At 42.4% G+C, this 57,671-nt stretch carries 47 protein-coding genes and 1 pseudogene (2 of these 48 only partly in view); 39 read left to right on the forward strand and 9 right to left on the reverse strand.

The window, feature by feature from the left end; translation table 11 throughout:
* The 20 genes from ACIFSR_RS19045 to ACIFSR_RS19140 all read left to right on the forward strand — a co-directional run.
* Window positions 1-347 carry the 3' portion of a hypothetical protein gene (locus ACIFSR_RS19045; protein ID WP_339209269.1) on the forward strand. 238 nt of this gene lie to the left of the window's left edge, so the window shows 347 of its 585 coding nt (coding positions 239-585); its start codon lies beyond the left edge, outside the window; its stop codon occupies window positions 345-347.
* 445 nt (window positions 348-792) lie between these two features.
* Complete coding sequence (locus tag ACIFSR_RS19050) at window positions 793-1,863, forward strand: polysaccharide deacetylase family protein (RefSeq protein WP_430059217.1); 1,071 nt, start codon at window positions 793-795, stop codon at window positions 1,861-1,863.
* Between the two features lie 259 nt (window positions 1,864-2,122).
* Window positions 2,123-3,064, forward strand: a complete 942-nt coding sequence (locus ACIFSR_RS19055; protein WP_430059219.1) for a hypothetical protein — start codon at window positions 2,123-2,125, stop codon at window positions 3,062-3,064.
* Between the two features lie 290 nt (window positions 3,065-3,354).
* Window positions 3,355-3,879 carry a GNAT family N-acetyltransferase gene (locus ACIFSR_RS19060; RefSeq protein WP_430059221.1) on the forward strand — a complete coding sequence of 175 codons (525 nt, stop codon included), beginning with the start codon at window positions 3,355-3,357 and terminating at the stop codon, window positions 3,877-3,879.
* A 22-nt stretch (window positions 3,880-3,901) separates the two neighbouring features.
* The gene (locus ACIFSR_RS19065) at window positions 3,902-4,348 is read left to right on the forward strand and encodes a DinB family protein (protein WP_339209264.1); all 447 of its coding nucleotides are present in this window, start codon (window positions 3,902-3,904) and stop codon (window positions 4,346-4,348) included.
* A 369-nt stretch (window positions 4,349-4,717) separates the two neighbouring features.
* Window positions 4,718-5,839, forward strand: a complete 1,122-nt coding sequence (locus ACIFSR_RS19070) for a glycosyltransferase family 39 protein (protein WP_430059223.1) — start codon at window positions 4,718-4,720, stop codon at window positions 5,837-5,839.
* Between the two features lie 42 nt (window positions 5,840-5,881).
* Complete coding sequence (locus ACIFSR_RS19075; RefSeq protein ID WP_430059224.1) at window positions 5,882-6,367, forward strand: DUF5412 family protein; 486 nt, start codon at window positions 5,882-5,884, stop codon at window positions 6,365-6,367.
* Between the two features lie 367 nt (window positions 6,368-6,734).
* Window positions 6,735-8,003: an FAD-binding protein gene (locus tag ACIFSR_RS19080; RefSeq protein ID WP_430059226.1), complete on the forward strand. Its 1,269-nt coding sequence runs from the start codon at window positions 6,735-6,737 to the stop codon at window positions 8,001-8,003.
* 74 nt (window positions 8,004-8,077) lie between these two features.
* On the forward strand, window positions 8,078-8,557 hold the full coding sequence (locus tag ACIFSR_RS19085) for an SRPBCC family protein (RefSeq protein WP_430059228.1): 480 nt from the start codon (window positions 8,078-8,080) through the stop codon (window positions 8,555-8,557).
* Between the two features lie 96 nt (window positions 8,558-8,653).
* Window positions 8,654-8,965 (forward strand): ArsR/SmtB family transcription factor, encoded by a 312-nt coding sequence (locus tag ACIFSR_RS19090; protein WP_339209257.1) that lies wholly within the window; start codon window positions 8,654-8,656, stop codon window positions 8,963-8,965.
* Between the two features lie 711 nt (window positions 8,966-9,676).
* Window positions 9,677-10,219 carry a hypothetical protein gene (locus tag ACIFSR_RS19095; protein ID WP_430059231.1) on the forward strand — a complete coding sequence of 181 codons (543 nt, stop codon included), beginning with the start codon at window positions 9,677-9,679 and terminating at the stop codon, window positions 10,217-10,219.
* A 52-nt stretch (window positions 10,220-10,271) separates the two neighbouring features.
* Window positions 10,272-11,054 (forward strand): (S)-benzoin forming benzil reductase, encoded by a 783-nt coding sequence (locus tag ACIFSR_RS19100; protein WP_339209254.1) that lies wholly within the window; start codon window positions 10,272-10,274, stop codon window positions 11,052-11,054.
* 17 nt (window positions 11,055-11,071) lie between these two features.
* Complete coding sequence (locus ACIFSR_RS19105; protein ID WP_339209252.1) at window positions 11,072-11,677, forward strand: dienelactone hydrolase family protein; 606 nt, start codon at window positions 11,072-11,074, stop codon at window positions 11,675-11,677.
* 408 nt (window positions 11,678-12,085) lie between these two features.
* Window positions 12,086-14,701 (forward strand): phosphoenolpyruvate synthase, encoded by a 2,616-nt coding sequence (gene ppsA, locus ACIFSR_RS19110; RefSeq protein ID WP_430059233.1) that lies wholly within the window; start codon window positions 12,086-12,088, stop codon window positions 14,699-14,701.
* Between the two features lie 47 nt (window positions 14,702-14,748).
* Window positions 14,749-15,378, forward strand: coding sequence for a class I SAM-dependent methyltransferase (locus ACIFSR_RS19115; RefSeq protein WP_430059235.1), 630 nt, complete (start codon window positions 14,749-14,751; stop codon window positions 15,376-15,378).
* Window positions 15,379-15,709: 331 nt separating this feature from the next.
* Window positions 15,710-17,053: an FAD-binding oxidoreductase gene (locus ACIFSR_RS19120; protein ID WP_430059236.1), complete on the forward strand. Its 1,344-nt coding sequence runs from the start codon at window positions 15,710-15,712 to the stop codon at window positions 17,051-17,053.
* Window positions 17,054-17,303: 250 nt separating this feature from the next.
* Window positions 17,304-17,633 carry a PadR family transcriptional regulator gene (locus ACIFSR_RS19125; protein ID WP_339209247.1) on the forward strand — a complete coding sequence of 110 codons (330 nt, stop codon included), beginning with the start codon at window positions 17,304-17,306 and terminating at the stop codon, window positions 17,631-17,633.
* A gap of 13 nt (window positions 17,634-17,646) precedes the next feature.
* Window positions 17,647-18,513, forward strand: a complete 867-nt coding sequence (locus ACIFSR_RS19130; protein WP_339209245.1) for a pentapeptide repeat-containing protein — start codon at window positions 17,647-17,649, stop codon at window positions 18,511-18,513.
* 13 nt (window positions 18,514-18,526) lie between these two features.
* A complete protein-coding gene (locus ACIFSR_RS19135; protein WP_339209243.1) occupies window positions 18,527-19,288 on the forward strand; it encodes an ABC transporter ATP-binding protein in 762 nt (253 codons plus the stop codon).
* Window positions 19,289-20,056: an ABC transporter permease gene (locus ACIFSR_RS19140; protein WP_339209241.1), complete on the forward strand. Its 768-nt coding sequence runs from the start codon at window positions 19,289-19,291 to the stop codon at window positions 20,054-20,056.
* A gap of 106 nt (window positions 20,057-20,162) precedes the next feature.
* On the opposite strand, the gene ACIFSR_RS19145 is transcribed toward ACIFSR_RS19140, so the two are convergent.
* Window positions 20,163-21,515 carry an MATE family efflux transporter gene (locus ACIFSR_RS19145; protein ID WP_430059238.1) on the reverse strand — a complete coding sequence of 451 codons (1,353 nt, stop codon included), beginning with the start codon at window positions 21,513-21,515 and terminating at the stop codon, window positions 20,163-20,165.
* Between the two features lie 138 nt (window positions 21,516-21,653).
* Between ACIFSR_RS19145 and ACIFSR_RS19150 the strand changes: the two genes are divergently transcribed.
* The 5 genes from ACIFSR_RS19150 to ACIFSR_RS19170 all read left to right on the forward strand — a co-directional run bounded on the left by ACIFSR_RS19150 (window position 21,654) and on the right by ACIFSR_RS19170 (window position 25,196).
* Window positions 21,654-22,334: a TetR/AcrR family transcriptional regulator gene (locus ACIFSR_RS19150; RefSeq protein ID WP_430059240.1), complete on the forward strand. Its 681-nt coding sequence runs from the start codon at window positions 21,654-21,656 to the stop codon at window positions 22,332-22,334.
* 166 nt (window positions 22,335-22,500) lie between these two features.
* Window positions 22,501-22,686: a hypothetical protein gene (locus ACIFSR_RS19155; RefSeq protein ID WP_430059242.1), complete on the forward strand. Its 186-nt coding sequence runs from the start codon at window positions 22,501-22,503 to the stop codon at window positions 22,684-22,686.
* A gap of 84 nt (window positions 22,687-22,770) precedes the next feature.
* Complete coding sequence (locus ACIFSR_RS19160) at window positions 22,771-23,205, forward strand: hypothetical protein (protein WP_430059244.1); 435 nt, start codon at window positions 22,771-22,773, stop codon at window positions 23,203-23,205.
* Between the two features lie 227 nt (window positions 23,206-23,432).
* A complete protein-coding gene (locus tag ACIFSR_RS19165) occupies window positions 23,433-24,032 on the forward strand; it encodes a TetR/AcrR family transcriptional regulator (protein WP_339209235.1) in 600 nt (199 codons plus the stop codon).
* 33 nt (window positions 24,033-24,065) lie between these two features.
* On the forward strand, window positions 24,066-25,196 hold the full coding sequence (locus ACIFSR_RS19170; RefSeq protein WP_430059246.1) for a cytochrome P450: 1,131 nt from the start codon (window positions 24,066-24,068) through the stop codon (window positions 25,194-25,196).
* Between the two features lie 396 nt (window positions 25,197-25,592).
* Here ACIFSR_RS19170 and ACIFSR_RS19175 read toward each other — a convergent pair.
* Window positions 25,593-26,165: pseudogene (locus tag ACIFSR_RS19175) on the reverse strand (MFS transporter); the annotation flags it as partial.
* Window positions 26,166-26,484: 319 nt separating this feature from the next.
* On the opposite strand from ACIFSR_RS19175, the gene ACIFSR_RS19180 reads away from it, so the two are divergent.
* The 9 genes from ACIFSR_RS19180 to ACIFSR_RS19220 all read left to right on the forward strand — a co-directional run bounded on the left by ACIFSR_RS19180 (window position 26,485) and on the right by ACIFSR_RS19220 (window position 44,266).
* Window positions 26,485-27,432 carry an ABC transporter permease gene (locus ACIFSR_RS19180; RefSeq protein ID WP_339209232.1) on the forward strand — a complete coding sequence of 316 codons (948 nt, stop codon included), beginning with the start codon at window positions 26,485-26,487 and terminating at the stop codon, window positions 27,430-27,432.
* Between the two features lie 13 nt (window positions 27,433-27,445).
* Entirely contained in the window at window positions 27,446-28,315 is an 870-nt protein-coding gene (locus ACIFSR_RS19185; RefSeq protein WP_339209231.1) for a carbohydrate ABC transporter permease, read from the forward strand.
* Between the two features lie 65 nt (window positions 28,316-28,380).
* A complete protein-coding gene (locus tag ACIFSR_RS19190) occupies window positions 28,381-29,970 on the forward strand; it encodes an extracellular solute-binding protein (RefSeq protein ID WP_339209230.1) in 1,590 nt (529 codons plus the stop codon).
* A 78-nt stretch (window positions 29,971-30,048) separates the two neighbouring features.
* Entirely contained in the window at window positions 30,049-31,788 is a 1,740-nt protein-coding gene (locus tag ACIFSR_RS19195) for a sensor histidine kinase (protein ID WP_430059249.1), read from the forward strand.
* Window positions 31,788-33,410, forward strand: a complete 1,623-nt coding sequence (locus ACIFSR_RS19200; protein ID WP_430059251.1) for an AraC family transcriptional regulator — start codon at window positions 31,788-31,790, stop codon at window positions 33,408-33,410. The genes ACIFSR_RS19195 and ACIFSR_RS19200 overlap by 1 nt, the downstream gene beginning before the upstream one ends.
* Window positions 33,411-33,509: 99 nt before the next feature.
* Complete coding sequence (locus ACIFSR_RS19205) at window positions 33,510-35,735, forward strand: FAD-dependent oxidoreductase (protein WP_430059253.1); 2,226 nt, start codon at window positions 33,510-33,512, stop codon at window positions 35,733-35,735.
* A gap of 7 nt (window positions 35,736-35,742) precedes the next feature.
* Complete coding sequence (locus ACIFSR_RS19210; protein WP_339209225.1) at window positions 35,743-36,951, forward strand: GDSL-type esterase/lipase family protein; 1,209 nt, start codon at window positions 35,743-35,745, stop codon at window positions 36,949-36,951.
* A 314-nt stretch (window positions 36,952-37,265) separates the two neighbouring features.
* Window positions 37,266-42,911: a hypothetical protein gene (locus tag ACIFSR_RS19215; RefSeq protein WP_430059255.1), complete on the forward strand. Its 5,646-nt coding sequence runs from the start codon at window positions 37,266-37,268 to the stop codon at window positions 42,909-42,911.
* Between the two features lie 794 nt (window positions 42,912-43,705).
* Window positions 43,706-44,266: a hypothetical protein gene (locus ACIFSR_RS19220; RefSeq protein ID WP_339209223.1), complete on the forward strand. Its 561-nt coding sequence runs from the start codon at window positions 43,706-43,708 to the stop codon at window positions 44,264-44,266.
* A gap of 412 nt (window positions 44,267-44,678) precedes the next feature.
* Here the strand turns inward: ACIFSR_RS19220 and ACIFSR_RS19225 are convergent, their stop codons facing one another.
* Both ACIFSR_RS19225 and ACIFSR_RS19230 read right to left on the reverse strand, forming a co-directional pair.
* Window positions 44,679-45,554, reverse strand: a complete 876-nt coding sequence (locus ACIFSR_RS19225; protein ID WP_430059257.1) for a hypothetical protein — start codon at window positions 45,552-45,554, stop codon at window positions 44,679-44,681.
* A 684-nt stretch (window positions 45,555-46,238) separates the two neighbouring features.
* Window positions 46,239-46,640, reverse strand: a complete 402-nt coding sequence (locus tag ACIFSR_RS19230) for a VOC family protein (RefSeq protein ID WP_430059259.1) — start codon at window positions 46,638-46,640, stop codon at window positions 46,239-46,241.
* A gap of 315 nt (window positions 46,641-46,955) precedes the next feature.
* On the opposite strand from ACIFSR_RS19230, the gene ACIFSR_RS19235 reads away from it, so the two are divergent.
* From ACIFSR_RS19235 to ACIFSR_RS19255, 5 genes are all read left to right on the forward strand, one after another.
* Window positions 46,956-47,402: an NADAR family protein gene (locus ACIFSR_RS19235; protein WP_430059261.1), complete on the forward strand. Its 447-nt coding sequence runs from the start codon at window positions 46,956-46,958 to the stop codon at window positions 47,400-47,402.
* Window positions 47,399-47,623 carry a hypothetical protein gene (locus tag ACIFSR_RS19240; protein ID WP_430059262.1) on the forward strand — a complete coding sequence of 75 codons (225 nt, stop codon included), beginning with the start codon at window positions 47,399-47,401 and terminating at the stop codon, window positions 47,621-47,623. The genes ACIFSR_RS19235 and ACIFSR_RS19240 overlap by 4 nt, the downstream gene beginning before the upstream one ends.
* 501 nt (window positions 47,624-48,124) lie before the next feature.
* The gene (locus tag ACIFSR_RS19245) at window positions 48,125-48,682 is read left to right on the forward strand and encodes a dihydrofolate reductase family protein (protein WP_430059264.1); all 558 of its coding nucleotides are present in this window, start codon (window positions 48,125-48,127) and stop codon (window positions 48,680-48,682) included.
* 234 nt (window positions 48,683-48,916) lie between these two features.
* Window positions 48,917-49,489: a nucleotidyltransferase family protein gene (locus tag ACIFSR_RS19250; protein WP_430059265.1), complete on the forward strand. Its 573-nt coding sequence runs from the start codon at window positions 48,917-48,919 to the stop codon at window positions 49,487-49,489.
* A gap of 1,484 nt (window positions 49,490-50,973) precedes the next feature.
* Window positions 50,974-51,336, forward strand: a complete 363-nt coding sequence (locus tag ACIFSR_RS19255) for a hypothetical protein (protein WP_339209213.1) — start codon at window positions 50,974-50,976, stop codon at window positions 51,334-51,336.
* A 212-nt stretch (window positions 51,337-51,548) separates the two neighbouring features.
* On the opposite strand, the gene ACIFSR_RS19260 is transcribed toward ACIFSR_RS19255, so the two are convergent.
* The 5 genes from ACIFSR_RS19260 to ACIFSR_RS19280 all read right to left on the reverse strand — a co-directional run.
* A complete protein-coding gene (locus tag ACIFSR_RS19260; protein ID WP_339209211.1) occupies window positions 51,549-52,016 on the reverse strand; it encodes a hypothetical protein in 468 nt (155 codons plus the stop codon).
* A gap of 1,269 nt (window positions 52,017-53,285) precedes the next feature.
* On the reverse strand, window positions 53,286-53,909 hold the full coding sequence (locus ACIFSR_RS19265) for a hypothetical protein (protein ID WP_339209207.1): 624 nt from the start codon (window positions 53,907-53,909) through the stop codon (window positions 53,286-53,288).
* A gap of 190 nt (window positions 53,910-54,099) precedes the next feature.
* Window positions 54,100-57,075: a hypothetical protein gene (locus tag ACIFSR_RS19270; RefSeq protein WP_430059268.1), complete on the reverse strand. Its 2,976-nt coding sequence runs from the start codon at window positions 57,073-57,075 to the stop codon at window positions 54,100-54,102.
* A gap of 233 nt (window positions 57,076-57,308) precedes the next feature.
* The gene (locus ACIFSR_RS19275) at window positions 57,309-57,482 is read right to left on the reverse strand and encodes a hypothetical protein (protein WP_430059270.1); all 174 of its coding nucleotides are present in this window, start codon (window positions 57,480-57,482) and stop codon (window positions 57,309-57,311) included.
* 141 nt (window positions 57,483-57,623) lie between these two features.
* A protein-coding gene (locus ACIFSR_RS19280) for a hypothetical protein (RefSeq protein WP_339209204.1) crosses the window boundary here: on the reverse strand, window positions 57,624-57,671 show its end. It continues 546 nt past the right edge of the window; 48 of the gene's 594 nt are visible here — the last part of the coding sequence; its start codon lies off the right edge, out of view; the stop codon is at window positions 57,624-57,626.

Genomic DNA, 57,671 nt, shown 5'->3' on the forward strand with positions numbered 1-57,671 from the left:
CAGTAAACCAAGACGCAGGCAGTACTTCTCCTGGTGCGGTCACGAAAAATCCAAGCGACACCATTGAGAATAATGGTCCTGGACCGGCGACCTCAGCAAAACACAGGGTAAACATTGATGGTGTAATTGATGAGGTAAGTACCGACGGCCAAAGCTTTCGAATTGGCGAATTGTGGGTGACAGTTACGGAAAAAACGACTTACGGCATAACAGGCCCAACAGCTCCTGATATTTCAGAGCAGCTGGTAAGCAAGGAATTTAAAGTGGGCAACACGGTATCTGGCTTCACCTCGGAAGACGTCACGAGCGGAAAGGTAACAGCCGACGTCATTTTCAATAATTTTTGATTTAGCAGCTGTTAGCATACTAACCGCATCCTCCTATGGATGCGGTTTTTTGCTAGCATTATATAAAATAGACGATCATAAATCAAAAAAAGACCGATCAAAAAAACTAAGTTTTTTACAGTAGGAAATAAATTCTTACAGGTAAACGATTAATAAACGTTTGTTAAGATAATTACTGTAATCGCTCTCAAGTTAATATATGGAAGGAAGTGAGGCTCGAGTAGCCTATTGCAGGCTGTACAGCATCATGTGCGACTAAATGCAATTTTAAAAAAGAGGAGGAATACCGATGAAATAATTGCAACCTCCGATGACGGGACATGGGACGCTTACCTAGACTATTTAGAAATTCAGTACCCCCCAAAAAAAATCTAGTAAAGAGAGTTAATCGGTACGGAGTGACGCGAACAACTATACTCGTATTTTAATACGAGGAGGTACTACCATGTTCAAAGCAAAACTAATAAAAGGGGCAGCGGCCCTAGCAATCTTCAGTTCGTTGTTCTCCACCCCGATAATGCCTATTGCCAGTGCAGCCGATGCCAACTGCCCGAATGGATATGTAGGTCTGACATACGACGATGGCCCAAATGCCAGTAACACTACATCACTGCTCAATGCTCTGAAGCAGGCCGGTTTGCGTGCAACGATGTTCAACCTTGGGCAAAACGCACAAAATAACCCGTCACTCGTGCGGGATCAAGTGAATGCGGGCATGTGGGTTGGAAACCACTCTTATACACATCCTCACATGACAACATTGAGCAGCTCGCAGATGTCATCGGAGATTACGCGGACACAACAAGCGATTCAGTCAGCTACCGGAACTGCACCAAAATTGTTCCGCCCGCCGTACGGCGAAACTAACGCAACGTTGAGGTCAATCGAGAGTCAAAATGGTCTAACCGAGGTACTGTGGAACGTTGACTCACAGGACTGGAATGGCGCCACCACCGCACAGATCGTAGCCGCTGCGGGCAGACTGCAGAACGGCGATGTCATCCTGATGCATGATCAATACCAGACTACGCTCCAAGCGATTCCCCAGATTGCTCAGAACCTTAAGAGCCGTGGACTTTGCCCTGGTATGATTTCAACAAGCACCGGCCGAGCGGTTGCGCCTGACGGTGGCGGTACAACTACTCCTCCAAGCACAAGTACAAAAAAGGAAGCCGAAAGCATGACCAAAGCTGGTCAGTACACCGGAAATATTAGCTCGCCGTTCTCTGGTGTTGCTTTATACGCCAACAATGATTTGGTCAAATACACACAGAATTTCACGAGCGGAACTCATAGTTTCGCACTCCGTGGTGCTTCAAATAATTCCAATATGGCCAGAGTTGACTTGAAAATAGGCGGGGTGACGAAAGGGACCTTCTACTTCGGAGGCAGTAGTCCCGCAGTCTATACCATAAGCAATGTCAGCCATGAAACCGGTAATCAAGAAATTGAGCTCGTTTGCACCTCCGATAACGGGACATGGGATGTTTACATTGATTATTTGGAAATTCAGTAAATAACTCGAACCAGTAAAGGATACGATTTAGTTATTGATTTAAATTCAAATCGTATGTTCCACTAAATCCCGGCGGGATCTTCTCCGTCGGGATTTTTGTGAGTAGCCCTGTTGAAATACAGAAGAAAACTTTACGTCATTTTTCAAGCTAAAAGATTGATCATTTATTATATTGGTTTAGTTCTTGACCTAAAGTAATGTCACCCCATATAATTATCCATTAATAACCAATAGAATGAGGTCAAGGAGAGTGAAGTTAATGGAACCTACCCTTACAGCCGATCTTGAAAGAATACTGCGAAAACTTGATCAAGCTGATTTAATTAATCTTTTAGTTGATCGGATATCCTCCAGTGACTTGAATTCACTTCTCTTAAAAGTATTCAGTGAGAAAACAAAAACATCTTCTCCAAATGATCTACTTAAACGATACAAGAATAACCGTTTTGTACACCCAGCTGACGTCGATGTGCTATTGCTTAAGAGGTTGGAGTTGGATGTTTTAGATATTGCTTCAAAACATTCTTTTTCACCTATTCAATTATCTCCCGTAGCGCCATTGGGCTGTGCTTCTGTGCTAGGAACAGTTGATCAAAACAAAGCAATTTCCGCTTTAAGAGGAACGGAGGTTGTATCAGATGCAACCAATCTTTTATCCCTGCACATCAGTAAATTACTTAAATCAAATGATTCCAATGATAAGAGAGATAATTTTATTCGCTTCTGTACAACCCATAGGCATGTCCGAGCGCAATTCTTTGGAGATGCTCCAGGGATGCTGCCTCATTTCCATTTATTTTGTATGGTGTCGTCTGGATTAGATGAAGGTTCCTATAGCTTCGAAAAACAATCATTATGGGAGCATATAAAAGTGTACCAAAGTATTTTTAAAACGCTGTTTGGATCTGACATTGAGATCATTTTAAGTGAACGCAGTGGTTACAAAGATTCGGCTGGCTTAGTCTCAAGGATTATAAAACACGGAAATGAATTGTCAATGAATATGTCGGTAAGTACAGGTGAGCCGAATATGGAAAACCAGTATTACAAAGGATTACAATTCACATTGAAGACAGTAATAGGCGAAACGGAGTATTTTATTGGCGATGGCGGTTTTGTAGATTGGACACAAAGTATGTTAGGCAGCAGGAAAGAGCGGCTTTTAATTAGTGCAATTGGTCTGGATAGGCTCATTTTGTGAAGTACCGGCCGTTCTCAAAGGACTCGAAATTATTGATTTCCTACTAAGCAGGTGATTATCATTTTTGAGAAGATGTATAATTATCCATCATTCATTTTAGGTAAATACAAATGCAACGCTGTAGATTTCTGGAATGAACAGATTTGCTTCTACAATAGAATTTATCAAAGTGACTTCATGAATGATTGGAAGTATTTGTTTTTTGAATATTATCCGAAGCAAGCGGAATCACTGTTGCGTTAACCATCTAATAGGAATACATATTAAAATTATAAAAATGGAGTGATTAAGTGTTTCCGATTCTAGAGACAGAAAGATTGCAATTGAGAGAAATCGTTAAAGAAGATGCTCATAGCATCTTTCGTTGCTTTTCCAATCATGATGTGACACGATATTATGGACAAGATACGTTAACAAATATCGAACAAGCAGAACCGTTCATTGCGTTTTTCGCTCAAAGCTACCAAGAAAATCGAGGCATTCGATGGGGCATTGAAATAAAAGGTAAAAAAGAAATGATCGGGACCATCGGTTTTAATGTTTTGTCTTTAAAACATAAGAGAGCTGAGATAGGCTATGAGCTTCATCCTGATTATTGGGGAAATGGATATGCAACAGAAGCCATTTCAAAAGTTATAACATATGGTTTTAGCGAACTTGGGTTAACTCGTATTGGCGCGATTGTTTTTATTGAAAATAAAAAATCCAATCAATTATTAACAAAACTAGGTTTTGAAAAAGAAGGGATTTTGAAAAACTATATGTATCAAAATGGTGTTGCCTATGATACAAACATTTACTCTTTGATAAAGTGAAGTTAATGAAAGGATGGAATCAATGAAAACAATTCAAAAGATGTATGAACATCTAAACTGGGCAAATCAACGTATTCTAGAAACTTTGCAAAATGTAGAAAACGAGGATCAACTGGTGCGGTTATTTTCTCATATTCTAAATGCCGAACAAGTTTGGATTGCAAGAATAAGAGGGATGGACAGTTCACAAATGCCTATCTGGTCAGATGGTGATCTAGAATCCTGTGCAAAACTTATTAAACAAAATGAAGAAAGCTTCAAAAATATTCTCACTGAACTCACATACGCTGACTTAGATAACTTAGTATCATATTCAAACAGTAAAGGTAAAGAGTTTGTAACTTCCACACGAGATATTTTAACTCATGTAGCACTACATGGTCAGTATCATCGAGGACAAATTAATTTACGAATTCGAGCAAATGGTTTTGAACCCGTCAACATTGATTATATTAATTTTGTGAGATAGAAATATCAATAGTTACTGTTTGAATTAAGGGTAAACGATAGTTATACTTTAGTTCTGGAGCAGTTTGCCATGGCAGCTGCTCTTTATTATTTATTAATACAAAGGATCGTATGGCTCCAATACTTGGTCATAGTGATATATGATGAAGAAGGTCTGTACCCCTCGTATTTGTAAGAGAAAGGTGTGTAAATCCTGTTTAAGCTTAATCATGTCTCTCGTCCTATGCGCAATACTTTATTCATTATTATCATTCTCGTTTTTTCGATTAGCACCGCATCTGTTCTGTTGTATGGCGATCACTTTCTCATTGGGTCATATAATAAACAAAATAATGACGACGTCAAATATATAAATAGCGCTAAAATTTTATTGAATAAGCACACGATTGCTTATAACAGCGGCGATGAGCCGTCTGCTTTCATCATGCCAGGAATGCCAGTTGTACTGGCTGGTCTCATGCTCATCTTCGGACAAGGAGATGGAGGGGTTGTGGCATTCCGAGTCCTAATGGCAGCCCTGCAGGCGTTCTCGATTTATTTGATTTTTATTGCGGCTAATCAGCTGTTTAATAGTAGAGCTGCTATAATAGCCAGCATCGCAACTGCACTTTATTTGCCCGATTATTTTTCTTCAGGCGCCATTTTGTCGGAGACAATGTTCCGCACGCTGTTCATATTGCTTATTTGCTTTAGCCTTCTTGCTTTAAGGAGACAGGAAACGAGGTATTATATTATTTCGGCAGCTATTGTTGGGCTAGCATGTTATTTCAAACCGCATGCGGTGCTTTTTCCCGTTGTCTGGTTCATTTTATGGCTTGTGCAAAAGATATCTCGGAAAATTTTAGTGAAGTATACTGCAGTTATTTCGTTAACGATGATCCTTTTGCTATCTCCATGGTGGATACGGAATTACGTCACATTTGATAAATTCATTCCATTCACACAGTCAGCAGGCAATCCGATGTTATTAGGCGCTCTTATTAACAACGAGGCACCTTCAAAGGCCTTCTTCGACACCCATCTAGAATACGAGGGCATCAGTGAAAATCTATTTGCAGGCTCAGACTCTGCTCAAGCCGAAACGGCACAAAAAATTGTAAGCTTCGGCTTTAAAAATCAACCATTAAAATACTTGAAATGGTATACGATTGATAAAGTATTTGGATTATATGCGGCTCCTTATTATTGGAAAACGGTATTTGGTGTAAATATTTGGATCGCGGGCATCTATCATGTCGTATTTATGCTATTGGGAGCAGCAGGTTTACTGATTACGCTTAAGCGAGCCTTCCGGCAAAAGGAGATTGCTTATTTGTTTTTATTACTTTCATTGGCTTACTTTACTGTGATCTATATTCCCTTTGTCGCATTCAATAGGTATGGTTACCCAAATGTGTTTCTTTTCTTTATGAGCGCAGGTTTTTTTATCGACTGGGCGATTGCAAAGTATCAAAGTACGAGTGTGAAAAATAATGTCACTGCCAACCTTTAAAGGCTTCAACACACACGGGAATCGAAATGGATGGGAGGCTTTATGAAAAAAAGATATGCTTTCATGCTATTTATAGCAATCAGTATTTTATTATTAATAGGATATAATAGATATTTTTATAGTTTTCAAGCTCTTAATAATAATGCTGTCATATTTAGTGGTCCGACCAAATCTCCGAATGGTGATTATAATGCAAGTGCATATTATATCCCTTATGGTGGCGCAGCAGGTGACGTTTTGTATATTGTCGAGGTTGAAGAAACCCAAACGGGCAAGAAAAAAACGATTTATTCAAGCAATCATAAAGACGTTTTTTCTATGAATTGGAAATCCGCAGAAGTTCTTAAAATTAAGAATGAAAGTCCGGAATATAATGACCATAGGAATATAGAGTTAAATGTGAAGTCCGATATTTATGAAGAATCTGGAGCAGCATGTCGAAGTCTATTGTTAAAAGGAAAGTTTGAAAATTGTTATAAGGCCGATGACATTCAGGTGCCATTAATTCTTAAAATGATTGGTTTCTGAAAAGAGACACGGAACTCTACAATTTGAAATTACGATTGTTAAGATACATTGGCTTGATTAATTATGGTTTTAGCATTTAGCATACTTCATGTTGCAAACGGTACACCAATGCTTAAAGCTCAAATTATTATGAGAAAAGGTACAGCACCTCTAAAAATATGAGGAGCTGTACCTTTAGTTTTTTCTATAGCTGCTATTAAGCATAAGAGATAGCATAAGAGACCTAAGGGTCATTGCAGTGGTATTTGATGTAATGTTCACCAGAACTATTCTCCGTGCAGGATACTTCCAAAATATATAGAATATTTTTATAACATATCGATATTTTTGACAAATCTTTCATCAGATGTAGTGGGGGTATATGTTTATGGAAAATAATCGAAATTGGGCAGGTAACTATAGGTATAGCGCATCCGAACTCCATGTTCCGGAAACATTGGAGCAAATACAAGAAATAGTAGCACGTAGCAATCGAATTAAGACACTTGGCACTCGTCATTCGTTCAATGGAATCGCTGATTGTAACGAGAACCTAATTTCTCTACAAAAGTTTAACCGAATCCTTGCATTAGATACTAAACACAATAAGGTTACAGTCGAGGGAGGGATTAGATACGGAGATCTGTGTCAATATCTGTATGAATTCGGTTATGCTTTGCACAACTTGGCTTCGTTGCCCCATATTACAATAGCAGGCGCATGCCAAACGGCCACACATGGTTCCGGTGACCAGAATGCTAATCTTGCTTCGGCGATTCATTCCATGGAAGTTGTCAAAGCAGATGGAAATAAGGTCGTATTCTCCCGTGATCAACAAGATGGGCTCTTTGCTGGTGCGGTAGTGGGGCTTGGAGGGCTCGGGGTAATTACGAAAATCACTCTAGATATAATCCCCACATTCCAGATGAGTCAATATGTATTTGATCATTTGCCTTTAGTTCAACTTAAAGATCATTTTGACGAAATATTCTCTAGCGCTTATAGTGTTAGTCTTTTTACGGATTGGAAAACGTCTACATTCAATCAAGTCTGGCAAAAGCGTAAGTTACCAGATCTTGAACACGCTGAAGTGGAATCCGAATTTTTTGGCGCCAAGCTCGCAAGTGTACCACGACATCCAGTGCCAGGTTATTCTGCAGAGAATTGCAGTGAGCAGCTTGGTTTTCCGGGGCCATGGCATGAAAGACTACCGCACTTCCGCATGGATTTCACGCCAAGTGCCGGAGAGGAACTACAGAGTGAATATTTTGTGCCGCGCAAAGATGCCTATCAAGCACTATGTGCGATTGACCGGATACGTGATTTCATATCGCCACATCTTTATGTGTCAGAAGTTCGTACGATTGCAGAAGACAATTTGTGGATGAGTCCTTGTTATAAGCAGGAATCCGTTGCTTTTCACTTTACATGGAAGGCGGATTGGGAAGCGGTCCGACAAATCCTTCCGATGATCGAGGAACAAATTGCGCCTTTCCATGCTCGCCCACATTGGGCAAAGCTGTTTGCCACGCCGCCTGCCCATCTTCAATCATTATATGAGAAGTTACCTGACTTTCGGCAATTACTACTTCAAAACGACCCTCAAGGAAAGTTTTGCAACGACTTCTTGAAAAACTACATTATGGAGAAGCGTTAATTCCTTTACAGTTATATAACCAAATGGTAATGTATATAATACAATATGGAAATTATAACTTTGGAGGGGATTGAATGGACGGTAAACTTCTACAATATGAAGGAAGAAGTGTGGTTCGGTTCGAGCGTTATCTAAATCATCCGATAGAAAAAGTATGGAGGGCGTTAACTAGTCCCACTCAGATTGTCAATTGGTTAACTGCGCATGCTGAATTTGATTTGATCGTTAACGGAAAGATTACATTTCTTTGGGAGAATGGGGATCTGGTACATGGAAAGTTCACTATTGTCAATCCCCCAAATGAGCTCGAGTACACTTGGATAGAGAAGTCTTCAGGAGAATCAGTGGTTCGATGGGAGCTGCATGACGATGATAAAGGATGCCATCTTCACCTGACTCATACGTTTTACGAGTCCGCTGAAGTTGCTGATTTTCTGGCAGGCTGGCATGTGCATCTAGACATGATTGATATGATTCTTCATGAAAAGCAGGTCGACTTCCCTTCGGATCGTTTTAAAGACTTGCGCAAGAAATATGATTCGATAATGAATTGAGTTGTAAAGGAAGACAATGCTGATGCTCTTGGAGCGATTAGCACATCAAATTAAAATCCATTGTCGGTTGCGCATTCGAGTGGAGAGGACCAAGTGATGAGTAATAATATATTTGAAGTTTTGTCGGAACCACACAGACGGTCTATGCTGGATCTATTGCGCATTCGCGAGCGTTCAGTTGGGGAACTTGTAGATAAGTGTCAATTGAGTCAACCGGGCGTTTCCAAGCATCTAAGAGTATTGCGAGAAGCTGGATTGGTTGAGGTACGATCTGTATCCCAAAAAAACATCTATTCCTTACGCCCAGAACCGCTTCAAGAAGTCGATAAGTGGCTGGAGTCATATCGTCATTTCTGGTCCAGCAAGCTTGACGATCTCCAGTCCTTCCTTGATCAAGAGGAAGAATAGATACTTGATTAGAACTTACATTGACCATGATAAAGTCAGGAGATTATCCTGGCTTTTTCTATGTTACACCATAGATGAAGACAGAGATTCTAAAATAGATTTTTATTGAACTAACGGAAAGCTAAAAACAATGATAATTGTGGATGAGCAGACGCTTCGGCGGCCTGCTTATTTTTTTATCTTAACAAGTAGTAGAGCAAGAAGGATGACGGGGTACTATTAATGATAGAACTATTCATTACGACGGGAATGGGGATATAATTAAGGAAACAATAACACTTTTTAGCAATTTCCGCTCCATATCCTTAAGAATTAGAATAATTTATTCATAATGCTAACTAATAACATAAAGTAAATTTTTCATTTTGAAAATTTCAATTGGAATGAAGGGGATGTAGCACCGTTGGAGAGAGTTCATGACGCTGCATTAAATAGTTTCTGGGTTGCAGTGGTCGTTTCGTTGATTCTTATGTGTTTTTATCCGCTGAGCTTCTTAATTGAGGTCCATATGATGTTCTTTGTGTATCTGCTGCCATTTTTGATATTATTTCTGTGGATATTCACTCTTTTGTGCTTATGCCCTGCTTTTTATTTAATTGATCTGTTACTCAGAATTAAAAAAAGGAGATTATTTTCGTCCATGCTTGCTCACGCATTTACCGGGTTGATGATTTCCACAATGATTTATTCCCTCTGTGTAGGCAAATTAGAATGGAATTACTTCTACTGCGTACCCGGAATCCTAAGCGGCTTTCTCTTCCCAATTATGGAGCGTTGGAATTAGAGTCTCATTTCTTGCTTTTGCAGAAAGGATTGAACTACTTGAAGCCTATTATCATATTATGTATATTTCTTCTGTTCGTAATGGGATGTCAAAGCAAAGAGAACAAGTCAATAATTAAGGAGGTTTCGTCCGAATCCATTACAGTTCGAGTCAAAGTGGAAAGAGAAGAAGCATCAAAAATTAAAATTCATACCGAATTGGTGAATACAGGCGATAATTCCATTGGGATCATCCATGGCGACCCTTTGACTGGAGCAGTCGTCGGAGAGCGATCTAATCGCCCAGATATTATTTATAGTTTTGTTGGTATCTCAAAGTCATTAGCTAAGAATGAAGTATACAGTTTCGATAAGGACAAAATGATTAATATTACACCTGAAGATCAAATTCTTTACACTGAAACCATATTTTCGATTAATAGTGAAAGGAAGACCATAGAATTAAATATTAATTTAGATGAAGTTGATTAAAAAGTATCTTTGAATTCCCAATTCAAAACTTTAATATTGGAGGCGCGTAATTATGAATTATTTTATAATAACCGGCACATCAAGAGGAATTGGACAAGCTATTGCAGAGCAACTTATCTCATCAGAGCACTATTTATTTTGTATTTCACGCGAAAGAAATCATTCGTTAACAAACAAAAGCAAGAACATTACCTATTTGGAATTTGATTTACACGACATTGATCAAATCGAGGCGTTAATGAACCGAATTTTTTCAGAAATTGATCTGTCTAGAGCCAACGGGGTTTATCTCATAAACAATGCTTCTATGATCGCTCCTGTTGCATTTATTGATTCGGCTGCTGTTAACGAAATCACAGGAAACATTCATGTTAATCTGCTCGCACCTATTTTACTGACTTCTACATTTATGAAGCATACGAAAACCTTTTTAGGCAATAAGCGCATTTTAAATATATCATCCTCCTCAGCCAAACATCACCATCCTGGCATGAGTCTATATTCGGCTTCCAAAGCAGGTTTGGACGTATTCACTCAATGTGTCGGTCTTGAACAAAGCCACACCCAAGCACCAGTCGGTATTATTTCTATATGGCCAGGAATGATTGATACGAATTTGCAAAAAGAAGCAAGAACTCAAGACCAAGCAGCTTTCCCATCTGCTCAGCTATTCGGAATGGCCAAAGATGCCGGCATGCTGACGACACCAGAAGAAACCGCACAACAAATAATAGCGTTTTTGTTTACAGAGCATTTTGAACATGGTGCTATCGTTGATATTTATGACTATTCGAAGCTTCAACAACATGTTGACACTCCAAACAAAAACACTTAACAAAGGCGGCTGAAATAATGATTAGCATAATTAACGGTTCTGAAACTTTAATCATAGTCATTCATGAAATTTATGGCATTAACCGTCATATGCAACATATTTGTCAATCACTAGCGGATCACGATTTTGATGTTATTTGTCCAAATCTTTTGGTACAAGAAGTACCTTTCGACTATGCCAATGAGGAAACTGCATATCGTCATTTCATGGAAAATGTAGGCTTTATTAAGGCATCGAACCAAATTAAGCAGCTCGTATTCGACAAAAGGGCTAATTATAAAAAAGTTTTTCTTGCCGGATTTAGCGTAGGAGCAACAGCTGCATGGTTATGTTCAGAGGAACCAGAGGTTGATGGGATAGCAGCATACTATGGTTCACGCATTAGAAACTACACGGAATTACTGCCTAAATGTCCAACAATACTATTTTTTCCGCAAGAAGAATTGTCGTTTCATGTAGATGATTTAATTTCGATTTTAAGCAAAAACGATGCGAATGAAATCCATAAATTTAGCGGACAACACGGCTTCAGTGACCCGTATTCTCACAAATACAATGAACAATCCGCACAGAAGGCCTTTTCTGAGATGGTAGGCTTTTTCCATAACATAGAACGATTTTGATCCCCTCGTAGGAAGCAATACACTTGGTTGTTTGTAGACTCCTGTTAACGGAGTTTAACTTTAAGAGAGCTATCATCGGTAATTTTTCAGTAACTTTTTTATTATTGCGGCGATAGAGTGGAAGAGAGCAAATCCTATCCTATTAGGACCCGAAGGTGATATGAAGTGACGGAGCTCGGCACGAGCTCTGCTTTTTAATGCGATAATGTTAGAGGGGAATCAAAAAAGAACCTGGATGATATTATCAGGTTCTAAAGATTTGCATATAAACAAACACGATGATATAATCATTGCACGTCTTCAAAAATAGATTTAAACATAAATGTTACATCTTACAATTTCATTGTATCATGCTGCTAAGCTCTTGTCAAATCTTTTACTCAGTTTATTGGATAGGGGAGATATTGAATGAGTACTTTAGTTCTCGGTTTTCAGCAAATGGAAAAAAAGCAATTTTCACTCGTTGGAGGAAAAGGGTTGAATTTAGGGGAATTATCAAAAATCGAAGAAATTCAAGTACCAGTAGGATTTTGCGTTACAACTGAGGTTTATCAAAGAGCCTTCGAACATAACGAAACGTATCATGCATTGTTGGATCAACTTACAACGTTAAAAGCAGTAGATCGAGACCAGATTGGTGAAATCAGCAGAAAGATTCGACAAATCATTATGGAGGTAGAAATTCCTTCTGAAGTTGTGAAAGCAATTACACACTATCTCTCACAATTTGGTGATGAACATGCTTATGCCGTACGTTCTAGTGCGACTGCTGAAGATTTACCACATGCTTCTTTTGCTGGTCAGCATGACACCTATTTAAATATCATCGGCAAAGAAGCAATCATTCAGCATATCAGTAAATGTTGGGCATCTCTATTTACGGATCGCGCGGTAATATACCGTATGCAAAATGGATTTGAACACAGTCAAGTTTATTTATCCGTTATCGTTCAAAGGATGGTTTTCCCACAGGCTTCGGGCATTTTATTTACCGCCGATCCGATCAGCTCTAACCGAAAGCTGCTCTCCATCGATGCCAGCTTTGGACTTGGAGAAGCGTTGGTTTCTGGCCTAGTATCTGCCGATTGTTATATCGTACAAGGAGGAGAAATCGTCAACAAAAGGATAGCAACCAAAAAAGTGGCTATCTATGGATTAAAAGAAGGAGGAACTGAGACAAAGCAAATCGATCCTGAACTACAGAATACACAAACACTTACTGAACAACAAATTTTACGATTGGCACTCATCGGAAGACAGATCGAAGCTTATTTTGGTTGTCCACAAGATATCGAATGGTGTTTGGTAGATGATGCTTTTTATATTGTACAGAGTCGTCCAATTACAACCTTATACCCGATCCCTGAAGCGAATGATAAAGAAAATCACGTCTATGTTTCTGTTGGTCATCAACAAATGATGACCGACCCCATAAAACCATTGGGACTGTCTTTCTACCTGTTAACGACCCCAGCAACCATGCGAACAGCTGGTGGAAGGTTGTTTGTTGATATCACACATAGCCTGGCTTCCCCTGTCAGTAGCAGTATAGTAATAGATGCCTTGGGAAAATCCGATCCCCTCATAAAAGACGCGCTTATGACTATCGTAGAGCGAGAGGATTTTATAAAATCAACACCTGATGTTAAACAATTACCTAGTCCCATTAAGAGCAGTAAAGGTAAGACGTTTTCTGATATTCAAGCACAAATCGAAAATAACCCAACAATCGTTACTGATTTAATTAAGAGTAGTCAAACATCGATAGAAGAGTTAAAACAAAACATCCAAACGAAATCAGGATCAGATTTATTTGATTATATTTTAGAAGATATCCAGCATTTAAAGAAAACTCTATTTAACCCACAAAGTTCGGCTGTAATTATGACTGCCATGGATGCTTCATCATGGATTAATGAAAAAATGAACAAGTGGTTAGGTGAAAAAAACGCAGCAGATACGCTTTCGCAATCTGTACCAAACAATATTACTTCGACAATGGGTCTGGCACTCTTGGATGTCGCTGATGTGATTCGTCCTTATCAAGAAGTAATTGATTATTTACAACATGTAAGAGAAGATAACTTTTTGGATGATCTGGTTAAGCTTAATGGTGGAAAGGCAACCCAAGACGCTATTTATGCTTATCTCGACAAATATGGGATGCGATGTGCCGGTGAAATCGATATGACAAAAACTCGTTGGAGTGAAAAACCAATTACACTTGTCCCGATGATTCTAGGTAACATCAAAAACTTTGAGCCTAATGCCGGCAAGCGAAAATTCGAACAAGGGCGACAGGAAGCTTTGGAAAAAGAACAAGAGTTATTAGACCTATTAAAACAATTGCCGGATGGTAATCACAAAGCCGCAGAGACCAAACAAATGATCAGCTTAATCCAAAATTTCAGCGGGTATCGTGAATATCCAAAGTACGGCATGATTAGTCGCTACTTCGTATATAAGCAAGCTTTATTGAAAGAAGCCGAACAGCTCGTACAAGCTGGCATTATTCAAGAAAAAGAAGATGTATACTATCTTTCTTTTGAAGAACTTCGAGATATCGTAGCCTCAAATATATTGGATTACCAGATTATCAACAATCGAAAAACCGAATACAAACGATATGAAAAATTGACTCCCCCACGTGTTATTACATCTGATGGTGAAATCATTTCGGGGAAATATGAACGAGAAAATCTCCCAACCGATGCTATTGCAGGTCTGCCTGTTTCTTCTGGAGTAATCGAGGGACGAGCACGTGTTATCTTAAGTATGGAGGATGCTGATTTAGAAGATGGAGATATTTTAGTCACTTCCTTTACTGACCCAGGCTGGACACCATTGTTTGTATCCATTAAAGGTCTAGTTACCGAAGTTGGTGGGCTGATGACTCATGGGGCAGTTATCGCGCGCGAGTATGGCTTACCAGCAGTAGTTGGGGTGGAGAATGCTACCACATTAATAAAAGATGGACAACGAATACGTGTACATGGAACTGAAGGGTATATCGAAATATTGTAATGGCTAGCAAGATAACATTTAATTTAAGTCATAAAGGAGATAGAGATATGACGGAATTTTGGGAATCAAGTTTTATAGAAAAACAAACGATGTGGGGATTTGAACCTACCGACTCCGCAATCGCAACAAAGGACTTTTTCCTTGAAAAGAATGTTAAGGACATTCTGATTCCAGGTATTGGTTATGGCAGAAATGCAAAGGTTTTTATTGACAATGGAATAAATGTAACAGGTATAGAAATTTCAAATACAGCGATTGATTTGGCGAAGGATAACGGGCTTGATATAAGTATTTTTCATGGTTCAGTAACGGATATGCCCTTTGATAACAAGCTCTATGATGGTATATTCAGTCATGCGCTTATTCACTTATTGGATAATCGCGAGAGAGAAAAGTTTATTCAAGATTGTTATGATCAGTTAAAGCCAAATGGATATTTGGTTTTTACAACGGTTTCACAAAAAGCCCCAATGTTCGGAAAGGGCAAACAATTGGCTAAAGACTATTTCGAGGTAATGGAAGGTGTAAAAATGTATTTTTATGATGATGATTCCATAAAACAAGATTTTGAAAAATATGGACTGGTAAAGATTTCAGAAATTGACGAGCCAAATAAAAACACGAAAAATGCACCTCCAATCCATTTTTTAATTATAAAGTGCAAGAAAACATCGTAAACATAATCATATATTTTTCAACACTATCTAAAACATAACTTAAAGGAAATAGAACTCCACCGAGTACGAAAAAGTAGTCATTAGTGCATTGAAACAGTGACAGTCTAGGACATTATTTATTTGTTCATGACTGTCACTGTTTTTAGTTTGGAATACAAATATCAGTTCAACATTCATGCACTTGTAAAGACAAATAATGAAAACCATGATCTTTCGAGTTCTGATTTATATAAACTTTATCAGCAGCAGTCTATACCAACCGGTTAAACCCACCATACGATACATGGCAACTGTCTAAATTGCGGGAGAAATGGATAAAGGAGTTGGATAGATGAAATCAATAACGAAACTTACGGGGCGAGTGATTTTCAAGGGAAACCCTGGTTATGAAGCGGCTCGTAAGAATTGGGATCCTCATACCGACAGATTTCCAAAAGTTTTTGTTTTTGCCCAAAGAACACAGGATGTTGCAAACGCTATAAGATGGGCTCGCAAAAATAATGTTCCTATTCGCCCGAGAAGTGGACGGCACGCCTTGGAGACCAACCTTTCTCAAGTTAACGGAGGCATTGTCATCGATGTTAGCGAAATGAAGAAAATCAAGTTGAATAAAAAGTGCAGAACTGTTGTGGTTGAGTCAGGCAATCGGGTAGGAAGAGTCGTAGACAAATTGGCAAGACAAGGTTTTATCGCACCGTTTGGTGATAGTCCTTCGGTTGGAATCGGTGGAATTACACTTGGCGGAGGGATTGGTCCGCTCCAAAGAACGACTGGCCTCATTAGCGACAATCTCATCGGACTAGAAATGGTTGACGCTAAGGGAAGAGTAATCCGGGCAAATAAAAAACGCAATTCCGATCTCCTATGGGCTTCCCGCGGTGGAGGAGGCGGTAACTTTGGCGTATACACAAAATACAAATTCAAAGTACTGCGTGCTCCAGCCAAAGCTACCGTCTTCAGCGTAACGTGGCCATGGGAGCAGTTCGAAAAAGTCGTAAAGAAATGGCAAGTCTGGGCTCCTAATGCCAGCACCAGATTGGGCAGCGAATTAAATGTTGGGCCCAAAAAGGGTGGAAATGTTAGCATGCTCGGTCTGTTTCTTGGATCTAAAACGGAAGCCCTGCGTCAATTAGAGCCTATTCTAAGCGTGGGGACGCCTACAAAAAAAACCATCCGATTGTTACCATATATTGAAGCTACAAAGTTTTTGTTAGCTCCTGATCCAGTGCTGACACAAAAGTTCAGCAACCAGTTTTCAAGCGGCTTCGGCAGACGTCCTTTTCCAGATAAAGCCTATAAAGTTATGCGCGAGTTTCTAGAAAACGCTGAGGGAGGGACTCCGGCCGGCTTCTTCTTCCTTAACTGGGGAGGTGCCATAAGCCGTATCGCACCTAAAGCCACAGCATTTTACTGGCGTAAAGCTAAATTTTATGTCGAATGGAACAGCTCATGGGTTAAGCCATCTCATGCCGCTAAAAATATTGCCTTAGCACGGAACACAAGGCATAAGCTGCAGCCATATATCGTAGGCTCCTATATCAATGTACCAGACCAAGGTATCAAATGTTCTGGTCCTGTTTATTATGGTAAAAACTTTCCTAAGCTGCGTAGAGTAAAAGCTAAGTATGATCCAAATAATGTGTTCAACAATCCTCAAAGTATTCCACCGGCTTGAATGAGAATGAATTGAAATAAGGTACTTTCTCACAGTTAAGTTGTGGGGGATATCATGTCACATGCCATACAGCAAAGACACACAAGGTAACTAATCGCGTGAACCCAAGGGGATCCTTGGGTTCATTTTGCATTTTACAACTAAAATCGATAGGGTTAGGCTTCGGAAATCACAGAAACAGTATTTTGATTAAAATATTACCTTGACAGTCACAGTAGTATATCGTATTATACAGTTGCGGGGTGATTAAATGAGTGAGAACAAAATTACATCCGACCTGCTGCGCGGACATACCGATACGATGATATTGCGACTATTATCCGAAGATGATCGCTATGGATACGAAATTGTCAAATTGATCGCGGAGCGCTCGGGCGGTGAGTATGAACTAAAAGAAGCGACCATGTATTCCAGTGTTAGACGTCTTGAGACAGACGGTGATATCGAGTGGTACTGGGGCGATGAATCACAGGGTGGACGGCGCAAGTATTTTAGAATTACCGAGAAGGGCAAGGAAACATATGCCCGCAACAATAGCAACTGGGAGTATGCAAAACGCGTGCTTGAAAACTTACTATAGGAGGTTTGATGTGATGAATCAGAAATTGACGAATTATTTGAACGACGTTTTTACGCCATACGATGGGGTGAAAAGCGTCACCGAATTAAAAGCCGACCTGCTCTCCGATTTACAGGAGAGGTACCGTGAACTTAAAGCCGAGGGCAAAGACGATGAAACAGCGTTTAATAAGACCATTGAGAGCATTGGCGACATCGAGGAAACGATACTGGAAGTCGCCAATCTCTCCCGCTCGCTGGAGAGGCAAGTACTGACAAACTTTAGCGCGAGCAATTTGCCAAAGAGTGACTTTGCAGGTGTTATTGCGCATAAAGGAAATTTCACATCGAGTGCATTACACGGCTCTGACTTTGCAGGAGCAGACTTGACCGGAAGCACCTTTAAGAGCAGCGACATACGTGAAGCCAATTTTAACGGCGCAAATCTGACCGACTGTACCCTATCTGTCAATGATCTTTCCAATGCGAGCTTCAATAAATCGATCCTTGTACGCACCAACTTCAGCATTTCAGGGATGGAAGGAGCAAAATTCACAGGCGTAAAACTGACCGACGTCACGCTAAACAAGATCGACCTTAAAAAAACAATTTTTGAAGGTTGTATCTTTGACGGCGTGGACTTCAAATATTGTGACCTGAGTGGGCTGTGTCTTGACGGGCAAACCTTTATCGGCGTTAAGTTTGACAAGTCTGCTATAAATGAAGTTTCGTTTAAGGGTGCTACACTCAAGAATGTTTCTTTTCAAGCATTTTTTTCCTTGACTAATAAGTATTACCGCTCCATCAAGACCATCTGCTTTGACGACGCAGTCATGGATAAGCTGACCTATGCTGCGCTTAAAGGAATGGGAGCCGAATTGTCTAAGGTTACAGTTCGATAAGGAGGGGAAAAACATGAAAAACAAATCAATTCAAGTTATAGGTCTGCAAAAGTCTTACAAAGAGCTTGCCGTCCTTAAGGGAGTAGATTTCGAGGTGGAAAAGGGCAGTATTTTTGCACTGCTCGGTTCAAATGGGGCAGGTAAAACGACGGTTGTCAAAATCCTCACTACGCTGCTCAAACAAGACAGTGGAACCGCCGTCGTTGAGGGATTCGATGTAGCGTCTAAACCTGATCATGTGAGGCAGGCGATTAGTTTAACCGGACAATTTGCCGCTGTAGACGAATTAATGACCGGACGGGAAAATCTAATCATGATTGCCAAACTGCGATACCTGAGTAATCCGCGGCAAGTTGCGGACGACTTGCTTAAACGCTTTGGCCTGACAGACGCCGCCAACCGCAGGGTATCTACTTATTCGGGTGGGATGCGCCGCAGGCTCGACATCGCATTGAGTTTTGTAGGGAAACCGCAGGTTATTTTCCTCGACGAGCCGACCACTGGCCTTGATCCCGAGGCACGCATCGAGGTTTGGAAGATCGTGAAGGAGCTTGCAGACAGCGGCACTACGGTATTCCTAACTACGCAGTATTTGGAAGAGGCGGAACAGCTCGCTGACCGAATAGCTATTCTGCACAAGGGTAAAATCATCGCCAGTGGTACGCTTTTGGAGCTAAAAAAGATGTTTCCATCAACGAAAGTGGAGTATATTGAAAAGCAGCCGACATTGGAAGAGATATTCCTCTCCATTATTGGCAAGAAGGAGGGAGCATAAATGGAGACGGTAAAAAAACATTTTTTTAACGATTTGGGTGTTATGCTCGGACGTTCCATGCGCCATATTTCCCGTAGTATGGACACCATCGTCACGGTCTGTATCACTCCGATTGCGATGATGCTATTGTTCGTCTATGTGTTTGGCGGTGCAATTCAAACCGGTACGGATAACTATGTTAATTATCTATTGCCCGGAATACTGCTCATTGCGATTGCTAGCGGGATATCCTACACGGCATTTCGTCTGTTTACCGATGTACAGCGAGGTATTTTCGAGCGGTTTCATTCCATGCCAATTTCGCGTTCTACCTTACTATGGGGGCATGTGCTGACTTCACTAGTATCCAATGCTATCTCGGTTGTCGTTATCATTCTCGTAGCACTGATTATGGGTTTTCGTTCTTCGGCTGGGATACTAGACTGGCTTGCAGTAGCTGGCATACTCATGCTGTTTACGCTGGCATTAACCTGGGTCGCTGCCATTGCAGGATTATTGGCAAAATCGGTGGATGGGGCAAGCGCTTTTTCCTACCCGATCATCTTCCTTCCGTTTATTAGCTCGGCATTTGTGCCGACTGAATCGATGCCTTCGGTCGTTCGTGCCTTTGCTGAAAACCAGCCGGTAACCTCGATCGTTGAAGCCATTCGCGCGTTGCTTTCAAACCAACCGGTGGGCAATGAATTATGGATTGCGCTTGCTTGGTGCGTAGGGATCTTGTTTGTAGCCTACTTCTTTGCGATGAGGGTTTATAGAAAACGGTTTTAAATGATCAAATGCGACCCAGTACTGTATCAGTACTGGGTTTATTCTTTTTATGAAGAAAGGCAAGATCAGGGAGTGCCCTTATCCTGCCTCACACGGTTATTCATTACTAGTGCACTAAACTTTCCAAATCCGGCTGCAATTTGTTCCTGAGGACATACAGCATGATCGCTCCAACAAGGAATGCGACGGCATCCGCTATGACAAGGGACCAGACCACCCCATGAAAGCCGTTCAAGCGATTAGCTATAAACAACACAGGAATCAAAGTAACACCTTGAATAATTGACATAATAAAAGCGGCGGTGCCTTGCGCTGTTGCTTGGAAGATTCCCGTAAACAACGAGGTCATTCCTGTAATGAACAAGGATAAGAACGTCACATGCAGAATGTAGCTGCCCATTTCAATTAATTGCGGGTCATTCGTAAATAAACCAATTAAATGATCGGAAATCAGATAGACGATAATTCCGAACACGACTGCTAACGCAACAACCACTTTAATTGTGAATGTAATGGTATGCTTCATGCGTAATTTATTCGCTGTAAAAGAGAAGGCAATCATCGGTACGACTCCCTCACATAATCCCATCAGAATAAACTCTGGAAATTGCAGCAATCGCGATGAAATTCCGAACCCCGCAATAGCTTGCTCCCCATATTCGACAAGAAAATGGTTAAAGATGAGCGACATTGCACCCATGAAGATACTCATAACAAAAACGGGAACTCCGATTTTGAATACATTGCCTAGAATGTCCTTGGTAGCCTTAAACCATTTTATAGAAATGGTCAAAAATTGGCTTTTATATCTTATATGAAAGGCGTAGTACATACTCGCAACTAAATTAGAAATGACTGTAGCAGATGCAACACCGATTACGTCCCAATGGAAAACGAAGATGACAAGCGCATCTAGAATAATATTTACAACAACACTGATAATCATACCGATCATCGACGTGGTAGCTGACCCCTCCGAGCGCACAATATTCTCCAGCGTAAAAAATAAGACGACGATTGGTGAACCAATGAGCATTATCGTGACGTAGTCCTTTGTAAATCCAAAGGAGTCAGGCGTTGCCCCCAGACCATGAACGATTGTATTAATCAACGGGAGACTAACGGCCATCACGATGAGACCGAGAACTAAACTGCTGTAAAAGGCGAATGAAGATACATGCTTAACATCATCATATTTTTTCTCACCTAACAACCGAGAGATGAATGCTCCGCTGCCGATGCCAATCAAGTTGCCTAGTGCCATAATCACCGCGAATAAAGGCAAGGTGAGCGCGAGTGCAGTCAACATGGCCGTATTGTGAAGTGTACCAAGAAAATAGGCATTCAAAATGGAGTATATGACACTCATTGACATGCCTAGCATCATCGGTATAGCGAAGTGAGCTACAGCTTTTGAGACAGGTGCTTTTTCAAAGTAATGGAGGTTTTCTGTATCCATGTGAATCACTACTTTCTTTATTTATTTCGATATACAATCTAACAGTGTTAGTTTGTATCTTACAGTGTTAGATGATATCATGAACTTATGAACCTGTAAAGCATAAACTTACACTGTTAGATAAAAGGACGGATACCGATGAAAAAAAAGCAGCCTCAGATTTCGGAGGAAAAGATTTTGGAAACCTCGTGGGAGCTTCTAGGAGAGGAAGGCATTGAGAAATTCAGCATGAGGCGATTGGCCGATCGTCTGGGCATTCAGGCTCCCTCTTTGTATTGGTATTTCAAGAGCAAGCAGAATCTCTACCAGCGCCTGGCCAACCATGTATCGAAGATCATTTTGGAGGAGTTTCACTCTGAGGGAGATTGGCAGGAGCAGCTAGCGGAATTTGCGCTTACCGTACGTAGTGTGCTCAGCCGATATCCCTGCTCCACGCAGCTCATGATGTTGACGCTGCCCCACGAACCAGACATGATCCGGTTCACCAACCGAATGCTGCTCTGCATGGAATCTACGCCACTTAAGCAAGAGCAAAAATTACAAGCCGTTCTTACGCTGGTGAACTATGTCTTCTACTTCGTTCTGGACAATTATCAGCATCAGCGCGTTGTATCCACTATGCTTGAGGAGCAGGGAGGGCTTCGTGAGGGAGAGATAAACAGTCTTCTGGACTCCATGAGCGAGACAGACGCCGGACTGTTTCGAGGGATGTACAAAAGTGGGCTATTCAATCTGATAGGAACCGACGGAGCGTTTGAATTCGGCATGAAGTTGATTCTGAAGGGGATTGAGCAAGTAATAGAGGATCAGGATAGGTAGTATGTAAACACACTACGATTACATTTTGAGGAAAGGTGATATTAAGGTGATCTACAAAGGGATATTCTTGGCTTTCGTAATCATCCAAAATATTTATTTACTCATAACACAACCAGATAAATATAAACTATGGATATCAGTATTTAATATATTAGTAGGTACCCTAATGACATTAATGGCTATTTTTTATTATTTTGATGCTTATAAACCTAAAATTGGTCCAGTAGGAAATGGTCCCGATCCTGATTTCATTTTGACTAATTTTCTCGGCATGATCGTTACGGGAGGATGCTTTATAATTATCGGTTTGATCGGTGTTCACATTAAAAGAAAGCTGCAGCACAAGAAATAATAGGAGAAGCTATTCCTAGTTTGAATTACGGCCCGCCTTTACAAACGGAATCAAGACACTGTTATCACATTTGGAAAAGCTTTTGTGAATTTGTATACCGGTGCTATTGCAGAACAAAATGCAGTCACATTTAGAAATTACATATCAAACGAGAATCTTCTTAAATTTACAAATAAAATGCTTGAGCTAGAACAAAGAAAAGAATTAAAGGGAGAGTTTAGTGTTGTTTTCGGTCTGGAAAATAAATTTGCGGAAGCAGAATTCAAGCAACTTGATGAAAATCTCTACTACGTAAATTTACCTTTTTCGAACCAAGGATCTGGTATGAGCTTTAAGATGTTAGTTCAAACAGAAAATAAAATATTAAAAATCGTTGATTTGTACTTTGGAAACAAAGACGGTGTAGACACGATTGTAACTGGACATCCCGCTGTTAGAAAACTACATGATTCAAAACTATGGGATGACCAAGAATGGGTTGATGGTGTTTTTGAAAAGCTTGAAAAAATAGAAATCTGAACGAAGCTCTTGAGCATGCTTAAATAGGAGACAAGCTATTAAAAACCACGTATATCGTGGTTTTTTTGTTTTTTCGGTACATATACTTAGCAATGTGCTATGTCAAGAATTTGTACCGAATAACGAAAAAGGCAATCATGATTGACAATCAATTTACCGAGTGTTACCATAAGCATATTAATTGTACTGACTAGTCAGTTTATTACGGAAAGGAGAGACATTTCGCATTGAGCAAAACGAAAATTATGTCAGCAGCGATAGACGTTTTCTCGGAAAATGGATACCACCGAGCTAGTATGGACGATATCGCACTTAGAGCAAAGGTTGCCAAAGGGACGCTGTATTATCATTTTCCAGGAAAAGCACAGCTGTTTAAGACGATCGTAATGGATGGACTGCAGGTAATTACCGATCGAATACGGAATGAGCTGCAAACTGATCTTTCGTTGGAAGAACAAATCAGGCGAATCATCCGGCACAATCTCGACTTGTTTCTGGATTCCAGCGGATTCGCACATATCGTGTTCAACGAATTGTCGAACGGAATCGATCAGGAAGTACTAGAGGAATTGAATGAACTGAAGCTCGGTTATATTCGTTTTATAGCAGAGGTGCTGGAAGGAAGCCGGGAAGAGGGGGTAATGATCAATGTCAATTGCAGCTTGGCTGCTGCGGGAATTGTCGGATTGCTCAACAGTTCCTGCGATTACTTTCTAACCTATGGCAGTAGTATGAACCGCGACGATCTTGAACATTTTCTTTATCAGATTATTACGACCGGGTTGTTTTTGACCCCCAGCGGCAAGCCAGATGGTATGTTGAACTGATTTCATTCTAAGCGGAAAGCGGCGATGCGACGTATGAATTGGAAAACTGACAGCGAACTGATACCTTTGTCTTGGTTTAAAGAAATGCGAAACTCTTCCCCTGTCGTGTTCAATTCGGAGAAAAATACTTGGGACGTGTACAAGTACGAAGATGTCAAGAAGATATTTGCCGATCATGAGCATTATTCTTCAAAAGGGACGGAAAGCGCCATGGAGCCGATCAACTCAAGCATTCTTAGGCAAGATCCACCTAAACACCGACAGCTGCGTATGCTCGTTTCGCAAGCTTTCACGCCTCGGGCTATCGAAGCGCTCGCACCGAAAATTGAATCGATTGCGCAGCAATTGTGCGATCAAGCAGAAGAGACGGGGGAGATGGATGCCCTTCTCGATTATGCGAGCCCTCTGCCGATCATCGTCATCGTCGAAATGCTGGGCATTCCGTCTGTGGATCGCGACCGGTTCAAGGAATGGTCGGATTCGCTAGTTGGGAATGACGGCGAACGTTATTTTCAATGCCAGAAGGAAATGAGCGACTATTTCTCCGACATCATGAATCGAAGACGGCTTGACCCGCAGGATGATCTCATCAGCAATCTCGTTCATGCAAAGGTCGAAGGCAAGCAATTAAGTGACTTGGAGATCATCGGATTCTGCATTCTGCTGCTGGTGGCGGGGAATGAAACGACGACCAATCTTATAACGTCAGCCTTACTGTGCCTAGATAGTGACAGAGAGGCTAGGAAAAGTCTCATCGAGGAACCTTCCATGATTCTGCAAGCCATCGAAGAGGTGCTTCGCTATTGCTCTCCCGTTCAAACGATGAATCGAATCGTTAAAAAGACGACTGTTCTGCGCGGCCAAACGCTTTCGCCCGGACAAATGGTCAACCTCTGGATCGGGTCGGCCAATCATGACGGAGAGCAATTTAATAATCCGGAAAAATTCGATATCCATCGCAACCCGAATCCGCATCTGGCATTGGGACACGGCATACACTTCTGCTTGGGCTCTCAGCTTGCCCGCTTGGAGAGCAAGATCGCCATTCAAACACTTCTTAGCAGGTTTCCTGACTACGCAAGAGATCGTTCGCACACGCTAGAGCGGCTGGACAGCTGGATGATGTTCGGGGTCAATCGTTTGCCACTGGTTCTGACGACATAACTTTACTTTAACAGGAGCTTGATTGCATATTCAACACCAATAAAAGTCGTATAAGCTTATGTAATCATTGGTTCTACAATCGAACAATACTATAGCGTAAGAATCAACATGACGAGGCTGCTGATATTAAACGGCAGCCTCTTTGAGCAATATTTATTTACTTATATGTTTAATACTCCGTGTGAAGAATGGGAAGATTGGTAATCGCATCAAAAGCCATCCTAATTACTACAATCGACAATAGCTTTGCAGCACAACATGAGCATACCATAATCATAACAAAGGATTAGCCAATAATCGTGACTGCAGCATAGACCATTAGAATGACTGTAACTTCATATTGTGTTATACACCATTTATGGACATCCGTTTTAGAAGAGCGGATATGTCCATTTTTTATTGTAAATATAGCACCGCATTCCGCTCTTTTCTTAAATTACTCGTACGCATTACACGCTTGTTTCCTGTTAACAGAGTAAGCCCGAAGCTTAGTATGAGGACGAATCCGGCAACCACATATGGAAAGTTTACATTTACATCGAACAGGATTCCGGCTGCTATCGGTCCGATAATATTGCCCATGCTAGTAAAAGCAGAGTTAAGTCCTGCCACATATCCCTGCTGTTCATGCGCAACCATGGACATTTGCGTGCTAATATCGGGGCGTATAATATCAATGGACAAAAATATAACAAAAGTAACTGCAAAAATCAGCCAATATTGATGAACGAACAACGTCAGCAGGACGAACACCCCTGAAGCGAGCAGACAAAGTGTAATGACCCGCTTTTCGCCGAAACGGTTGATGAGCCAGCCGAAAATGGATAACTGAATGACTGCGCCTACAATGGACGCAAAGGTGAAAATGAAAGCAATATCCTTCGGTGTGAAGCCGAGCTTATGGTCGACGAAGAGGCCGAAAACTGCTTCATAATTGGCAAGCCCAAAGGACATGACGAAAACAAGGATAGAGTCTTAAATCCAATAAAGCTCACTTTAAGAAAACCTCTGATCTGATACGAACAGATGAATATAGCAAATAGAAGTTTTGCCACCTATAAGGCGGTTTTTTTTATTTTCAAAGGATAAACAATCGATTGGTGCCTTCACCTTCATTGTAGAGCACAGTAGAGAATTACTTTATGGAGCAGATCTCAGAAGAAATCTTTTACTTAGAACTATCGAAGGCTCACTTACTTAATATCTTATAAGAAATTCTTGAAATGACAGAAATTTATCTGAGAGGGGGGTGCTATTATACAAATATAAATAAAGACGAGGTGATGACATGCAATCGAAATTGGCAGCGGAAGCTATTCCCCTCTCCAAAAAGCGGAATTCGTGGTTAAGGACCATACAAAAGTATAAAGTGATGTACCTTCTATTAATTCCGGCATTGGTTTATTTTGCCGTATTCAAATACATCCCATTGGCCGGAATCATTATTGCTTTTAAAAACTACAATCTGGCTTTGGGGTTATGGGATAGCCCGTGGGTCGGATTTAAAAACTTTACAGATTTTATTAACGGCGTTTATTTCTGGGACATCATGAGAAACACGATAATTATATCGCTGTATAAGCTATTGTTCGGTTTCTCCGCTCCCATCGCACTTGCTTTGCTTCTTAATGAAGTTCATACCCAATGGTTTAAGAAAATCGTACAAACCATTACTTATTTACCGCATTTTCTGTCTTGGGTCATTGTTTATGGATTGATGGTTGCATTATTGGCTCCGGGTGATGGCCTTTTCAATATGATTTTGAAGGAAAACGGTTTTGATCCCATCTCCTTCCTAACGGAGCCTGCTTGGGGAAGACTGCTGGTTATCTCGTCTGAAATATGGAAGGACATCGGTTGGGGAGCGATACTATACCTTGCCGCATTATCAGGGATTGACCCAAGCTTATATGAAGCAGCTCGAATGGATGGCGCTTCCAAATCAAGACAGCTCTGGCATGTAACCTTGCCCGGCATTCGAGGAGTCATTATTCTGATGCTCATTCTTAAATTGAGCCATATTCTGGACGCTGGTTTTGACCAAATCTTCATGTTTGCCAATACTTTTAACCAGGAGAAAATCGATATTATTGACACATGGGTATACCGCGAGGGGCTGGAGCGTCTTAAGATTGGCCTCGCAACTGCTGTGGGATTGTTTAAAGCTGTCATCGGATTTATTTTAGTATTGGCTGCAAACAAGCTTGCCAAAAAATTCGATGGGCAAATTTGGTGAGGTGGTATGAGATATGATTAAGCTGACGATCGGGGAAAAGGTATGGCAATCAGCCGTTTATTTTATTCTTATTATGTTATCGCTGCTTTGCTTGCTTCCCTTTTTATATGTGGTCGCTGTTTCGGTAACACCGGAATCGGAAGTGTTAAGAAGAGGGATTGTGATAATACCAGAATCCTTTACCTTTGCAGCCTATAAGGAAGTATTCATTTCTAATGGTATAGGGCAGGCGTATAAAATTACGCTGTTCCGAACGATTGTAGGCACTGCGTTAAATGTGTTTTTTACGGTAATCGCGGCGTACCCGTTATCCAAAAAATATTTGCCGGGACGCAGTCCGTTTTTATTATTCATTGTGTTTACCATGATGTTTAGCGGGGGATTAATTCCGACTTATTTGTTAATCCGCTCTTTGGGGATGTTAAATAGTCCATGGGTTTTGATTGTTCCGCATCTCATTAGTGCATTTAATCTGGTGATCATTAAAGGCTTTTTCGAGCAATTGCCTGCTGAAATTGAGGAATCGGCGAGAGTTGACGGTGCAAGTGAACTTCAGTCGCTATGGAAAATCATTTTACCGCTGTCCATGCCTGTCCTCGCTACGATTTCCCTATTTTACGCAGTAGGGCATTGGAATAGTTATTTCGATGCGATTGTGTATATCAATGATGCGAATTTAATGCCACTTCAAGTTGTCTTGCGCAACATTCTGCTTAATATTGCAAATCAAAGTGCTGAGTCGATGGCCAATACCGGAACGGTTAGCCAGTTCGCTGTTCAAATGGCTGCTGTTGTCGTGACTACGGTCCCCATTTTGATCGTATATCCATTTATGCAAAAGCATTTTACCAAGGGTATGCTCATGGGATCGATTAAAGGTTAAAAAGCAAATCTTATCTAGGTTGTTACGGGAAACCGTGATAATATACAAGCAAAGGAGAGGTCAATATGCAAAGAACTAAGATATCATTTGCCATTCTGGCTGCTATTGTAGGGCTGGGAACGGTATTGTCGGGATGTGGGGATCAAGAAGAGGAGGTTAAGCCGACAGCTTCGAGCAGTTCACCATCCACGGATAACCCGTTTGCGAAAAAAATGAAAATCACGATGTTTAACCAAGGCACGTTCAACGCTGCCGCTCCGATTCCTCCACGCGATGAAGACATTCAACGGCAAATGCTGGAGAAGGCAATGAACATCGACTTGGATATGACGATTCCTCAGGCTGGGCAATCAACAACCAAACTAAATACGCTTATTGCAGGCGGAGATATCCCGGATTTGCTATTCTTGAAGAGTCGGTCCGATCTCGCACAATATTATGATCAAGGCGTTCTTGCGGATTTGACACCGTATCTGGATCAATTCCCTGAACTTCAGAAACGTTTTAGCAGCGACTCCTGGGAGGCGATGTCCTATCAAGGGAAAACCATTGGAGTTCCAGGTTATGATAATGTAAACGGTATCAGCCGAAGCTTCTTCATCCGCAATGATTGGTTGAAAAAGCTGAATATGGAAGTGCCAACGACACCTGACGAGCTATTTGAAGTCATGAAAGCCTTTACAGAGAAAGACCCGGACGGAAACGGCAAAAACGATACGTACGGATTCATCGGCGGCATGAATAAAGAGGGCAGTTTGCAAACCTACGGCTTCGATAGCTTGATGTGGATGTTTGGCGTTAATCCTCCATCAGCCATTGAAGTGAAAGATAATGAACCGGTATTTCTATTTATCGATCCCAAAATGAAAGAAGCGCTTGCTTACATTAATAAAATGATGGCAGCCAATGTGGTAGACCCCGATTGGGTGACGATGACCTCGCCTGATTTGTTGGACCAAAAGCTATTTAAAGGGAAAGTCGGCTTCATGATCAGGGATGCGCGCAGGCTGGAGCCGGATTATCAGCAGAAAATGAAAGAAATCAGCGGAGAGGTGCCGGAATGGATCGTGATTCCTCCAATGATAGGTCCTTACGGCGATCAAATCGTAGAGAGAAAATCGTTCCAAGGCAATTCATGGGCCATCTCCAAGAAAGCGGATAAGGACAAAATCATTCGGATCTTGTCCATGCTGAATTATCTCTTTACGGACGAAGAAGCCTATCCGAATTTTGCATACGGAATCAAAGGAATTCATTGGGATGTAGTGGACGGCAAGATCAAAAATAAAACGTCCGAATTATCGAAGGAAATGAAAGAAAAGTACCTATGGGTCGATCATTACAGAATGCCGCGCCGTGGTGACGATGCCGAGTACTTCAGCTTCCAGAATCCTAAGACGGCAGAAGCTTTCGTGAACAATCAGCAATATGTGGGGCCAACGTTGCCTGGAAACTTATTGACCGCAGACCCTAGCGATACCTTGGCAACTGACCGCTCGCGTTTCATTAATGAAAGCTTAGTCAAATTTATGACGGGCAAAGACCCTCTATCCAATTGGGACAATTTCCTCCAAACGTTGGATACCAAGTTTGACATGAAGAAATATAAGGAAACAGCAATCAAGCAATTTAAAGAAGCAGGCTTAATCAAGTAAATGAACGAAGAGAGTGGCTATTCGTAGCCCCTCTCTTTATTGTCATTTTAATACGGACTCAAAAAAGGAAGATGCGCAATGCGAAGAAGAATCAGCTTGCCTTTAAAATTATTTTTTATCGTGTTTGCGTTTGTATTAGGCTGCATAATCTTGATAAGCCAATTGTCCTATCGCTATGTCCAAAAGGAAATAAGAACCAATGACATCTTCTACACCAACCAAATACTTGACAAGGTCGATCAGTATTTCACCGTTAATTTTTCCTCCTTCCAGACGATCCTGTTCTCGGTCGAAACATCGGTGAAAGCCAACATTGACAATACGGAAGTAATCAAAAAGCAATTAAGAGAGCTATATGAACTCAACAGTAATTACGTCAGTAATATTTATTTGATTAAAAGCGATTTATCCATTGTAGGCGGAAGCACGCCTACCCGTATTTTCGATGAACCTTTAGCGGAAAGAGAGCCTTTATTTCATGCGGCCGACAAGAACAGAAGGACGACCTTCGTCAGTGATCCTTACAAATCCAAGTATTCCGGCTGGACAGTTACGATGGTTCGATATCTGAATGGCGCTCCATTTCCGATGGCCATTGCCGTAGATTTGGATCTAAATGCTATTGAAGAAACCTTGTTCAAGATTAATAAGCAGGAACAAATGAATTTGGCTCTGATCACCGCATCGGGTAAGATCATTGCCGGATTTTCGGAAAATAGAGGACCGCTGAATGTTCAAGATCATACTTTTTCAATCGGGGAAACGTCAGCAGAACAAATTCTGGATACGGCAGAAACAACCCTTCAACTGCATACCAAGGACGGCATGCCGGTCTCCCTACTGAAAAAACCGACGGAGAAATTCAATTGGACCATTATTTCGATCAATGATGAATCACGCTTGAAAGCCGCTTTATCCAGATTGGAAACCTATTACATCGAGCTTCTAGCCGCAGGTCTTCTCTTAAGTTTGTTCGTTTCTTTTTTTATTGCCAAGTATATAAGGACTCCGCTCTATGCGCTCAAATCAAAAATGAAACGGGTGGAACAAGGCATCCTTACAACGACAATAACGATTAAACGAAACGATGAGTTCGGAGATCTCTCCCGCGCCTTCGACCGTATGCTGCAGCAAATTGTGGAATTGATACGACGAGCGGATCTTCATAATGAGCTTGAGCGAAAGCTGGAGATTCAAGTGCTGCAGTCTCAAATAAACCCTCATTTTCTGTATAACACGCTTGGTTCGATCAGCAATGTTATTCGTCTCGGACAAATAGAGAAAGTAGATGTGGTGATCGGTTCGCTCATTTCATTATTGGAATATGGGATAGATGACGCTTCAGAGAAGGTTTCCCTACATCAGGAATTACGAAATGTAGCGGACTATATCGAGATCCAGAACATCCGGTATAACAGAAACTTCCAATTGATTGAAAATATCGAAGCAGGGTTAATAGATTTCCCAGTTTTTCGAATGCTGCTGCAGCCCCTTGTGGAGAATAGTATCTTCCATGGCTATAACGGAGGAGGGATCGAAGGCCCGATAACGATTCATGCGTACAGGGAGGGAAGCATCGTCATCATAGAAGTCGTTGATCAAGGCGAGGGAATTCCAGCTGATAAAATAAAGCGTATTTTAGTTTCAGAACCGAGTGATGTGGAAGTGAAAAGGAAAAGAATCGGGTTAAATAATATTCATGGCCGAATTAGACTTCACTACGGGGAACAATACGGGCTCCAAATCGTGAGCATACCTAAGGAAATAACCCATGTACGCGCCATATTCCCAGCAGACTTGCTAAAAGGAGAAACATAATGGTGAGAGAATATACCTGCTTCATTGTTGACGATGAAGACCTAATCATTCAAAGATTGGAATTGTTTTTTAATGAGCTCTCCCATAGGGATAAGCGATTTGTTCTAGTGGGAAAAGCGAACAATGGGCTGAATGGGATCGAGGAAATTATAAAGCTTAAGCCGGATATCGTAATATCCGATATCGTTATGCCAAGAATGGATGGAATCTCCATGATTGAGCAGCTAAAGCCGGAGCTCCCCCATACCCAATACATACTTTTGACCGCCTATTCATCCTTTGAATACGCCCAGCGAGCTATTCATGCCAACGTATTAGAGTACATTGTTAAAGTTCCGCTGAGGGAAGCGGATTTGAATCGGGCCTTATCTAAGGCGGCTGGGATTTTAAATGAAGTGAAGAAAAAAGAAGCGGAATTTCAATCGTTAAACGTATCCGTGCTTGAAAATAAATATAGAGTCCGAAAGCAATTTTTTAACGAGCTTATCCGAGGCGAAATTCCTTCCCATCGGGCATCGGATTTTGCCAATCGCATGCAGTTCCATTTCTTTCAAGCCAACTATTGCTGCTTCATTGTAGAAATGAATACTTATGAAAGTTTCCGGAACGAATACTCAGCCGCTGATCAAAACATCTTGAAATATGCGATGACGAATGTAATCGAGGAAACGGTGATGAATGGCGGAAGCGGCGTAGCTGCGGATCTGTCCGATAATCGTTTTATTGGTTTTCTTTCCTGGGAAAATAACCGCAGTGATATGGAAACGGAATATGCTTGCCAATCATTAGGAGGACAGATCGTCTCTCATTTGCAGCAATATTTGAATCAAAGGGTATCCGTCGCTTTTGGAGGTCCGCACCGAGGCTGGGAATCGATTAAACAAGCATACTCGGAAGCTAAAAATGTGAGTGAGGATTTCTATTATCATACTGAGAAAGTAGTAAAAACACCCATGCATCGGTTCCAATACCATAATGACAAAAAATCAGACTTTCAGCAGAAACTGGCTGATTTTCTTATATGGGTGAAAAGGAAGATTTCCAAGGAAGAGCTGGAGAGTGAACTTGCTGATTTGAACCAATTTGTTTCGGACCATAAAATCCAAAAGTCTATCATGGCACCCATGCTTCGAGACTTATATAGAGACATTACTTTGAAGTTTAAATCAGGGAACAAGCTGGCCACGGAAGTAGCTGAATTCCCCATGGAATTTATGGCATTTCAAGAGCAGCTTGCCTATATTGGCGACTTCACATTCGAATATGTACATGCTGGACAACTATTACATCGTGCAGAAATCATGAGTGCTATGCAGTTTATAGAGAAAAATCTGAAACAGCGTTTAACGCTGGAGGCTATTGCCGAGGATGTGAATTTGGCTCCGTCGTATTTTAGCAGCTTATTCAAAAAAACAATGAACGAAGGCGTGATCAGCTACATCAACCGTAAAAAAATTCAATTAGCTCTCGAGCTGTTAAATGCTCAGGATTATTCTTTATTGGAATTGTGCGAGGAAGTAGGAATCGTCAATGAAGGTTACTTTTGCAAACTATTTAAAGAATATACGGGTGAGACTCCTAAGCAATACCGGATAAAAATGACACGGTACGAATCCAAATAAGGTTGCAAAAAATGTATGATTTTTTCGCGAAATCATGTAAAAAAAAAAGGACCAAAACAATTACCATGATAGAAGGATCTAATCATGGAGGTTATCAAAATGGAGCTTATAAAAGCAGATGTAACCGTCGTAGGCGGAGGTATTGCTGGAATTTGTGCTGCTATAGCTGCCGCACGCCAAGGGCTGCAGGTTTCACTAATTAATGATAGGCCGGTTCTTGGGGGAAATGCGAGCAGCGAGGTCCGGGTTCATATCAACGGGTCGGCATATCTCGGAAACAGTCCATCCTATTATGCTCGTGAAGGCGGGTTGGTAGAAGAACTCAAGCTGAAGATCTTTCATTATAATCCGTTATACAACAAGAAGCTTATGCTTTCGCTTTCGGATACGGTCTTGCTCGACATGGTTTATGCTGAGCCTAATATTTCTCTATTCCTCAATACATGCGTGCATGAGACGGGGATGGAAAACGACAGAATTAAATGGGTAGAAGGCCTTCAACTCGCTTCTGAAAGAAAATTTCGTTTTGAAAGCCGAACCTATATCGATTGCTCCGGCGATGGCATTGTTGGATATCAAGCAGGTGCTCACTTCCGATGGGGAAGAGAGGCGAAGCATGAATATAAGGAGGATTTGGCTCCCGAAGTGGCGGATCATTACACTATGGGCGATACGATTCTGTTTCAAGCCCGTTACGTAGACTATTCCGTTCCTTACAAAAGACCTGGCTTTGCGTACGATATTACGAAGTTGCCATTTTTCGATAGTATTAGAAAAGGCTTAAACCATCGCTCTTTTCCAAGGAAAATCAACGGGCTTGGCGGATTGTGGTGGCTCGAATACGGCGGTCATATGGATATTATCAAGAATAATGAAGACATCGCATTGGAACTGCGGAAATTGGTATACGGGATTTGGGATTATATCAAAAATAGCGGCGAGTTTGATGATGTGGACAATCTCATCCTGGATTACGTATGCCCGATTCCGGGAAAGCGGGAGTCGAGGCGATTCATAGGGGAGCACATGCTGTCTCAGAACGATCTTACAGCAAAGCCTCATTTCGAGGATGCAGTATCCGTTGGAGGCTGGTATATGGATCTGCATGCGAATAAAGGCATCTACGATGAGGGTCCGGCTACAGCGTGGAATTTCGTGCCGGGATTGTATAATATCCCTTTCCGCAGCTTATTTTCACGCAATATTCCTAATCTCATGTTCGCTGGCCGCAATATAAGTGCTACTCATGTCGCTTTCGGGTCTACAAGGGTTATGGCAACCTGCGGTTGTATGGGGCAGGCGGTAGGAACGGCTGCTGCGTTATGCTTAAAATACGAGGCAGACCCCGCGGAAATAGTCACAGCCCATATGGGTGAGCTTCAAGCGCAGCTGCTTCGAGACGGGCAAACGATTGTAGGGCTTCAAGAGGAGTTGGATCCTTATTTCGCTGACGGATTAACGATTCATGCCTCGTCTCAGCGAAGCTATGATAATCTTCATTCAACTGAAGAGATTTCCTTGGAGAACGCGTTATGTTTGGTCTTGCCGATTCAGACATCCACGGCTGAAAGCGTACGGATCAAAATTAAAAATAGGTCCGAGCATTCGGAAACTTTGCAAGTGAAGCTGTTTGGCGGGGAGCGGAAGGAAAACTATATTCCCGCCAGCGAGCTGAAAGATTACCAATTAGTTATAGCAGCAGGTCACGATGACTGGATTACGCTGGACCTCAGCTGCAAGAAGCCGGCTGACGACAAAATCTACATCGTACTGGAAGGTGCGGCGAGCCTTGCTGTTTATGGCAATGAAGAGAAGTTGACAGGAGCGGTCAGCTTCCATTATAGGCCAGAGGTTCCGTCTAAGCTGAAGAAGCTTAACAAGAGCATTTGCTTCAAAGACCTGGTGCCCTCCCAAAATATGTATAGCCCAGAGAATGTCGTCAATGGCTTCTCCAGACCTTATGGTCTGCCGAACGGTTGGATATCTGAACGTACGGAAGGACAGGAATGGCTGGAATTCTGCTTTGCAAGCCCCAAAAATGTGGAGGAAATCCATCTTGTGTTCAATTCACGGCTGGATTTGGAGCATTTTGACGATCCGATCGAGCTCCTTATCCAAGATTATGATGTGACCTTGACCTTAGAAGACGGAACCGAGAGTGAAATCATTATCCGCGGTAATTATCTGACACTGAATAAACATAAGGTGGATGCGAAACGCGTAACCCGAATCCGGATTCATTTCTGCGCAACCTACGGTTCTCCTTACTATGAAGTGTTTGCTGTAAAATGCTTTACTCCGAAATTAATAAGTGAGGGCAGGTGAAGTCGCGATGAAGGAACTATTCCCTCGAAGAGGGCTGCCTAATGTTATTTCGAAGTTGGAAAATGGGGAAACCGTGACAATTGTCTATTTTGGCGGCAGCAATACGCGTTCTCAAGGATATAGGGTCATGACGGGAGATTGGCTTCGAGATAAATATCCCAATTCGGAAATCCGCTCTGTGAACGCAGGCATTGATGGGACAGGATCAGACCTCGGCTGTGCCCGCTTGGAGATGGATGTACTGCGTCATCAGCCTGATCTCGTGTTTGTCGAATTTGTTGGTAACGATGGCGGAGTCCCCGAATCCAAGGCGCGGATCGAAGGAATTGTCCGACAGATCCGCAAGCGAAGCCCGTTTACCGACATTTTGTTCGTTTATACGCTGAAGGAGCGAGATGTGCCCTTATTTCAAGCCGGCGAATACCAGAAGGGGGCTATTATGCAGGAGGAAGTGGCCGATTATTACGGTATTCCTTCCATTCATCTGGGCGTAGCGGTCAGTCAATTGGTATCCGATGGAAAGCTCATTTTCACCTCAATGGCAGAGCAGTCTAACCAGGGAGCCGTTATTTTTACGCATGATTCGGTCCATCCGACAATTCCCGAAGGGCATCAGATTTATACGGATACAATTACCCGGTCATTTGAGAAAATAAGCGAGCTTCGCGATCATCAGGGAAGACTCGAATATCACTTGCCTCGGAATCCATTGGTCCCGGCTAACCCTTGGGAGTATGCATCCATGCTGCCGCTGGATAATCTTACTCTTTTTTCGGAAGGATGGTCTTACATGACCCCCGATGATTTTGCGTTAGTGCGTGAGTACAATTGGTTGTTCCCTGGCCTATGGCGAGCTGTCGATCCTGGAGAGGCTATAACTGTGCAATTCGAGGGGACCCATCTCGGGTTATTCGATATCGGGGGGCCAGATTCTGGCCGATTAAAGGTGTCAGTTGATGGAGGTGAACCCTTCCTTATCGACCGATTCACACCCTATAACGATCATAATCGAAATCAATATGTTTTCTTGCCGGAGCTACCGAATGGGAAACATACGGTTCGCTTCGAAGTCGATCACGAGAAGACAGACAAAGCAGCCGTGTTTGAGGCAAGCGGCAATGCAAAAAGTATGAACCATGTTCGGCAGCATCCAGCTTGGTATGATCAAACGGTCATTCAGCTTGGGAAGCTACTAGTGGTGCAGCCGCCATTATAATAGATTTGTTCACTTGGAAAACCTACATTCTATCTGACTGCAATTGAGCGGTCAATTAGGATGTAGGTTTCTTTTTTAGATATACGAATTTTTGATAAAAGATTTTATATGTTTCACACGATAAAGTATTCTTCAATTTCTATGAGAAACGGATACCCTTTTCTTATCGCTTAAAATCTTATAAGAAATTGTTAAAATGAAAGAAATTTCATGGTGATGTGACATGCTATGATAAAAACGAAAGAGCTGGATTAGCTGATGGATTAGGCTAATTGCTTTTTTACGATCATTCAAGCAAAGGGGGCATTATTATTTTGGAAGCGTTATCATTTAAAGGAGAGGCTGTGAGTGGTTTGGTCAAAAGGAAGCTGTTTTTCTTCATCGTTTTCATGTTGACGATAGTAGTTCCTTTCAGCCTGGTCGGAATAACGACCGCTTATGCGGAGAACTTACCTTATCAGACGATTATCATCGATGACGGAAGCATCACGATCGATGATGTTGTGACACCTGATGCGGGTAACGAGAACAATGGATATTCGGCTCCAAATTGGACCACTAGCACAGGGGTGAAGGGGTATGATCATTCTAGCTCCAAATATACGAGTACAGCAGGCAGATCGATAACATGGAATCCGCGCTTGGAATCAGGAACGGCGAAAGTATCGTTATACAAGCTTAACTGGGAGGATAAGGCGGATAGCAATGTAAAAATCGAAATCGTTCATAATGGAACGACGGATGTACTCTTTCTGGATCTGAGACCCTCATCTGGCCCTCCTGTGGGATGGGTTGATTTGGGAGAGTACTATTTTTCTGGGGTTGGTGAAGAATTCATTAAATTAACACGGTCTACCAGCACCACGAGCACGATACTTACGCGAGCAGATGCGGTCAAGTTCGAAGGGAATATTCAGCAGAAAGAGCCGCATAAGACGATCATTATTGATGATGGAAGCCTCACGATTGATAATATCGTCACCGTAGATGCAGCTAACGCGAGTAACGGGTTCTCCGCTCCTTATTGGACCACAAGTGCGGGAGTGAAGGGATACAATAATTCCAGTTCCAAATATACGGACGCGGTAGGTAGAAGCATCACTTGGAATCCACGCTTGGAGGCAGGGACGGCGAGAATATCGTTCTATAAGCTTGATTGGGCGGATAAAGCAGACAGTAATGTAAAGATTGAGATTGTTCACAACGGGATTACGGATGTTTTGTTTATGGATCTTAGGCCTACGTCAGGTCCATCGGTCGGATGGGTGGATTTGGGGGAGTATTATTTTAGTGGTGATGATACCGAATTTGTTAGGCTGACTCGAATGCAGCCTACGACGGGCACGATTATTACTCGGGCCGATGCAGTCAAATTTGAAGGGAATATCCGTCAGCAAGCTCCGCCGTTGCCCGCGCTGCGGAGCCGTACATTAGCGAATCTCAGTTACACAGAAAAAGGCAGCATCGAAAATGCAAACTATAAGGCAATCTTTTATGAGGCAGCATGGGATGGAGGCAAATCCATCGTTCGTGACATGTTCTACAAGAACACGGACACGGGGAACTGGATGCCAATAAACAATGTGTCGGAAAGGCTTGAGGAGCAGTGGGTTTTATTGGATGGGAATGCGGGGAGCCGAACCAATTACTACGATACGATGAACAAACGCTGGATTACATTCGACGAGATCCATTTTCCCGACAGCCGGACGGCGGTATTAACCGATTCTATGCATGGCAGTGATTACGATTTTGAAGTGAACTGGTCCATGTCAGGAGATAAACCAGATGTTTCCTTCGCCTTCACGCCTCGCCGTGATGGTAATTATGTAATTGGATATCAATCCTTCACAACAGAGCAAATCTCTGGCATCAATGAAGTATTAAATGGATTTAGGTCGCATGCAAAAATGGTTGGTACGGTGGAATCCACAAGCCTTAGGGAGCTGAGCGCTCCGATGAGTCTGGTGGAGAAGAATGACGGTGCGGAGAATCCATTGACGTATGGGGTATTTGTACCTTCGGAAGAGCTTCCGGTTGAATTTGAACCGACGGGAGGCGTTACGAAACAACGGCTTGGCATGAGCCTTGTCAACAACGAAGGCAGCGTGCAGCCAATCCTATATGCTCCTCAGTTAGGGACTTATTCGCAAATGAGCGCAGAAAACACCTATCGATTTCATATGGGGCTAATCGCACAAAAAAGCAATCTTTATGAGTCCTACGCGGACATTCTTCGCAATGAGTACGGTTATTCGGCATACCGGGAAAATGTATCAGATCAATCGCTTACTGACGCAATGTTCAATATGATCGATCTGCTTAAGATTGAGCCGCAAGGGGACGACTCTGTTCAGTATGTCCCGTCACCCAGCGGATGGTGGAGCCGTGCCAAGGGCTTTATTGATATCGAAAACGAGGATAGCGTTCGAACAAGCTCGAATGCAGTCCTTTTGGGGGCTTATTATTTGACTGGGGATGACCAGCTTTACGATACGAGAGCATTGCCGTCCGTCCAGTATGGCGTATCGCGAAATGGCATCGGTTGGTCGCCGACGCAGAAGAAAGTATATGGCGTGCCTTCGTTATGGAAAATGGCCACCCTGCCGTTCGATGTTTCAAGCGTAGCCGCTGTCAATCAGATGATGGGCACTTCAGCAGGAATTGGGGCGTTGGCAAAGGAAGAATACCTCGTGCGTGATCCTGACCAGAAAGACCGGGGTCCTGTCATTCAGCCCCTGATGATGTATCGGATGACGGGAGATGCGCAGTATTTACAGGCTGCCAAGGATGCAGCCGACAGCTATATCCTGCAGTATATCGATACTCCTGAATCCGTTAATGTGAGTAAAAATGAATTCATTTATTATTATAGCAAGCTGTGGATGGAGATTTTGGAGCTTTACGAGGAAACACAGGATCCCAAATACTTAAATGCCGCTTATAAGGAAGCCAAACGGTATGCCACCATGTTCGTTGCTCGACCAGTTCCTGAAGGTACCGTTACAATTCCACAGCCCGAGACGTATAATTACGCGGAGTCGTTCCATTGGCCGGAAAGCGGAAAATACCAATATCCTAGGAGCAAGCTCCCAGAAGATGTAGCAGGAGGCGTACAAGCGGATAGTTGGCTTGTTTCACCGAGCGGATTGACGTTTGAAGCAGGAAGCACAACCAGCTATTATCGGATGAATGCTCAGGAAGCTCCATTCATGCTGCGATTGTCGCTCTATACAGGTGATAAACTGCTGCAGGATATCGCTCATAATTCGGTTATTGGTCGATATTCCAGCTATCCAGGTTATTACTATAAGGGCTTTGCCGTTAGCCAACTTGAACCGGATTTTCCTCTGGAAGGCCCAAGCGGGGCTACATCCATCTACTATCACCATATTCCGGGGCAGCTCGGGCAAACGATGGATTATTTGATCAGCGAACAATCATTAAAATCGAACGGGAGTATTACATTTCCTTCCGTATTCGAAACGAATTTTTTATGGTTCAAATATCACCTTTATGGCAATAAACCAGGTCATTTCTACGGTAATTCCGACGTTTGGCTCTGGATGCCCAAGGGAATTATCCAGACTAACGATCCTCAATTGAACTGGATAACGGGAGAGAGCGGGGATAAATTCTATATCGGGCTAAGCAACGCATCGTCAGATGAAGTTCAGACTTCGATTGAACTGAATGAGCAAATCATTGGTTTCAACCCGTCACTAGATTATACCGTAACCATCATCCGCGATAATGGCACACCAGAACAAACGGTTATGAGTGGCGGAATTATTCAAGCTACGGTTTCAAGCAAAGGGATAACCGCTATCATTGTTGAGGGACTCCAGATTGATGTGCCGCTGCATCAGGTTAGAACTGCTGATACATCGGATGCAAGCTACTTCTTCGATACCCACAGTCCAATCGATGCGGTTAAAGGGATGCTGATCGTAAAGCCCGACGAGACGGTTTATGATGCTTATGTACAGGCAAAAACGACGAAACCAGCGACAATCCATTATTCCTTGGATGGCGGGGCTACGTATACAACCATCCCAGATACGATATATCCGATGGAATGGTCAATACGGGTGAACGACTTATCTCAAACCTTCACTTATTACGTGGAATCGGACGGGAAACAAACCCGCAAACGGACACTTTATCTGCCTGATAAGGTATCCGAAACTCCAGTCCAACCCGATTGGCAGGAGGGTTCATCTATTATTGTAGATAATACCGAGGCGGAGACAGAAGGGGTCTGGATAAGGGATACAACGGCTAACGACTATTACTACGATAACTATGTGTATGCCAAATCGACCGCCGGCACAGCGACAAGCAAAATTATATGGCGGCCGGAGCTGCCTGATACTGTTACTTACAGTGTGTATTACAAGCTTCCGCAAATAACGGCTGCGAGTGAAAACTGGGCAACGAATGCCTCATTTAACGTTTATTATAGCGGGGGCTCCGAGACGGTTGCCGTTGATGAGACAACGGCAAATGGAACTTGGGTGCACTTAGGCGATTATCCTTTTGCAGCAGGGAATAGCGGGTACGTGGAACTAACCAATAAGGCCAATAAGTCTCGTGTAGTTGCCGATGCGATCATGTGGGTGGACCCGAACAGGATGCCGCAATTAGAGTCTGCGGTGATCCTATCCGATCGGAACGAGCTGCAGATGACTCAAACTGCACAACTGAGCGTAACCGGCTATTTGGATAACGGTTTGATCGGTGATCTTACACAGGCCAATGTACAGTATTTCGTTGATCGTACGGATTTGGCTGAAGTAGACAGCAGCGGTAGGTTGACCCTTCTAAATCTTGATGGAGACACAGATCACATTGAGGTATGGGCCACTGTAACGATTTACGGAGTGACCTTAACAACACCGCCTTTGACCATCGCGATCAAGGACCTAACGGTTATCGTCGACAGTACAAATACAACGGGGTTATACACGACAGAAGGGTCTTGGAGCCAAAGCAACTTAGCCGGATACAAAATTGGGGTTAAGTCCCGCTACTCTACAGTACAAGGATCATCAGCAACGTGGAAAGGCCAGTTTCCAGAGGGGAAATATACGGTCTCCATCTACAAGATCGTCCATACGACGGCAAACGATAATTATGTCAAAGTGGAAGTGAAGCATCAGTCAGGTACCGAGGTCACATATATCGATGCAACAGTTGGCTCATCGGGTTGGGTTAATTTAGGAACGTTCAACTTTACAGGAGACGGCAGCGAGTATGTTCGTTTAACCAGGGTTACTCCTACAACGGTAGACCCGCCAACACTTCCTGCCGATATGATCTATACGAGGGTTGATGCAGTCAAATTCGATCGGCATTCCGTTAATCCGGAGCTGATTGTGAATGAGGCGCCAGGTAAACCGACTCTTTCGAATAATAGCGGTGCTGCGACAGGCTTACATGATGGCAATTATGATGTTGCGATGAATATGTGGTGGGGAACCAATGGCTCACTGTATAAGTTGTACGAGAATGGCCAATTGATCCAAACAAAGTCATTGCCCGTTGATTCGCCAGCTGCCCAAACTTCCATTATTCCAATTCAAGGCAAGCCAAATGGAACCTATGTGTATACATGTGAGTTATCAAATTTGTATGGAACGACTTCATGTGATCCACATACCGTCACCGTGGCTGATGCGAATCCTGGCAAACCTGTGTTATCCAGTGACAACTGGGATCAAGATGGGAACTATACCATTACTGCAAATATGTGGTGGGGCACGAACGCAGCACAGTATCGATTATATGAAAATGGCGAACTTATTGAAACGCAATCTTTATCTTCACACTCACCAAATGCCCAATCGGCAAATACACAATTTTCGGGAAAAGCTCCTGGCATTTATCAATATCGCGGTGAGTTTATGAATGGAAGCGGAACAACGGTAAGTGAAGTTATACAAATTATTGTAAAATAACCCTAAGAGCTGAGTGGATGAGAACGATCCACTCAGTTTTTTATTTTTGAAATTATGTATTGAGCTATGCAAAATGCTTGTAAAACGATGATATAAGAAGACAGCACATTTTTGGAACAGATGCCAGAGCATCCGACCGTGTTTATTCTTATTTGGGGCAGTGGACCCTCAAAAAACGTCCAGATTGTCATAACATAAAGCTCCCACTACTGAAACCCTATTATTGACACTAAGTTACGTACTTAATTGTAGATTAGGGTGTATATAGTAGGTAGTTAATTAACATTTACATAAGTATAAGGGGTATTAACCATAAACTGGATATCACTCATTTACTGGATGAATAGAAAACCATTTGCGGTATGGCTTACAGGCCATTTATAGATAGGTATACAAAATACAAGTTTTAATTTCACGAAGAAAACTATCATCGAAATGATCAAATCACTGCAACAAAGTACAAACCATCCCTGACTGCTAAATGGGCAAGTTATACAAAAATTAACGATGAAAGTACAGATTAGTTTTCAGACATGGGTGGGGCATTTAATCCTAATTCTGGCGATATAACGATTGCAAAGTGATATAAAACTTTCGCTTTATGGATCAAATTGAATCTTCGAAAAGCATGCCTGATTTCTGGCGTGCTTTTCGTTTTTGTTTTTATCAACGCCTAGATTCAAGACAAGTTATTAGCTTAGATGGTTGACTTTATTTTGTGTATTAAATAACCCGTCTACAAAACCGATAATAGTAAAGGTAGGAAATTATTGAAAAAAAGGGAGAGACTTAAAATGTCAAAATGGGGTAAAAAGAGCGTATACATCATTCTGTGCTTAGTCACGATGGCAGTATTTGCAGGTTGCGGAAAAGAGAAAACCGAAGAAGAGAAATTGCAAGAACAAGTACAGCAAGCTTTCAAAGATGCGGGGATACAACTAGATAATTCGTCTCAGTCAGATGAAAAACCTACTGTAGAGTCAGAACTAGCGGAGATCAACAACTTCGTCACCAGAGATATTTGGAACGATGGTCTTGTTAACATCGGTCACTTTGCCCACAGTGGTACTTCTGCAACAGGAGAAACCATAGATATGGAATTCATGATCCAGCAACTCGGCAAGGCGATGGAAAAGAAAGCAGAATACGATAAGTATATCCAAGAAATAGATTCAAAATATGATGAAGTGAAACAATTATGGACGAAGGTTTCAGGCGAGATTGATACTTTGTATAAAAAACTTCAAGATAATCCTCCGAAGCCTAATGACTCAGACTACGAGTTTGATACCGGATTGTATCAGCAATACAAAGATGCTTTTTCGGAAGAGGTAGAAGCACTAAACCAAAAGTAATAAACTACATAATTCAGATGTGGAGCAGCTTTGTAAGATGACATAAGTACTATTTCATTAAAAGCTGCAAAAATTGCGGCTTTTTTTATTTAAGTGTGATCAAGTTCATGTTTGGTCTAGTACAGTCATCATCGAAAGGTTAAACGAAGTCATTTACAAAAAAGTGCTGAATAATTTGACATACTGTTGTCAGCATTCCCGCCCTATAAAAAAGGTTGAGAATAATTAAACGGCTGGAGGTATCACCATGATCCCATCAAACAAAGTAATTCTTAATCGCTCCTGAAAATGAAATTGAACCTTCAAAAAAGCGAAGACGAGCAAGTGTGCTCGTGTTGTGCAGGAAAACTGCATGATATGAGCACGGGAGTAGGCGGAAGTGAAGCTCGTGGAGAGTGCACCGGCCGAAGCTTCAATCGGTCGATGCGGCGTACTTCCTCACGTCCGGCTCAAATGTCGTTCCATTGGACAGGTCCACCTCCACGTGGGTAGTTCCGCGATCGTCGGTCAGCACGAGCATGCGCGAGCCTACGAGGGGAACACGGTCGGAACTGGTGCGCATGTGCGCTGAGATGACCCGAGGAGTACCCTCGACGATGTAACCTACCTCGACCTTGAATATCGGGAGATCGAAGAGCCAGCAGTTCGTGAAGCTCACGGTGGTCAGTGTTCCGATGAACGAGCAGCCCTCCACTCGGAGGCGTTCAATGTCACTCTGACGTAGCCGGGCATGTGCGATCGAGCCGGGCAACCGTAAGAGCGCGATGGTGGCCCAGAGGGCGAAGGCGGCTCCTATGACAGCGCCAAGCTCTGGCGGGATCGTCGGTGACGTCCCGATGGCCTCGAGTTTGAAGGGGCGCGACGGATCGCTGATCAGCGTCCAGATCAGGAAGACTCCAGCGATTATGACGAGTCCTCCTGCAATCGCGAGCGACACGAAGAGGCCGGCGACCCTAGTCTGTCCGAACTGCTCTACCGCTCTCAAGTACACTCCGCCAGTCACACCGATTGCGACGAACAGCAACACCACGGCGACACCCACCGTGACCGGATGACCGAGGAGCATGCTGATCTCCGGTGTTGGCGCAAGACCGAGTAGAGCACCAAACGGTACGGAGCCTGTCAGCGCCCACAGTGCAGCAGCTGCGAACAGCCACGGCAGCAGCGGAGTCGCGCGTCCGACGCCACGTCCCGGCAGCAGCGCAGTCATTCGTCCGCCTTTATCCGTAGTGGAAAACAGCGGCAGCATCTCACTGTGCTCATGTTGTCCCTCTGCAGCATCCCTCATAGATATCCTTCACCTCCATAATTTTTTAGCTATATTTTACCACTTATTGACTACTATATTGACTCATTCCCGAAGACTTTACAATAGGAAATAAACTCACGAACATGCATTAGAAGGCATGAAGAGAACTGGATTTCACATAAAATATGGGCCTGTTGATGAGCCTTGGGGTGTTCGTAGATTGTATGTACACGACTCGATTGGTAAGCTTACCAGCATTCTTGCTCATGATCATTGATACTCTAACAGCCAATCGTAAGGGGACCCTGATTTCTACATCTAATGCGAAAGGATAGTTCAATAAATCAGTAGCGAAGCTATGGGTTTGAAACCATCGTGGGAGTGACAGCAACTTTATAATTAGGGTGTGTTATGGAAGCCAGGTGTAGGATCAGATGGGGCTAAAGGAGCCAGCGTCGTTCAGGCTTTTCTACGAAGGAACGAACCGTACGGGATATTTGAGAGTATTGCACACGAGTAGAACGGTTTTGAACGACTGGGAGAATTGCTTTATGAATTGAACGTACTCTCGGGCAAGGTGCCGGTCATTATTTTGGAATATTGTTTCTATTGGATGAAAATTGGTGGGCAATTTCTCCAGATTTTTTAGAGGAAATCGAAAAAAACCTACCCGAAATATGAGAAAACGCCGTTGACCTTAAGCAGGTGACCGGCGTTTCCATATTAGCGTTTCGGCATTTTGCTCTCATCCATGTACAGCAGGTTCCAACGGTGACCGTCCAAGTCCGCAAATCCTGCGCCGTACATCCAGCCGTCATTTTCACTCGGCTTGCCAAAGATGCTTCCTCCGGCAAACTCTACTTTTTGAATAAAGGCATCTACTTCTTCTCTGCTTCCAGCGCCAATGGAAAATATTACTTCTGCGCAATGGGAAGTATCTGCGATTTTTGAACCGGTAAATTTCTCAAACGCCGCATCCGGGAACAGCAGAATCGTTGTTTGGCCTATGGCAAGCTTGGCTCTCTCGTTACCAACACTCACCGCATAGAATCCAATCTCATTGAAAAAGGCAGTTGACTTCTCAACATCTTTGACTGGTAGGTTAATCCAAATCTCCTGTGACATGACTGTTGCCTCCTGGAATAAATTTTTAACTTCTCCTACTATACTCTACTTCTGGCTGTAGAAGCGAATTTTATAAAAGAAACAACAGAGTATGACATTCCTGTCATGCATCCTGCGATTTACTTAGTAAATGCCCGCTCCATAATAAGGGGTAAACGTTCGACAGTATGCAGCAGCCATTGTCAGAATAAAATAAAGAATTAGACTGACGTTACTTCATTAAGCCAACAAGCAGGATCGCTTAATCACATCTAGAATAAATATAGAAAAATACAAACATCATTTATAAGTCGAAGGAAGAGTGGGGGAAGTTTCTTGGATGAGATTGCAAAAATCGCAAAAGAATTATTAAAGAATATTGAAGAAAATAAACGGAATCTTTTAAGCACAAATGCTGATAAGAAGGTAATCAATTTTTATGAAATAAATAAGCCATATGGTTGTTTCTCGAATTTTTCGAAACATTCAATTACATTACAAAACAAAGAATGGCCAACAACGGAACACTATTTTCAAGCTCAAAAGTTTGTAGGTACCGTTCATGAAGATGAAATACGTTTTGCAAGTACGCCAATGGATCCCGCCCGATTAGGCCGAGATAAAAATAAACCACTCCGTAAAGATTGGGAAGAGTGCAAAGTAAACATTATGCGGGAAGCTATCGTCGCTAAAATAGAACAACATCCAAATGTTAAGTCCATTCTCTTATCAACAGGTGATTGTGCCATTATCTTAATTGAAAAAGAGGTTTTGAATCAATGAATAGCAAAATGATTTGGGGGATAGTATTATTAGCGCTGAGTTTGTTTTTTAAGCCATTATTGGCGATAGTGGGGCTGAATGAAACGTTGTTCGGATTGCAATGGCAAGGTGAAACTGTGTTTTCAATGCGTCCATTCTTAGTTCGGAGTATTCTAGCAATAATTGGTATTATCATGCTTATCATCGGCGGTAAGCAAGTTGCAAAGCAGAAGAATAAATAGTTGAAAGGATCGAGAGCACAAAAATTAATCTTGCTACAGTATTGAACGTTTATATCAAGGAATTGAAGACCGAAAAAGATTATGAAAATCCCCAAAGGGGATTTTTTAATGTTCGTAGAACAAAAGGAGCCAGTGAGGCTCCTTTTGTTTGTTATTATCACGATTTAAGAAATGTGACACATCACGAACTTTAACATTGTCAGATGACAAGAATATGAGCCGATTAATTACCGCGTAATTAACGAAAATATACGCTAAGCCCTCAATCCGGCTTGGCGTTTTTTCTTACTTTAACCTGAAACGGTATGATCATTCAACAAGCCGAGTATCAAAGTTCTATTTATTTCTAACTCGTGGATGTCGATTTGCCATTCTCTCGTTCGTTGTCTTTATAACGGCGAAGTTTAGCTGAACCTGGATGAAGGACATCCGGGAGATACGCAGCGGTCGGAATCGACTACACGACACGAAAGGACAGGGACAAAAATGGGGAAAATCATCATGCAGCAATTCATTACGTTGGATGGCGTCATGCAGGCGCCTGGCGAACTCTATGAATTCGAGTATGGGGGCTGGCAGCGGTCCTATGTTGGCGAGGAGCACCTGGCACTCATTGTCGAGCAGGCCCACGCGGTTGAAGCACTTCTTCTGGGGCGTAAAACTTACGAGAGCTTCGCGGCAACATGGCCGTCAGCGATCGGCATGCGGGGGCTGGCCGATCGGATGAACGGCATGTCGAAGTTCGTGGCTTCGAGAACCCTAAGCCATGCGGAGTGGAATGCCACAATCATCCATGGCGACGCGGCAGAAGAAGCAGCGAAACTCAAGCAGGAGTTCAGCGGAGACTTGTTAGTCGTAGGCAGCGGCGATCTTGCACAAACGCTGATAAAGCATCATCTCATCGACGAATACCGGCTCTGGATCCATCCTGTGATCTTAGGTCGCGGACAACTGCTGTTCAGAGAAGGGGTCGAGAAGGCTGCTATGCGCCTCATGGACGCCAAAACACTAAGCACAGGTGTCACAATTCACATCTACCAGCCCGAGATAGGCAATTAACAACAAAGCCATCTGAATTCATTCAACCAGAGACGTCTCCATCATCGTTGTGCAAGTGGAGATGGGATGTCTTTTTACCTTTCAGATGCCGATCAGCGATCGACAATACGAACGATAGGGAGCTATCTCGGCAGCTCCATGTACATCTTCACAAAATAAAGGTTTTTGTATAGATGTACGGATAGGCGTTAAGATAACGGGCAGCTTTAGACATATTCGAACGGAGTGAGAGGTATGGATGTACAAAGTATTATTTCCAAAATTATTGATTGTCTTAAGCAAATCCATGGTGTGCAGGCTCTGGTTTTAGGTGGTTCAAGAGCTAGGGGGACTGAAAACCCCAACTCTGATATTGATATTGGAATTTATTATAACCTAAACAATGGGTTAGATATTTCACACCTTGATCGGATAGCTTCCACCTTGGATGATGATAATAGAGTCAATTTAATAACAGAAATCGGTGGCTGGGGTCCATGGATAAATGGTGGTGGTTGGCTGAAAGTGCATCAACAACCGGTCGATTTTTTATACCGTGATCTTAATATAGTGTCAAAAGTAATTGACAACTGTCTCAGAGGGGATCTTACAATCGACTATCAACCGGGACATCCTCATGGATTTATCAATTCTATATATTTAGCTGAAATCGCGTTGTGTAGGATTTTATGGGATCCAACAGGTCTTATTGGAGAAATGAAGTCTAGAACAAGTCCATACTCGCACGTTTTGCAAAAAGCAGTAATTCAAAAAATTTTTATGGGAAGCGAATTTCTCCTTAGAGAATGGGAAAAAAGGTATCTATAAAAATGATTTATCTTACTTTGCTGGATGTTGTTTTAGATCAGTCTCTTGTTTAAATCAGGTTTTGTTTGCACTTAATGAAACATACTGGATGAACGAAAAAGGAGCTGCTGCTATCGTCGATACTTTTAGCATGGTCCCAAGCAATTACTCCCATAGAATAAACAAGATATTCACCTTAGTGACAGAAGAGCAGGCCGGTTTGGAGAAAGCTCTAAGCCTGTTACATGATCTGATTCACGAAACAGACAATCTAGTGAAAAATAAAAATCTGCTGAACTAACGCGACACTATAGCTCAATAAGCAACTAGAACGAGGCTGCCGGTACGGATCGGCAACCTCGATGCACTAACGGGCAGGTTAACGATGATTAAGTTAAAATTATTCGTTGTTAGGAGGAAATTATTAACCAATACATGCGTCATATTGGTGATTTTTTTATGATCCAATGCAAGTTCATTGATCAATCCGTTTAAGAAAATTGCAGCTGCAGTATTATAGAAAAACATTGTGGTATGACTGAAAAAATGAACATTGAAAAATATGGGAAAAATTAGTTTTTACAATGGGAACTTTACATGAATTTAGAATTACAATTCATGATGAGCAAAATAAACTTTAAGGATTAACTCTAAAATTAACTCTAAGGATAATTACGACAGCTGAATTGTAGAATTACTAATGAAATTAAACTCTAGATTTTATTAGTATTAATTCACAAGAGCAAACCGTTTAATTTGGAGCGGAAGTTGTATGGAATTTTCATTATAATGAAGCACATAAAATGAAAGCAAGAGTAAGTGAAGTAACAGCAAGTTAAAGATGAATCAGTCATTAATGTTAATTTCATTACTACTACTTCACAAAACTCGTATTTTGTACATATGTTAACAGATCGATTTAAAGCCTAGTAACAACTGAATTTTCCATGGCTTGTGTCACAATCTATCTTGTATTCTTAGCATTGTTATTTTGTCCACACACCCTAAATCGAGGAAGCGCTCTCACACTCCCCCTTTATCCAATAGAAGGCAGCCGGTATCATTAGTATCGGCAAATTTGATTGCTATTAATCAAATATAATGATATTCATAGGACGCACACTACGCCAGCACCTCTTGAGGTCGCATCGAGTTGGCTGCGCGAAGTTGTCCGCTAACAGTGGCTTCCCGTCCACTCAAGTGTCTATCTGTGAGCTACTGACTTCCTCAAAGAATATTACAATCATCCTATTCATTTTTGTTCCATCAGATATAGGGAAATCAACACTAAGCTCCTCTAGACCCTACTTATTTTGGAAACAGATAGTCAAACTGCTTCCGGAATATATCAGCACGGCGCGGATCGGGGATAATATTCTATCATCTGCAAACTGAACATATAGTATGATTTTCACCTTTACTTATTCTATAGCTTTGTCTATACTCTTGGTGCAGAGGCCCTCTTATATAATTCACTAATATTTCTAATTAAAGGAGATGTAAGGATGAAGAAAGGTATATTTTCCCTCTCACTTGTTTTAGTCATGCTTTTGAGTTTTGCAGCAACAGCATTCGCTGCGTTTAGTTACACTAGCCCGAACGTCACAATCTCAAGCGGAACCATTAAATTTGGACATGGCGTTATTGTTAACACGGGTAAATACCGTGATACTTTGACGATTAATGTTTATCGCGGGAACACATTTGTTGCTTCCAAACAAATCACGTTGAACCCTCAAGAATGGACTTATCCGGGTTCTACAACCACACCATTATTAACAATAGCAACTGGACAACCAGCTGGCGAATACCGTTATACGTTATCAGCTCCAGGGAGCTGGCATGTTATGGCAGGTTTTGCGAGTTAATAGCGAATAAATAGTAATTATCATTAAAACCTCTCGTCTATGACGAGAGGTTTATTAAATTATTAGGACTTAAAATGCGAAAAAAAAAGAGCGAATCTCAGGAGGAATTCCTGAAATCGCTCAGCTTGACTGTAAGTATTTTAAATCCATCTTGTTTCTAGGATGTATACGATGTCAAATGAACATTGGGGTATAACAAATGATCGCTTAGCTTAACAATATTTCACCTTCAAAATCTCAATATAATTTGAATCAATTCCAGTAATATTGGATACTGTTCCAATTTCAATTCCTTGTTTTAAGGCATTTCGGGCAATTCTCAAGTTATGTTTCATTTTCAACACCCTATCTTTGAATAAAATATCGTCAAAATCTAAATATTCATCAGCAATTTCTCTGTCTAAATTAAATTCAATATCATAAGTACCGATGTGTTCTTCTAAATAAAAAATATTTACTGAACAAAATATTACTGCTTCTTCAAGGTTAAAAGTATATTTAAGGTACATTGACCGTTCATGTACACTAATAAAATCCTCATACAACTTTCCATGAAATGTGTCGTGGTAATCGACTTTCTCTTCTTGACGCCATTTTCTAAAATAACTCCAAAAGCCTTCGACAGTCCTATTTATTGCATTATGGCTAGTTTCCCATTCAAGTAATGATTTTTTGTTCATACTATATTTCACTTCCTACAACATTATATCATGCATGTTTTCCATTTTATCCTGATTTCAATGAACTATCCTGCTCGTTAGCTCAACGAGGATGCCGATTAATGCCGGCAGCCTCATCCTGGTGATTATGAAACTTTAGTTCCCAGTAAGCTTAATTTCTTGGCGCATAAATGTGATCAGTATCGGTATCAATTACGATTTCAGATCTGACGCTCTCCAGATATAATGAAGGCACCCGCTCAAATTGAAAAAGCCTGCAAAAAACATCTGTAAACACACTCATGCTCGTGCATAGGTTTTTGGCTACTCTGTACATATCACTTAATTCCTTTATTGAACATGTCTTGCCGATAAGAAATGAATGCTAGAAATAACCATCAATCTCGACTATCACATAATCACCACCGGTTGCTAACCAGCCTCTGAGCTCAAAGTTATGGACTGCTTCACTTTTGTTTAACTAACGTATCCCGTTAGTTCAGCGAGTTAAACTATTAAATTCCTACTATTGCAGATAAGTTAATATCAAAAATATGCTGTATCAAAGCAAAGACGAATAAGATTGCAAATGATATTGCGATATACTTAATGACCTAAAGAAAGCCAATAATAAATGAAGTTTTTCTTCCGCCATGTAATATATAGAACTTCCACCAATCAGCATAAAACAACAGGCCACTATTTAAACTGGAATTAAGTAGTACCACTGAGGAATGCCCGTTCCATAAATTGAAATTATGTAACCAATAAGATAAGTTGCTCCGTAATACCTCCATCTCCTTCTGATAATTCAAAACACCTCCTTAATTGAAACTTTGTATAAATGACGGTGTGCTAAACTAACCTGCCAGTTAGCGTAACGGGGAAGGGCAGCCACGCGGCCAATGTCATTAAGTTAAGGTGCAGACCAAATATCAAGAAAAAGAGCAGGTTATCAAAAAGATAACCCGCTCTTTTTTTTGAATAAAATGAAAAAGGACTTGACAAGCAGATGAAGGTCGCATTTACAGAGTCGTATACGGATATCAAGGACTACCGAGGGTATCGATTACTTGCCGTTGACGGTCCGGATTTGCATATCACAACAGATTCTGCGGACACGGACACCTATTTTCAAACTTTTTTCCTTGCTTGCACCAAAAAAAACAATCGGCATAGGGCTTCTCCCCATGCCGTTTCGAATTCCGTTTCATTCTCGACCTTGTCTTTGAGCTTATCTTAATGACATTGACCGAACCGGTGCTCTTTTTGTTGCCTGTCTATGGAACTCTATTGCTTAGCGAATTGAAGCACGGCAATTGCAGCACGTTCTCTCCGATCGGGATCCCCGCTTATCATCGCCTTCCTTAATATATCCAGCGCCAACGTAATGGTCTCCTGATCGACTGAACATGTTCGTTCCGTACCCACCACCTGTCCGAAAGGCTTATCCAGCCAGTGCTCAATCTGCTCCGGCGTTACCTTCCGCTCGAGCATCGAGATGGTAACCTTCCTGTCTACAAAAGACTTCAGCTCCGGATGCAGCTCCGACCTCAGCAAGCTCTTCAGCCATGTCACGCCTCGCCGATGGCAGAGGCCCCCGTCCTCCTCGGACGGTCTATCCACGTAGTAATAGTCGCCTAAGTCGCCCATATGAACATGATCGCCATCTGCCAGAAAAAGATAATCCCCGTCCTGCATATCGTAAACGAAGGAGCCGATCTCGAGCAGCCGATCCAGCAGCACCGCCCCCTTTTGATCGGAAGCCTGAACAACCTTCTCCTGTCCAGCCTCCTTGCTTAACTGCTCTAAATCCCCTATACCCGGCCATTCAAAGCCGACGTAATGGTCTCTCAAAAATGTAGGGACATGCCGCGCGCCGTGAAATTCAGAATTGAGAAGAAAAACATTCATTCGATATGCCTCCAATCGTATGCAAGAACTGCGCTCATGATCATCCATAAATTTTCTTTATTATCCAGCATAAGTAGCCGGAAGTAAATATGAGGACTATCCGCAACGAAAATAAGCAGCTGCAATCTCCTTGGAGAATGAGCCGCTTATCCGAAAAGGTCAATCCCGTAGCCATATTTAACGTTTGTTCTTATTCCGCTTCCTTAACGAGCTCTACTTCCTTCTGAAAAATAACCTTTGCATTCCCCCCAGAAGCATTCAGCCATACGGCTTGAATGACCGCTCTTCCGCTTGATTGTTTGTTCGAAAGGGAAACGGTCCCGTTAAGCTTCACATTGACCGCTTTGTCTCCAGACAGCTTAATCCACTTCACGAACGCGGACGGCAGCTCTGCCCCTAATACGTTAAGCCTGTATTGATGCTTCGTGCCATTGTCGCTAATAGTCGCCGTTTCCTGAACCTCGGAACGAATATATGCCATTAACCAAGCATTCATTGCCGGCTTCTCCTTCTCCAGCGCTTGCTGAAAGCCTACGGAAACGGCTTGCCACTCAGCCGCCGTAATACCTAATCCATGAATCCATTCACTTACGGCATACCGGTCTCTTTGCTGCAATACTTCGGTTAAAGCTTGATTGATTAGGGAGCTTACCGCTTTCTTATTTGAAAATAGCGCTGTAATTTCCTTTGGTTTTTTGGCAGCCAAAATATCGCGGACATTTCCCTCGATTCCCTTTGCCTGACTCCCATCGCCGAATAGAAAAACAACCATATCGTCGATACTCACATCCGCGCTGCCGCCGGCTTCCGTCAGGATGGCTAACGCAGACTGATATTCGGGATTCGCCAGCATGGCCTTAAGCTCAGACGCCTGAGGGTCATACTGTAAGGCACCAGCAGCCTTGATCAATCGGAATAGGCTGGTCTTTAACAGTAATGCATCAACGGAGGCTGGCAGCTTTTCGCTTATTTTATTCCAGATCGGATCTATGAGAAACTGCATCTCGTTATCGTCAAGCCCGGCTATTTCTTCTTGAACGGCATGTATTTTCTGTACCGACTGGGAGCCTCCCGCTGCAATAGCCTCGTGCAGCCTATTCATGCGCTCCAGTAGGAGCGCTGGAATAGCGGGCTCGCTTCCCGTATCGGCAGCCTTCAATGTTACTTCTTTCCGGAAAAGAATGCTCTCCGATTGTCCATCCGGGCTGATCGCCTTCGCCTGGATGACAGCAGACACCTCCGGCGTATATGGCGGGATCGTAACGACTCCACCAGGCATCACCATCACGGCATCGCTGCCTGATACTTTGGACCATGTCAGAAGCTCGGCAGGGACGGACTTCCCAAGCACAGACAACGCATAGGTATGCTTCAGCCCATCATCGCTAATGTTCGCCGTTTCCTGTGTTTCGGAGCGAAAGTAGGCGCTCAGCATGGCACTGGTAGCTGATTCGCTATGTCCAAGCCTATCTTCAAAGTCGCTCAAGACGCTTAGGAGATCCTCCGTTGTCACCCCTCTTTGCTTAAGAGCGCTGCCCAAAGCATAAAAATATGTCGTTCGCTGCCCGTCATCCGATTCGCTTAAGACCGTATCGATTGCCGATCGAAGTAGCTGCTTGCGCTTCTCTTCATTATGAAGTAGGGCGATCAAGTCCTCCGGAGATTGTCTTGCAAGAAGTCCCAGCATTTCGCCTTGCACCCCGCCTCGGGCGGCGTCATCACCGAACAACAGGATCAGAAGCTGCTCAGCGCCGTTGGAGTAAACCGGGATGATGTTATTAAGCAGCAGCTTATAGTCAGCGTTAGTGCGAATGGCATCCAACCGGGCTTCCTGCGGGTCGAAATACAAGCCTGCGGTCTCTTTCAGCAGCTGAAACAGGGCAATTTTCATCCCATCCGCTTGAGCTGGCGTGAGCTTATTCGAAATGGGATCGAGCAGTTGCAAGTTTGAATTCACATCAAGAGCCGCCCACTCCTCCTGCAAGCTGCGTACATTTGACAAGTCAGAAGGAGGCCCCTCTTCAAGCGTACCGTACAGCTTGCCCATTCTCGCGAAGAAAGGCTCCTCCGGGAAGTCCGCAAATGAATGCGAATGCCTCACCTCTTTCTCGAAGATTACCTTATCCGGACCGCCGTATGGATGAAGCAGGTTGACTTGAATAAGCGCTTTCGCGCTGCGTGCAGGGTAAACTAATTCCATGCCTCCGCTAGGAAAGACCTTCAGATCAGAGCTTCCCGAACGCTTGGACCAAACCAGTTGAGCTGGCAATACATAGGCTCCGAATACACCTAGATCATAATGATAAATACGGCCGTCCGTGACATTGCCATCGTAATGGGCTATACGATAGCTGGTGCTCACATTCGAGCGCATATAGGCGACGGCGATTCCGACAAAAGCATCCGTATCGAGCTGCAGCCTATTCCCAAAGCTTTGCAGCATCTCCTGCACGTTCAGAGCGGTTACCCCTAGATTGCGGAAAACTCTGCTGACCTGATAGTCGTTCGATAAGCCAAGCACCTCTTTCATTTCGGAGAAAAGAAGATTGTAAACCTTCTCTCTTTCCTGTGTCAGTGCCATTAACGAAAATGGGTCCATATTATGAATTTCATCCTTGACACTCCCTTCAAGCCCTTTACGACTGTTGCCGTCGCCATACAGAAAAAGTAAAAAATCCTCGAGTGTCAGGCTTGGCTGCCCCGCTGCGGCAGAAATTGCTTGAATCGCCGCGCGGTAATCGGCATTGCCGCGGATGTTTTCCAATTCGCTAGCCTTCGGATCAAATTGGCTGACGATGACCGCTTTTAAAAACCGAAAAAGATCGGCTTTCACTTTTACTTTATCGACATGGGCAGGGAGCTTTAGGAGTATCTTATTCCATACCGGATCAATAAGCGTCTGGTCATTCAAGTCATCCAGCCCATTAAGCTCGTCATGCAGATTGGACACATGCTGGGTATCGGCCGGATCACCTGCAGCAAGCGCCTCATGGAACTCCCCCCACTTGACCAAGCTAGCTTTAGGCGGCGCTTCGGCGGCGCTCGCAATCCCCAAGCTGCCTCCACGTACTGGCTGATTCCAGCTTCCCAGCGGCAAACCCGTGAGCAGCGTGGCGAACAAGCATGAAATGATACCGGATACAACTATTTTGTTTCTTACATTCACTTTCTTCATCCTCCATTTCGATTTAATTTCTATGTATGAGTAAGCATTTATCGACTTTCTCTGAGCTGGGATGATTTGTGTGGTAAGCATTATTATATACAAAATTATTCATTTTGAATAACTAAATATATTTTATATTCATAAAGAGACCATTTTTTCATACATAGCAAAAAAACACCCAATATAGGCAATGTCATTAAGTTAAGGTGATTCGCAAAAACATTTAGCCGATTCTACCCATTCGCCCAGGTCAGAAGAATACGCGCAAAATCCGTTCGAAACAACTGTGAGCTTCGTTTACTGAGTAGCATAATTCGGTTCACATGTACATTTTTTAAGCGGATATCCTGTCCGTTTTGTTTACTGTACGCTTTTTTCCTTGCTTGCACCAAAAAAACAAACGGCATAGGGCTTATCCCCCATGCCGTTTCGAATTCCGTTTTATTCCCGGTCTTGTCTTTGAGCTTATCTTAATGACATTGGCCACGCGGCAGCCCTTTTGGTTTTCAACTATCGTTTCCCGTTAGCTTAATCATGTGATGTACAGGTTATCGTAAAGACTTCCCATAAGGTTTCAAATATTCACGCATCAGCTT

Source organism: Paenibacillus sp. NRS-1760 (assembly GCF_050467785.1).
Classification (GTDB): domain Bacteria; phylum Bacillota; class Bacilli; order Paenibacillales; family Paenibacillaceae; genus Pristimantibacillus.

What these genes read in the sequence shown, in the direction of transcription:
- ACIFSR_RS19140 (WP_339209241.1), top strand. Translation starts at nt 19,289, where the DNA reads ATGGAGACGGTAAAAAAACATTTTTTTAACGATTTGGGTGTTATGCTC.
- ACIFSR_RS19150 (WP_430059240.1), top strand. Translation starts at nt 21,654, where the DNA reads ATGAAAAAAAAGCAGCCTCAGATTTCGGAGGAAAAGATTTTGGAAACC.
- ACIFSR_RS19130 (WP_339209245.1), top strand. Translation starts at nt 17,647, where the DNA reads ATGAATCAGAAATTGACGAATTATTTGAACGACGTTTTTACGCCATAC.
- ACIFSR_RS19055 (WP_430059219.1), top strand. Translation starts at nt 2,123, where the DNA reads ATGGAACCTACCCTTACAGCCGATCTTGAAAGAATACTGCGAAAACTT.
- ACIFSR_RS19105 (WP_339209252.1), top strand. Translation starts at nt 11,072, where the DNA reads ATGATTAGCATAATTAACGGTTCTGAAACTTTAATCATAGTCATTCAT.
- ACIFSR_RS19275 (WP_430059270.1), bottom strand. Translation starts at nt 57,482, where the DNA reads ATGCCGTTTGTTTTTTTGGTGCAAGCAAGGAAAAAAGCGTACAGTAAA.
- ACIFSR_RS19065 (WP_339209264.1), top strand. Translation starts at nt 3,902, where the DNA reads ATGAAAACAATTCAAAAGATGTATGAACATCTAAACTGGGCAAATCAA.
- ACIFSR_RS19210 (WP_339209225.1), top strand. Translation starts at nt 35,743, where the DNA reads ATGAAGGAACTATTCCCTCGAAGAGGGCTGCCTAATGTTATTTCGAAG.
- ACIFSR_RS19250 (WP_430059265.1), top strand. Translation starts at nt 48,917, where the DNA reads ATGGATGTACAAAGTATTATTTCCAAAATTATTGATTGTCTTAAGCAA.
- ACIFSR_RS19080 (WP_430059226.1), top strand. Translation starts at nt 6,735, where the DNA reads ATGGAAAATAATCGAAATTGGGCAGGTAACTATAGGTATAGCGCATCC.
- ACIFSR_RS19265 (WP_339209207.1), bottom strand. Translation starts at nt 53,909, where the DNA reads ATGAATGTTTTTCTTCTCAATTCTGAATTTCACGGCGCGCGGCATGTC.
- ACIFSR_RS19245 (WP_430059264.1), top strand. Translation starts at nt 48,125, where the DNA reads ATGCAGCAATTCATTACGTTGGATGGCGTCATGCAGGCGCCTGGCGAA.
- ACIFSR_RS19170 (WP_430059246.1), top strand. Translation starts at nt 24,066, where the DNA reads ATGAATTGGAAAACTGACAGCGAACTGATACCTTTGTCTTGGTTTAAA.
- ACIFSR_RS19125 (WP_339209247.1), top strand. Translation starts at nt 17,304, where the DNA reads ATGAGTGAGAACAAAATTACATCCGACCTGCTGCGCGGACATACCGAT.
- ACIFSR_RS19075 (WP_430059224.1), top strand. Translation starts at nt 5,882, where the DNA reads ATGAAAAAAAGATATGCTTTCATGCTATTTATAGCAATCAGTATTTTA.
- ACIFSR_RS19195 (WP_430059249.1), top strand. Translation starts at nt 30,049, where the DNA reads ATGCGAAGAAGAATCAGCTTGCCTTTAAAATTATTTTTTATCGTGTTT.
- ACIFSR_RS19155 (WP_430059242.1), top strand. Translation starts at nt 22,501, where the DNA reads ATGACATTAATGGCTATTTTTTATTATTTTGATGCTTATAAACCTAAA.
- ACIFSR_RS19135 (WP_339209243.1), top strand. Translation starts at nt 18,527, where the DNA reads ATGAAAAACAAATCAATTCAAGTTATAGGTCTGCAAAAGTCTTACAAA.
- ACIFSR_RS19220 (WP_339209223.1), top strand. Translation starts at nt 43,706, where the DNA reads ATGTCAAAATGGGGTAAAAAGAGCGTATACATCATTCTGTGCTTAGTC.
- ACIFSR_RS19205 (WP_430059253.1), top strand. Translation starts at nt 33,510, where the DNA reads ATGGAGCTTATAAAAGCAGATGTAACCGTCGTAGGCGGAGGTATTGCT.
- ACIFSR_RS19085 (WP_430059228.1), top strand. Translation starts at nt 8,078, where the DNA reads ATGGACGGTAAACTTCTACAATATGAAGGAAGAAGTGTGGTTCGGTTC.
- ACIFSR_RS19190 (WP_339209230.1), top strand. Translation starts at nt 28,381, where the DNA reads ATGCAAAGAACTAAGATATCATTTGCCATTCTGGCTGCTATTGTAGGG.
- ACIFSR_RS19200 (WP_430059251.1), top strand. Translation starts at nt 31,788, where the DNA reads ATGGTGAGAGAATATACCTGCTTCATTGTTGACGATGAAGACCTAATC.
- ACIFSR_RS19120 (WP_430059236.1), top strand. Translation starts at nt 15,710, where the DNA reads ATGAAATCAATAACGAAACTTACGGGGCGAGTGATTTTCAAGGGAAAC.
- ACIFSR_RS19100 (WP_339209254.1), top strand. Translation starts at nt 10,272, where the DNA reads ATGAATTATTTTATAATAACCGGCACATCAAGAGGAATTGGACAAGCT.
- ACIFSR_RS19145 (WP_430059238.1), bottom strand. Translation starts at nt 21,515, where the DNA reads ATGGATACAGAAAACCTCCATTACTTTGAAAAAGCACCTGTCTCAAAA.
- ACIFSR_RS19115 (WP_430059235.1), top strand. Translation starts at nt 14,749, where the DNA reads ATGACGGAATTTTGGGAATCAAGTTTTATAGAAAAACAAACGATGTGG.
- ACIFSR_RS19230 (WP_430059259.1), bottom strand. Translation starts at nt 46,640, where the DNA reads ATGTCACAGGAGATTTGGATTAACCTACCAGTCAAAGATGTTGAGAAG.
- ACIFSR_RS19180 (WP_339209232.1), top strand. Translation starts at nt 26,485, where the DNA reads ATGCAATCGAAATTGGCAGCGGAAGCTATTCCCCTCTCCAAAAAGCGG.
- ACIFSR_RS19095 (WP_430059231.1), top strand. Translation starts at nt 9,677, where the DNA reads ATGGAATTACTTCTACTGCGTACCCGGAATCCTAAGCGGCTTTCTCTT.
- ACIFSR_RS19050 (WP_430059217.1), top strand. Translation starts at nt 793, where the DNA reads ATGTTCAAAGCAAAACTAATAAAAGGGGCAGCGGCCCTAGCAATCTTC.
- ppsA (WP_430059233.1), top strand. Translation starts at nt 12,086, where the DNA reads ATGAGTACTTTAGTTCTCGGTTTTCAGCAAATGGAAAAAAAGCAATTT.
- ACIFSR_RS19255 (WP_339209213.1), top strand. Translation starts at nt 50,974, where the DNA reads ATGAAGAAAGGTATATTTTCCCTCTCACTTGTTTTAGTCATGCTTTTG.
- ACIFSR_RS19090 (WP_339209257.1), top strand. Translation starts at nt 8,654, where the DNA reads ATGAGTAATAATATATTTGAAGTTTTGTCGGAACCACACAGACGGTCT.
- ACIFSR_RS19260 (WP_339209211.1), bottom strand. Translation starts at nt 52,016, where the DNA reads ATGAACAAAAAATCATTACTTGAATGGGAAACTAGCCATAATGCAATA.
- ACIFSR_RS19185 (WP_339209231.1), top strand. Translation starts at nt 27,446, where the DNA reads ATGATTAAGCTGACGATCGGGGAAAAGGTATGGCAATCAGCCGTTTAT.
- ACIFSR_RS19240 (WP_430059262.1), top strand. Translation starts at nt 47,399, where the DNA reads ATGAATAGCAAAATGATTTGGGGGATAGTATTATTAGCGCTGAGTTTG.
- ACIFSR_RS19225 (WP_430059257.1), bottom strand. Translation starts at nt 45,554, where the DNA reads ATGAGGGATGCTGCAGAGGGACAACATGAGCACAGTGAGATGCTGCCG.